The sequence below is a fragment of the Streptomyces sp. NPDC088554 genome, assembly GCF_044752945.1.
Classification (GTDB): domain Bacteria; phylum Actinomycetota; class Actinomycetes; order Streptomycetales; family Streptomycetaceae; genus Streptomyces.
Genome location: NZ_JBIVMF010000022.1, coordinates 1 through 57,671 on the forward strand (window position 1 = coordinate 1; position 57,671 = coordinate 57,671).

A 57,671-nucleotide genomic window follows, 5' to 3' on the forward strand; every position below is an offset into this window, starting at 1 on the left:
CCCCAGGGGTCGGCGATTTCTCCCGTGCTGGCGAATCTGTATCTGCACTATGCGTTCGATGTGTGGCTGGCGCGGGAGTTCCCGCAGGTCACCTTTGAGCGGTACTGCGATGATGCGGTGATCCACTGTGGCAGCGAGAGGCAGGCCCGCCGAGTGCGGGATGCTCTGGCACAGCGATTGGCGCAGGTCGGTTTGGAATTGCATCCGGACAAGACGCGCATCGTCTATTGCAAGGACGTTGACCGCCGGGGCTCGTACGAGCACACGTCGTTCACATTCCTTGGGTATACGTTCCGGCCCAGGCTGGCCAAGAACCGGTACGGGAAGCACTTCGTGAGCTTCCTGCCCGCGGTCAGTAAGGCGGCGATCAAGGCGATGGGCAAGGAGATGCGTTCCTGGCGCATTGCCCGCCGCAGTGACAAGTCCCTGATGGACCTTGCGCGGATGTTCAACAGCGTCGTGCAGGGATGGATCAACTATTACGGGCGCTTCTACAAGTCCATGTTGTATCCCCTCCTCCGGCGCATCAACCTTATGTTGGTGGGCTGGGCTTGCCAGAAGTACAAACGACTACGCCGCCGGGAGAAACGCGCGGGAGAACTGCTGGCGGGCACAGCCCGCCGGTATCCCAACATGTTCGCCCACTGGCGGTTCGGCCTCAAACCTGATGGCTGGGCGATGGGAGCCGTGTGAGCCGAGAGGTTCCCGCACGGTTCTGAGAGCGGCGGCGGGTGCGATCCCCGCCGCCGACTCACCTCGTGGTCTTGGTGCATGGTTCGCGTGAGGACACCGAAGCGCTGCGCGAAGACGTCGCCGGTGTGCTGGCCACCATGGGGCTGCGGCTGTCACCAGCCAAAACCCAGGTGGTCCACATGAGCGACGGGTTCGGCTTCCTCGGCTTCCGCATCCGGTGGAAACGCAAGAGGGGGACGAACAAGTGGTATGTCTACACCTTCATCGACGCCCGGCCCGTCCGGACGTTGAAGGCGAAGATCCGTGCCCTGACGCACAAGACATCGCAGTGGGACCTCGCGTCGACCCTGACCCGGCTGGGCCAGATCATGCGAGGCTGGGCCAACTACTTCAAACATGCCGTGGCGAAACGGACCTTCAGCAAGCTGGACGACTTCACGTTCTGGAGACTCGCCCACCTGCTGAGAGCCCGCCACGGCTGGAGTTGGGGACAACTCCGCCGCCATCTGACCGCCGCCACCGGGCGCTGGCGGATCGCGGCGGACGGGGTCGAGTTCTTCCGGATCGAGAAGGTGGCGGTCTCCCGTTACACCTACCGGGGCAACAAGATCCCAACGCCCTGGCCTGCCACTGCCTGACGGCAGACACCGTGGAGAGCCCGTTACCGAGAGATCGGTACGGCGGGTTCGGCGAGCGGTCCGGGGAAACGGACCGGGAGCAATCCCGGCACCGCGCCCCGGGCCGACTCAACAGCGTCCAGTCCGCGCCGAAGGTGGCGTTGATCCGCTCGAACATGCGATGGGCGCCGTGGTAGGTCAGCGGCCGGAACGGACGTCGCAGTGTCCACCACACCGGCTGTGCACGTCCGCGAGGCACCAGCCCGTGCACTTCCTGCTGGTAGAGCCGAAGCCACACGAAAGCGTCCGCCGAGGCCGACACCTGCTGTCGCGCCCGAGAGCCTTTCCGTACGACACTGATCAGTTGTTGGTCCGGGGCGACGTCGCACTGACGGACCCCGATCAGCTCCGATGCCCGGACCCCGCTGGAGATCCAGAACGCGATCAGGGCCCGGTCCCGATTCGACGGCAGCGCCGCGAACAGTGTGTTGAACCACTCGTCCGGGATCGAGCGCGGGATCCGGCGCGGAACACTTGGCCGGTAGCGGCCCACCCGCTCCGGAGCCCAGGTGGCCATGGGGTCACTGTGGACGACGGTCGACGGGGCGTAGCCCGGTCCCGGCGTTGGCTTCCCCGTCACCGGATTCGGAGTGCCCACGGACTGACCCGGCCGACGCTTGGCCGAGGCCATCCTCGGCTTGGCCGTCAGCTGAATCCAGCAGCTGAAGTCCCGTCCAGACGCGTTGCCCGATGCCACGGCACGTCGACGGCCAGCAGGAAGCGCCACCACCGCAGCAGGTCCATGCCGTAGGAGCGAACCGTTGCCGCTGCCTTTCCGGCCGCCAGCAACTCTTGGAAGAAGACTGCGACCGGCTCCACCACGACACCGTCGCCGTCGACAAGCCGGTAGGGCTCGTACCGCTCGCCGGTCTCCACCAGCCGACCCCGCCGAGGAACAGTCAACCTCGCCAGATCCCGCTCAGGTACACGATCGTTCATCACGACTGCAGACCGTACTGGGCGGCAACCTCATCTGTGCCCTGAACTGCACAATCAACGTGGTCCGTTCAGTCAACGGGGCGTGTTCGTGGCTGCAGGGGGTGCCGTAGGGGCTGGCGCAGTTCCCGAGTTCGACCTTGCGCCTGTCGAAGTGATCCTCGAAGTCCGCCCACTCCGCGGGCGTGACCTCGGGGTATTCGATCTCCGGTCGGAGCGATCGGCGGTGGTTCAGGAACCGCTGATAGTTCGCGACGATGTCCTCGGAGAAGACCGCGACATAGCCCTGGAGGGTCTGCAGGTTCAGGTAGCCGAGCAGGGCGGCGCCGATGTGGATGGGCAGGCCGCCGTTGACGATCTCGGTGGCGAAGAGCTGCCGGAAGTCGTGCGGCGTGAAGGTCATGTCGGCGAAGGCGCGATGGGTCTCGGCGAGCTCCTCGCAGCTGCGGGCGAACATGTGGATGAACGTGGTCGGGGAGATCACTGATCGCTGTGTGCCCTTTGCCGCTGCAGGAGGAACGGCATGGGCTCTGACCAGGTCTTCTCGTGAGGGTCGTATCGGTTGAGCAGTCGGACCGGCCGGCCGCCGGAGGTGAGGCGGCGGATGACCTGGGCGATCGCGTGGAACAGGTCCGCGGACATTGGGATGACGCGCTCGCGTTCGCTTTTCGACGGCGCGATGACGAGCAGGGCGATGACCTCGTTGTTCGGGCGCCGATACTGGCGGATGCCCAGATGGGTGAGCTCGGAGAGCTCCTCGACGCGGCCGCACGAACGTGGCGATAGCGCCCTCGCTGTAGCCGTAGAAGCGGCCGAAGGTCGCGTCGTCCTCCCACCAGTCGGGAGCGGGCTCGCCCCACCCGACCGTGTGGCAGGTGTCGTGGTACGGCGACCAGCGGACGCGGAGGTTCGGGAATCCGGACTGGTCCGTGAGGAGGCCGCGCGCCTCCACCGCCAGCGACAGCAGGTCGAAGGACATGTAACCGCCGCAGCGCGAGCCGCCGACCGGTACGGCGAGTAGGGGCGCCCGGAAGACCTGGACAGCGACAGCGTCGGCGAGGACTGCCGGATCGGCGAGGCGGTTACGGAAGTACTCGAAGTCATACGCTTCCCCGGCCGGACGGAGGGAGACAGTGAGGGAGCGCGCCGGCGTCATGTCGGTGGTCAGCATCGACCAGCCCCCTGACGATGCCGACTTCCTCCAGGCGCTCGGCGAGTCCAGGGTGACCCGACCCAGCTTTGTAGGAGGAGTCCGAGGTCCTGCCGCGGGTCGCCGGGCAGCTCCTGGAGCTCAGCGCGCGGGCCCGTTCGATTGGGCTTCCGGCCACTGCGCCATATCCACCTCGACGTCCTGTGGCGGTGCCCCCAGCAGGCACGAGAGGCGATCGGCGGCGGAGACCGGAACGTCGCCGAGCCGGATCCTGGCCCGGTCCACGGACAGGCCGGGCACCTCCAGGCCGTGGCCGTCGAACGCGCTACCAAGGCGTCGACCATCCGGTAGGTGCGCTTCATCCCTTGCGGATCAGTCGGGCCAGCTCGGCAGCGGTCTCGGCGTCGAACGGGCTCAGTGAGAGAGAGGCGGTCCGTCGCCGGTGAGCAGGTTCGTGGACACGCGCAGATCGGCGGCCCGCAAGACGTTGTCCAGCTCAATCGCCACGCGGCTGGCCTCCACCGAACCCCGGACCATCGTAGTAGTTCAGCGACCACTCACGGGCCACGGGCACTTGGTTCTCACGTTCAGGTCCTCCTCACCGGCAGGTTCGGCAACTTGCGCCGTACGGCTCTCGGTTAGCTCCGCTGATAGACGGAGCATCGTCCGGCAGCAGCTCCTTATGGCGAGAAGCGAGCAGTGCTGTTCGGCTCAATCAGCCTTGCGCACGCCACAGTTCTCATTCATGAGAACACTCGGGTGAATGGGCTTAGTAGCCCACATTGGCAAGTGCCCGGTAACCGACGGAGGGTGTTGCACAGGAGGCAGCACGTGCCAGACTCCGGGCTGAACCCCAGCTCCAGTGGGCACATATTCTTTGCTGCCGGACTGGGCCATCGACCTGATGGACAGCACACCGAAGTGAGGGGACAGGTGGCCGCACGACGAGGACCGACATACCTCCGGGCTCATGCTCGGCAAAGAACTTCAGACACTCCGCCAACGCACGGGCGAGACAGCGGAGTCCGTATCAGTGGCGCTCGGCTTCTCCCGCTCCAAGATCAGCCGGGTCGAGGCAGGTGACATCCCGCTCCCCAAGCTCGCGGACCTGGAAAAGATGCTGGACCGCTACGCGGTCGAGGACCTGGACGACCGTGCCGAGCTTCTGAAGATGCGGCGCGACTCCCTGAGCAAGGAGCCCTACATCTCCTACCGCAGCGTCCTGCCCTCCGGGGTGATGATGTACGTCGGTCTGGAGCGCGACGCGGTCGCGATTCGCGGGTACGAGAACAACGTCGTCCACGGCCTCTTGCAGGACGAGTCCTACGCGCGGGCGCTCGCGGGCTCCGCGAAGGTCGTGGAGGAGCGAACCACCGAGTTCGTCGAGCGTGGGGTTCGACTGCGGATGGAGCGCAAGGAACTCTTGTCCTCAAGGGGCACGGAGGTGCACATAATCCTGACGGAGAACACACTGCGCACGGTCGTCGGATCGGCTGACGTGATGCGCGCGCAGTACGCGGAGATCATTCGCCTCAACGAGCTCGACAACGTCGAGGTGCAGATCATCCCCGAAGACCTGCCCACCTACCGAGCAGCCTTCAACTTCACGGTGTTGACATTCGCTGATCTCGGCCCTGTGGTTCAGAGCGACAGCGCCAAGGCCACGACCATGTGGTCGAAGCAGTCGGATGTAGGCCAGTACCAGAGGCAGTTCGACGCCATGGTGAAGACGGCACCAGGACCGACCCAGACGCCGCACATCCTGAACGCCCTCGAAAAGAAACTATGGACATGACTCAGCAGAAGCACCTCCACGTCTCTACCGACCTGGCCCCCGAGGAGAACTGGACGAAGTCGTCGTACAGCTCGCAGGACAACCAGAACTGCGTCGAGACGGCCAAGCTCGTGGACGTCATCGGCGTACGCGACTCCAAGGCCAAGCAGGGGCCGGCCCTCGCCTTCACCTCCGGAGCCTGGACCAGCTTCATCGGGCTCGTGAACTCGGGCGAGGCCGACTTCGGGATTGCCGAACACTGATCAGCGCGCTGTGCCGCAGACGCGGAGTGAGCCTCCCCGGGGCATGCGGGGAGGCCCACTTATCTGCGGGCACCTTGACGGACGCCTCTGAGCGTCAACGGTGAGCGTTCTCCCGTAGCACCTGGTCAGTTCCTGTACCTCGACCATGCCCTCTCTCGATCTTGCGCCAGCCATGCTTCGGCCGTAGGTCGGCCTCCGCAGGCTCACCGGTGCGGGCCAGCGCTGCAATCCGTTCGAGCGCTGCGGCATGACGTCGGAACGCCTCTCGTCCCGTACGTCCCGCCGCTCCGGGGCGGGACGTCGAAAGGTTCGGCCAACTCCCCCTTCTCTAAGCCCGGGCAGAGGTGTGTCGGGAGGCCGGACCGTCTGCCGGGACCGTTTCGGCCTCGGCAGGCGGACGGGACTCGGATGGCGCGAGAGGCTGAACGACCTGCGGGGGAGCCTTGGTTGGTGGGTTTTAGGGTCGGTCGCGGAGTTCCAGGGAGCGGTGAAGTGCGAGGTTGGAGCCTTGAGGTCGGATATTTGACGGTGATAAAGGTCACTTGCCGGTGAATGGTTGATTGGTCTACTTCATGTGCTTTATATGACTCCGCCCTCCCGACATGTCCATGTACATACATCTATGATCTGCTCCGGATTTGATCACTCTCGCAGGTGATTGACAGGAAGTGATTGTTGTAGGGGGGAATGTGAAGAGACGGTTTACGGCGGCGGCCATATCTATGGCCATGTCTGCCACGCTCGTTGCCTCAGCGGGCATCGCACAGGCCGAGGACGTTGGCGACGGAAACCCCGTCGTCACGACTCCCGGCTCGGCGAAGCCCATCACCGAGGCTCCAGATGTCACCTCGGCGCAGCTCGCCGCCAAACTTTCGGGGCAGCGGGTGGAAGCCCTTTCCGAGCGCACGGCTGACGCAGACACTTGGGCCAATCCGGATGGCACCCTCACCACGGAGACATACTCCGGGTCGGTAAGGGTCAAGGAGAACGGTAGCTGGAAGCCTCTGGACACCACTCTCGTCGACACTGGCGCACAGCTGGAGCCGAAGACGGCCGTGGCCGATGTTGTTCTCTCGGACGGCGGCAGCGAGGACTTTGCATCGGTAAGCCGGGGCAGCAGCACCTTCGGCCTGGACTGGGGCAAGGTGTTGCCCGCTCCCCGGCTGAACGGCGACACCGCCGTCTACCCGTCTGTGGTCCCCAACGGTGATCTGCACGTAACCGCCCTGCCGCATGGCTTTTCCGAGTCGCTGATCCTCAAGAAGCGGCCCACCGAACCGGTCGAACTACGCCTTCCTGTCACCCTGGAGGGCATGAAACTGGAGAAGACAGCCCAGCGGCATCTGCGGCTGGAGGACAGCTCCGGCAACCTCGTCGCCAGCGCTCCCGCGCCCCGGATGTGGGGCACGGGAACCGACCCCGTGTCGGGCGACCCGCTGAGCCACGCCGAGATCGCCACCACAGTCGAGGAGACCACACAGGGCACGGTGCTGGTCCTCAGGCCCAGCGCGGCGTTCCTCGCGGACCCCTCCGTGACCTACCCGGTCACCATCGACCCGACCACCACCTTGGCCGCGTCCACCGATACCTGGGTCGCCACCAACTACCCGGACTCCCAGCGCGGATCGACCGAGCTGAAGGCCGGTACCTTCGATGGTGGCACCACCAAGGCACGCTCGTACGTGAAGTTCGATGTCGCCAAATTCGCGGGCAAGAAGGTCCTCAACGCCGAGCTGCGGCTGCACTCGTACTGGTCCTCCAGCTGCTCCGCCACCGGCTCGGGAGTCGAGGCCCGGCGCATCACCGGCGCCTGGGACCCCAGCGGAGTGACCTGGGGCGCCCAGCCCGCGACCACCGCGACCGGCGCCGCCGTGTCCAAGTCCGCGTACGGCTACAACTCGGCCTGCCCCGCCAACTTCATGCGCTGGGACGTCGACGGCATAGCCCAGGCGTGGGCGGACGGCCAGCCCAACCACGGTATACAGATCAAGGCCGTGGACGAGAGCGACTCCTTCAGCTGGCGACGCTTTCGTTCCGCCAACTTCGTCGACGGCTCACAGGGCCCAACCGAGCCCGCGCTCTCCGTCACGTACAACACTCGGCCCGACGTGGCTTCCGCGGTGAACCCGGCCGCGGGCGCTGTCACAGCTGATACCACGCCCACCCTCCAGGGCAAGGCCAGCGACGCTGACGGCAACACCGTCCGCCTCACCTTCGAGGTGTGGAACGCCGACGGCACCACCCGGGTCGTCCAAGGAGTCTCCCCGTTCGTCGCCTCCGGCGGCACCGCCGCCTGGACCGCGCCCGCCCTGGCCGAGGGCTCGTACAAGTGGCGCATCGCGGTCTTCGACGGCACCGAGTGGAACGGCACCTGGTCCGCCTGGCGGACCCTGACTGTCGACCCGGCCATCCCGGCGTCGCCCACCGTCAGCTCGGCGCAGTACCCGGCCGACGGACTGTGGCACGGGGACTCCGGCCGGGCCGGTACCTTCCGGATCGCCGACGGCACCGGCAAGGCGGTTTCCGCAGAGTATGCCTTCGACGGCGGTACGACGGCGGTCACGGCCCTCACCTCCGGCGCCATGAACGTCTCCTGGACACCCGCCGCCCGCGGTGTGCACACACTGCGCGCCCGGGTCCGCAACGCGGCCGGCACCTGGTCCGACTGGCGTGACCACACCTTCCGCGTCGGCGTCATCACCGGCGACCTGAGCACCTCGTTCATCAACGAGATCGCCGAGACCCACTTCGGCTCCCTCCTGCACCCGGTGGACGACACCACGGAGGAGGTTGAGGAGTTCCCGGAGGAGACGGTAGTCGAGGAGGACGACACGCCCCCCGGCTACATCGAGGAGGAGGACACCGAGGTCGAGGAGACCGAGGACTCCGCCGGGGCCGATGCGATCGCCCAGCTCCCGGACACCGCGAACAGCTCCATCGTGGGAACCAGCCCCGACGGCGCCACCCAGACCCTCGTCAACCTGCCCGCGGCGGTGGCCTCCCCGGCCGAGCTGAGCGAGACCGGTCTGGTGATCTACCCCAACACCCAACAGGACGCCGACACCGTCGCCGTCCGTAACAGCACCAGCGCGGTCGAGGTCTTCCACCTGCTGCGCAGCCCGAGCGCGCCGCAGTCGTTCACCTACACGGCCAACATCCAGCCGGGCCAAGAAATCACCGCAGTCAGCGAGAACACCCTGATGATCTCTGACGCGGAGGGTGACGCGACCGCCTTCATCTCCGCCCCGCTGGCCTTGGATGCCACGGGCGAGACCGTGCCAGTCTCCATGCGGCTCTCCGGCAACGACATCATCGTCTCCCTCGCCCCCGCGCCGGGCCGGACGGTCACCTTCCCGGTCCTGCTCGACCCGGGCGCCGGGTACGGAGATCTGACCCCGGCGGAACAGCGTTACTGCTCCACCAACCCGTACGACTGCAACAAGGCCGGCAAGGACGCAGACAAGGCGTTCGGCGAGGCCGCGAAGCGCTACTCCAGGAAGTCTCTGTACCAGGGCACCGGAGACGCGTTCCGCCACTGTTACTGGAACGCCCGTATGGAGATCAACATCGACCATGACACCGCCTACGAGGTCGCGACCCGTCATGAGTCGGAGTCCCGCGGTGTCGACAAGGAGATGGATCTCCGCAACAACAAGATCGGCCGCAAGATTGGCCGTGACTACCGTGGCAAGAGCAAGTCGAACCACAAGGCCCGCGACAAGTGCATCAGTTACGTCAAGAACGGAAAGCTGTGGATCATCAAGAACAAGAAGCTCGTGAAGAGCAACGCATGATCCGTCTCCTCACACGCCGCATCGCCCCCGCGCTGCTGCTGCTCCAAGCCGTCTACGCGGGTCTGCTCCAGATAGCCTTTCTGACGCTTGGCCCGGACACCGCAGAACTCGACCACACCGATCCCTCCGGCTTCAGCGCGCTGAACGCGGCCCTGGTGGCACTCACGCTGGTGGGCCTGACCGGCGGTGCGGCCCTGCTGGGCCTGGAGCGCGCACGGTCTTGGATGCCGCGTGCGCTGATGATGGCCTGGCTCGGTCTGCTGGGCCTCGGCCAGACGGCGCTCGCCGTAGTGCTCCTGGCCACCACCAGCAGCCCGGTGGGCCTCACACTGCCGGCTGCCCTGCTGGTCGCAGCGGCCTGCGCCACAGTGGCCGTCGCCTGCGCACTGACCATCCGCACAGGCTCCGGAGCGGTCCGGCTGAACACGGCCGGCTGAGGCGACGAGCCAATGACCGATTGGCCGTGCCCCTCATAAGGGAGGAGGCACGGCCAACGGTGAATACAGACGGCCCGGACGAGCGGAAAACTGCTCCGATCCGGTAGTTGTCAAGTCGAATGAGACGTTCGTGTTGCTATGAACCTTGTGGCTGGGTCTCCTGCGTTTGGTGGGGTCGGTGATCCAGACGTGGCCGGGTATCTCGGGTGGTGTGGGTCGGCGGGCGAAGCGTTCGGGGTGGCGTTCGTATGCCTCGGTCAGGGCGACGGTCCGCTGGTCGCGGACCTGTTCCGCGGTGCCGAAGTGGACGGAGGCGGGGGTGGTGTGCAGGCCGGTGCCGGAGTGTCTGTGGCCGTGGTTGTAGTACGCGGTGAACGTGTCCATCCACTCCCGGGCGTGGGCCAGTGAATCGAAGCGTGCGGGGTAGTCCGCGGCATGCTTCGTGGTGCGGAACCGGCTCTCGCTGTAGGGGTTGTCGTTGCTGGCCCTGGGGCGCGAGTGCGATCTGGTGGCACCGAGATCGATGAGTAGCTGCGAGACCTTCTTGCTGGTCATTGAGGTGCCCCGGTGGCGTGCGCGGTCTCGGGGAGGATGCCGTTGCGCTCGATGGTCTCGCGGATCAACTCTTCGGAGCGCTCGGCGGTTTCGGCCCTCTCGGCGGTGTGGCCGACGATGTGGCGGCTGTGGATATCGATGATCGCGTAGGCGTGGAACCAGATGCCTTGTCCGGTCCGGGCGGCTTGGTGATGTCCCAGGTGAAGGCCTGAGAAGGGCCGGTGGCGACGAGTTCGGGCACCTTCTTCGCGGGATGCGTGGCCTGGCGGCGGCGCTCACCGCTCTGCCCGGCCGCTTCCAGATCCGGTACATGGTGCGGACCGAGCAGTGGTAGCGGCCCTCGTCCAGCTCACGGGCCCAGATCTGTGCGGGCGGCAGTTCCCCGTAGCGCGGGCTGTTCATCGGCGTCAGCAGCGCCGTCCGCTCGTCCGTGAGAGGGCGGAGACCGGTGCGGGCCGGGGGCTCTCGGCTTCGGGGCGGCCGGATGCAGGTACCGGTGATGGGTGGCGCGTGAGCGCCCGGTGAGCCGGCATGCGGCTACGCTGCCGACCAGCGGCTCGACTCCGTAACGATCTCGACTCCGTAACGACGTGGGGAAGTTGTCCGTCCAGGACATGCTTCAGTCCGCGCTCCGGAGACCATCTCCAACAGCGCGTGTGCTTTTCCCGGCACCTTCAGGGCCGCGTCCGCTTCGCGAGCTCCTTCTCCAGCCGCTCGACCTTGCGCCGCAGTTTCTCGTTCTCGCCTCGGCCTGCGACTTCTTCGGCCGGGTGGGACTGGTCCGCCGGTCCACCAGCTTCTCCAGGGTGCCCGCGTCACGAGCCTGGCGCCACTCCATGATGTGCGAGTGGTGGAGCCGCTCACGGCGCAGCCGCGCCCTTCTCACCCGGCGGCGCGGCGTCGTACCCGGCGACCATGCGGAGCTTGTACTCGGGAGTGAAAGTACGGCGCTTTGGTCTCGCAACCGGGTCGGCAGACGGATTCTTGCTGGTCATGAGGGTGATACTCCTGTCGATGCCCTACCAGGCCAACCCGCTGAAGCGGGATGTTTCACCAACGGTGACAGGAAGGGGGTCGAGCGGGGTGGAGGGTCGCATCGGGCGCGTTTCGTTCGAGGGCGGAGTGGTGTGCGGTGGTCAGCCGAGCAGAGGAAGGATGTCGCGCAGATCCTCGGTATCGATTACATGGTCGGCGACCGCTCGGGCGTCCGCGGTGGCGTTGAGGGCGATGGAGGTGCCCGCCGCCTGGAAAAGAGGGACGTCGGAGCGCGAGTCGCCGACGACCGCGATCTCGTGCAGCCCCACGTCGTGGGACCGGCACCATGCCTCGACGAAGGCGAGTTTGCCGTCCTCGTCGATGTGCTGGGCGACACGGCCGGAGAGGGCTCCGTCCTCCAGGTCCATTCCGGCGCCGGAGACGGCGGCGAACCAGGGCCGGTACTCCAGTTCCTCGGCGGCGAACCGCCAGGCGAGGGTGGCCAGGAGAAGCGTGCATCCAGCCTCGGTGAGCGCGGTCAGCGTCTCCTTCACTCCGGCGATCCAGGGAGCCGGGCGCAGGTGCTCGCGGATCTGCGCGGGGGTGGCTCCGGCGAAGAGGGCTGCCTCGCGGCTCGCGAACTCGAAGTTGTTGATCTCATAGGCGCTGTAGAGGCGTTCGAGTTCTTCCACGGCGGGCCGGTGCCCCATGGCCTCTGCCAGGACGAGGGATGTGGTCGTGCCGCGGAGCAGGGTTCCGTCGAGGTCGAAGGCGATCACCGGGTGGCGCGTACTGATCAAGGGGTTCACTCCTGGCACGGGAAGAAGGGGGAAGGGGTGGTTCACCGTGGTCAGGACCAGCCGGTACGGCGGGCCAGCCATGTGCGGCACAGTCTGCCGTACCACGCCTCGTGGGTGCGGATGTGTGGTGACCACGACGGTGCGGGCAGCGAGCCGCTGAGGGTGTAGAAGCCGGCGAGGGCGCAGAGGAAGGCGTCGACGGCCGACGGGTCGGCCCTGCGGGTCAGCGGGTGCGCGGCCGCGATCTCCTCGGGGTCCGCGCCGGCCGCTGCGACCGCGGGCAGCAGATAGACCAGTTCGACCCAGTCGGCGCCCACGCAGGCCCATGCCCAGTCCACGGCCAGGACGGTCCCGTCCCGGGTGAGCAGCATGTTGTCGTGGCGCAGGTCGGCGTGGAGCAGGGTGTCGCCCTCGGTCGCCTCGGCCCAGCGGCTCTCCAGGTCGGCGAGGCGGTCCAGGTTCCGGGCCGACCACGGGTCGAGCCCGGCCGGGGCTCCGTCCGCCCGGAGAGTGTGCCACCCGCACAGCAGGGGGCCGAGCGGGGTGGTGATGGGCACCGCCCAGGGCAGCGGGTTGGGGGTGAGGGCGGAGGCCATGCGCTCCACGCAGGTGAGGGCTGCCGCCAGGTCCGTGGGGCGGACGAAGTCGGGGTGGCGGCCCTCGACGTCGTCGTAGACCAGGACGATCCAGCCCTCGGCCTCCAGGCTGAACCGGAGCCGGGACGCGGGCACGTCGGCAGGCAGTGCTGCGGCGATCCGTGCCTCGGTGCGGTAGTCGGGGGCCAGCTCGTGCTCCGCCGCGAGCGCCTTGATGAAGGCCCGGGTGCCGTTGTCGAGGTCCACCCTGGCCGCGACGCCGTCGGTGAAGCCGCCGTTCTGGCTCTCGGCAGCCAGGACGGGGGCGCCGAGTCGCTGTTCGACGGTGTCCCGCACACCTTGGGGCAGCTGGGGCCACGTCAGGCGGCGTGCCGTGGCCACCGGCAGCGGTCCTGTCACGGGCGCGGTCCCTTTCTCGTGAGCTGATCGGTGGGTCGGTAGGTCGGAGGAGCACGGTGCTCAGGGCTGCGGCGGCTCGTCTACCGTGTCGAACGGGTCGCCTGCGGCGAGAAGTTCGTCGATCCTCCGGAGCGTCTCGGGGGGCAGGGTCTGCTGGGCGGCGAGGGCGTTGTCCGCGGCGTGTACGGGGTTGCGGGTGCCGACCACGGCGCAGGTCACCTCGGACTGGGCCAGCAGCCACATCAGCGCCATCCGCGCCAGGGAGGTACCGGCCTCGTCCTCGGCCACGGGCCGCAGGGCATTCACGGCGCGCAGGTGCCGGGCGCGTACGGCGGGCGCGAAGAAGCGGGCGTAGTTCTCCACACAGAAGAAGTCGTCCGATCCGACCTCGCCGCCGCGCCAGTCGGTGAAGTCGCTGTCCGGCCCCAGGGCCCCGGTGAGCAGCCCGTACGCCAGCGGCCCGTAGGCCATCAGCCCCGTGCCGTACCGCGCGCACAGCGGGCCGAGCTCGGCGAGCTCTGCACGGTGGAACAGGGATGCCTGGATCTGCAGGTAGTCCAGTTCGCCGGTGGCGGCGCACGCCTCGACATCGGCGGCGGGGAAGTTGGACAGGCCGATCGCGCCGATGAGTCCCTCGGCCTTGAGGCGGGCCAGGGTCTGCCAGGGCTGGTGCACCGGAATCGTCTCGGCCGGCCAGTGCAGGAGGTAGATGTCGATTTTGTCCCGGCCGAGGCGGGTGAGGGACGCCTCCAGTGCGGCGCGCATACCCTTGTCGCTGTAGTGGTCCTCCTGCTCGGGAGCGACCTTCGTGCACACCTTGATCTCCGGGCGTCCGGCCAGCGCCTCGCCGACGATGCGCTCCGAGCCGCCGCCTCCGCCGTAGACCTCCGCGGTGTCGATCCAGTTCACGCCCGCGTCGAAGGCGGCGTGAACGGCACGGATGACGTGGTCGGAGGATTCGTTGGGGCCCCAGGTGCCCCCGCCTCCGGCCTCCCACGCTCCGAAGCCGATGGCTGAGAGACCGGCCGGGTTTCTCTTCTCGTGTATCACTGCGTGGCTCTTTCTCTCTGTGTCCGTGTGGCTCAGATCAGGACGGGTATCGGCTGTTCTGCGTGTATGTCCGCCCAGATCCGGGCGCCCGAGGCGTCCTCGGAGGCGGAGGCGGCGGCAACGCCCCGCCGGTAGGCGTCCTGGTGTGTACGCACGTGCTGCGACAGGCGTGCGCGGGCGGCCCGGATGCCGTACGGGTCGTGGGGCGCGGCATCGAGCAGCCGGAAGAGTAGGCGGCCCCAGCCGTTGATCCTGCACTGTCGTTCGAGGCCGTGCGTCCCGCGGAATTTGTAGGCGACCGGGAAACGGTAGAGAAGTTCCAGGGCGTGCAGCTGTTCCAGGAGTTCGGCCAGCCGGTCCGCGGCCGGAGGCTCGGCGCCATGGGCGGCGTGCAGCAAGGCGGCCACTGAGCGTTCGGAGGCCAGGTAGATGTTGCCGCGGTAGACGCCGCTTTCCCGGATCACCTCGTCCCACAGAGCCAGCGTGCTGACCAGACGGAGCGGCTCCGCGAGCGTGTCGACCGACTCGGGTGCGGTCAGTACGTCGTCGAGCGGCACGTCCGCACCGGAACTCCGACGGTAGGTGACGAGGACCGCCCGGCTGTAGCAGGCCAGAGACGGCGGGGAAAAGGCGAATTCCGGGGGCACGGTCACCGTGACACCGTCGACGGTGCCCAGACGGTTGATCGCCGGCCAGGCGAGCAGCCGCAGGTGAGGAGGGAGGTCGCGCAACGCTGTCGAGGGCATCACGTCAACGCCTTCCGTTCGGGGCGGGCACGGGCGTCCCGGCGGGGATGACCACACGTTCGTGGCCCGGGAAGTGGTCCGGGGCTGGCAGGGCAACGGCCTCGGCCCAGCTCTTCAGACGATCCATGACCGCGTCGTCACGGGCGGTGTCGCGGGAGCAGATCATCCACACATCCGCGCCGAAGAGCGCCTCCGTCGCCACGAGGCCCTTGCGGCGCATCGACTCGCCGGTCTCCACGCACTCGACGGCGACATCCGCGAGATCGGGAAGGTAGTGCTCGACCGATCCCCGGACCGTCCGCAACGTGAAGCCGTCGCCCCAACGCGCCCGGGCGAAGTCGCGTGCGATCCGCGGATACTCGGAGACCACCCGCACCGGTCCGGCCGGCGGTGTGACGCCGGGGAGGCGCAGGGCGCAGATCCGCACGTGATACCAGCACAGCGGAGCCACGCGCACGACGTCCGCGCCACTGTCCACCAACCACTCCTCCCCGGCTATCCCCACATCCAGGAGACCTTCGGCGACCAGATCCGGGATGTCCGGCATACGGAGAAAGCGATGACGCGCCGGTACGTCCCCTGCTACCTCGCCGTAGGAGGTGATGGCGGCCTCCGACCGGGGCAGCAGACGTCCTTTGGGTAGACCCGTACTCAGCATGGCAGGACCGCCCTCCGGTAGGGCTTGACGGTGCCGTACTTGCGCAGCTGACGTTCGCGCTCGCCGGCGTAGCCCTTTGCGAAGGCGTGGGCGGCGTCGGTGCGTGTGATGTTCGCCAGGCACAGCGCCCAGACGAGCACCTGACCGAGCTCCTCCTCCAGACGCACGGTCGATTCGCCCCGGCGCATCGCCTGCGACAGTTCACCGAGCTCCTCCAGCGCCCAGGACAGGGCGCGTTCCGGCTCCAGGCGCCCGTAGAGGTCGCGGCACCGCTCCTGTAACCGCCGCAGGGCACGCAGGTCGTCGTCGTGCGGAGGAGCCGTCGTCCGCCCCAGATCACCACAGGCCCTGGCCAGGGGGACGAGTGCCTCCTCCTCGGCCACGCGGATGCAACCGCGTTGCTCGGCGCTCAGCCCGGTGGGGTCGCCCCGCTCGGCCGCGAGCAGCTCCAGGGCTACGAGTCCGGCCTGTTCGAGGACGGTGACGCGTTCAGCTTCGGGGAGTTCGGCCAGGTCGCGCGAGGTGCCGTCCTCGGCCAGCCCGGCGATCCGCCTCAACGGCAGCCATCCGGCCGGTCCTTCGGGCGTGTCCGTCGCGTAGGCCATCGTGCCCCGTACGACCAGCGGGCGCACCCCGGCCGGCAGGGAGCCGCTCCCGGGCGCGGCGACCTCCAGCGCGCAGGAGACACCTTCCGGGTCCGACGCCAGACGGCCCACGAGGCACACGTCGGCGTGCTCGGCGGCGCACAGGGCAAGGGCCAGGGGGCTGTTGCGGGAGGTGACGGAGCTCCCCGCACTGCCGGGGCTCCAGGGCGTGTCATCGTCGTACGGCCAGAAGGGAACGAACGACGGGACTGCGACGTGGGGGGATGCCGGGGCGATCGACCCGGCCGACAGCCGGGACTCGCCCCGCCTGGGTAATGCGGCGGGTAATTGTGCGCGCTCCGCGCTCATCTCTCTGCCTCCTGCTGTGTAAGGGGGAGCCTCGGTGAGGCCCCTCGACCGCCGAATCCGCCGGAGCCCGCCGTCCTCAGCTGATCTGCAGTTCGCCGCCGCCGTACTCGATCCCGAGCGAGGGCACGATCACCGACTTGTCGCCGGCCACGACCTCACCTGCCACGAACGCCTCATACCCGGCGCCGCGGGCGATGTCCACCGTCCGGTTGGCGTCGGCGGCGGGTACCACGGCGACGTAGCCGAATCCCATGTTGAGCGTCGAGTACGCCTCCGAGGGCGACATTCCGCTGCTGGACGCCAGGAAGTCCAGGACCTCGGGGACGTCCGGCAGTACGTCGATGACGTAGCGCACGTCGGCCGCGGGGCGCATCATCTTCAGCAGGCCGTGGCCGGTGATCGGGTTCAGGAAGTGCGGCTCGACCGGTGAGTCCAGCAGCGCGCGGACGAACGCCGGATAGAGCACCGACGGGTCCAGCAGCGCCGCGCCCAAGGTGCGACCGCTCTGCAGCGCGGTCATCAGGCCGTCCGTCAGCCCGGCGCAGACGTGCCGGGCCAGCGAGGCCCCGTTCGTGTGGAGCCCCGAACTCGGCAGCACGACGATCCGGTCGCCGGGTTGCACCTCGTCGCCCAGGACGGGACGGCGCCCGGGCGGGACCAGCGCCAGGGCGTTGCCGCCCAGTTCGATGCCCGCACCGGTCAGCAACCCGGGGAGGGCCGGTGACTCGCCTCCGCCCCAGGTCGCGCCGGACTGCTCGCAGGCCCGCTGCCAGCCGGCGAGGAGCTCCAGGGACTTGCGCTCGTCGTTGTACCAGGCGGCGTCACCCGTGGCGAAGTACGCGGTGATGACCAGCGGATTCGCGCCGACGGAGACGACGTCGTTGACGATGGAGGCCACAGCGTCCACGGCGAGATCGGCGAACCGGCTCTCCCCGGACACGTCGAGAAACTGCTCGGCGATGACGGACTTGGTGCCCAGTCCCTCGGTCACCGTCGCGAGCGTGAGTCCGCCCACCTCGAAGACATAGGCGGTCGCGCCTCGTGACCCGGCGAACTCCCGGGCCCCCGACGAGTTCAGCAGCCCGGCCGTTGCCGCCGCCCGCTTGACCCGGTCGAGGACCGAGTAGTCGACACCCGCCTTCTCGTACTCCGACATGAAAGACAAACCGCCTGTCTGCATTGCGGATGTGACAGGGCCACATCGCCGTTCACTGTCGTGGGCCCCACGGTGTCGGAAGTGAAACCCGTCGATCACCGTGAGGTGTGGAACATGGACACACGGTAACGATCAGCCCTCCACTACAAGGCATTGTCCGCACAACGGCCGAATGTGGACGGCAACGGCCGAAGAGACGCCCTTGCCCCGGGAACCGGTCCGAGAACCCGCAGGTCGCCCGCGGCGTCCTGTCTGTTGCTGCCGACCGAGCTGTGGGCCACCCGCCCCGCTCCCTGGGTTCGTCTGGGCGCTGGCCACGACCGCCTGCACTGCATCGCGACTGAACTTGCCGACGTCACCGGCCAGGGCGAGACCCATCCGCATCATCCTGGACGACAGCCTCCCGGTCCGAGGGCATGGACCTGAGGGCCACCGATCTCCCGCTCGGCGAACTTTCCGTCGTCCGGGACAAGTTCACGCACAACGCGATCGACGGCCGCAGCACTTCCAACCCCAACACCCTGGCCATCGCCGCGCACCACATCCACCGGCGGGACCATGTTCCATGGTCGCCGGGATCATTGGAGAGGTGCCCACGACGAAGGCGCCGTGGACGATTCCCGACCAGGTGTTGACGTAGGTGAAGTCGGCAACCCGGCACTGGTGGGGCGCCGGCACGACGAACTTGCGGTCGAGTACGCCGACACGGGGGGCTGGCGGTCATGGGCGACGTGCTCTGTCCCGTCGGCCCCGTCCTCATCGGGCACGCCGCCGACGGACGGGATCGCCTCGGGGCTCATTGCCAGGGCCGGGCACATAGCCCCCTCGTCGAACAGCCCGCGGTCGCCTCCGACGCGGCCCGCTTCCGCACGCGGGGCATGGCGGGGCATGGCGGAGCACGCCGACGCCGGCATCGACGCCGCGGTCGGCATTCTCGACACCTGCGTCCGACAGGCGCGCGAGGCGCTGGACGCGACGCGCCGACCGGGCTGTTCCGGCGTTCGGCGACTGCCACCGGACAGGTGGCCGTAGCGACGGGGTGCCGGACGCCGCCGCGATCAGCCCACGTGCACCCGCGGTCGCCGGGCCCGGTCCGGTTCGGCCTCGCGCAGGACTTCGCGGGTGACGGGGGCGACCTCGCCCTGTCCGAAGAGGAAGAACCGGAGGAAGTTGGTGAAGGGGCTGCCCTCGGTCCACTCGAAGTAGATGTGCGGGATGCAGCCGGTGGTGTCGCGGACGTGCAGGACGAGGGCGGCCAGGGCGTTGGGGACGGAGGACGACTCCAGGGTGAGGACGCGGTAGCGGCCGTGCAGGAGCTCGCCGCGTACGGTCAGGCCCGCCTCGAATTCCGAGGGATCCAGGACCGTGACCTCGACGAAGACGAAGTCCTCCGGTGCGGGGATGTCGTTGTCGTGGCGGATCTGTTCGATCTTCTCGCGGTACTCGGTGATGTCGCGGTTGTCGGGCTCGTTGGCGATGAACCGGATCCGGCGGCTGGCGATGTCCCGTACGAATCGCTGGGCCATGTCGTCCAAGGTCACGCTGGTGACGCGGAGTTCGAAGGCGCGGGCCAGTCGGGACAGGAGCGAGACGAGGATGATACCGGCGATGAAGCAGGCGCCGATCTTCACGCCGTCCGGGCGCTCGATGACATTCGCGACGGTGACGTAGAGGAAGACCACCGAGATCACGGCGAAGCCGATGGTCCAGCCCCGCTGGCCGGCCTTGCGGGCGGCGATGGTCACGGCGATCGCGGCCGAGCTGATGAGGACCAGGACGCCGGTGGCGTAAGCACCGCCCTGGGCGTCGACGTCGGCGTCGAAGATCCAGGTGACGAGGAAGCCGATGAGCGTGAAGACGATCACCATCGGGCGGACGGCGCGCGCCCAGTGCGGGGCCATGCCGTAGCGGGGCAGGTAGCGGGGCATCAGGTTGAGCAGGCCGGCCATCGCCGAGGCGCCGGCGAACCACAGGATGGCGATGGTGGACACGTCGTACACCGTGCCGAAGGCGTTGCCCAGGTACTCGTGCGCCAGATACGCGAGCGCGCGTCCGTTGGCCTTGCCGCCCGACTCGAACTCCTTCTCCGGGATGAGCAGCGTGGTGATGAAGCTGGTCGCGATCAGGAACACGCTCATGATGAGCGCGGCCGTGGTCAGCAGCTTCTTCGTGCCGCGGATACGGCCCCTGGGGTTTTCCTCGGTGTCCCCGGGATCGCCTTTGACATGCGGCATGACGGCCACACCGGTCTCGAAGCCGGACAGTCCGAGCGCCAGCTTCGGGAAGACCAGCAGCGCCACACCCACCATGGCGAAAACGTTTCCGTGCTCGGCGGTCAGGGCGGTGGACCAGTCGCTGATCACATGCCCCTCGGTGACCACGTGCCAGAGCCCGGTCACCACGACCACGACGTTGAGCGTCAGGTAGAGGCCCACCAGCACCACGGCGACACCGATCGCCTCCAGGAAGCCCTTGAGGAACACCGCGCCGAGCAGCGCGACGAGGACCAGTGTGATCAGCACCTGCTTGCCGTGCAGGGCATCGGCCAGATGGGGGTTCTCCACCAGGTGGGTGGAGGCGTCGGCGGCCGACAGGGTGATGGTGATCAGGAAGTCGGTGGCGGCGAAACCGAGCAGGGTCAGGACGAACAGCTTGCCCTTCCAGAAGGTCAGCAGCCGCTCCAGCATGGCGATCGAGCCCTCGCCGTGCGGGCTCTCCTCAGCGACTCGCCGGTACACCGGCAGCGCGCCCGCCAGTGTGACGACGACCAGCACGATGGTGGCCACGGGTGACAACAGCCCGGCGGCGAGAGCCGCGATGCCCGGCTGGTAGCCGAGCGTGGAGAAGTAGTCGACGCCGGTCAGGCACATCACCCGCCACCAGCGCTGTCCCTTGTGCGCGGGCTCCGGCTTGGCAGGCTGCGGTGCCGCCTGTCGGCTCTTGCCCATGTCGGACAGGCCCGCCAGCATCCAGGCGCGCAGGCGAGGGGGAGGAGGGTGTTCGGTGGTGGCCATCGGCGTTCTCCTGATGTCCGGCTCGGCGTATGGTTTTCGGCCATCACGCGGACGGCGGCACCAGCGTATGCAGAGAGTGACGCTCGGGCCGCGGATGAGCCTGCCGAGCGTGTCAAGCTTCCGTTAAGAGAGCGGTGCGACCAGCGGTGGCACATCAAGACGACGACGTCCTGGCTTCGATGGCGCGTTCTGGGCCACACAAGGGGTGTCACATGCCGCAGATCGGGCGTGGACACACAGCGTCATCTCGTACGTCGCCCCACGGCTTTCTCGCACACTGCCAGGAGACGGTCTGCGCCTTGTCCAGGCCGGTCCATCGCTGCCCAGCCGTGGCCGGAGGCGGCGTACGGTCACGCGGGGCGGCAGTCGACCACGTCGGGGGACGTCGTGTGGGTCACACGGCTGTCAAGGCCGTGCCAAGGTCGGGGGCTCTGGCGCGAAGAAGGTGCAAGGAGCGGTCGTACAGGGTGGGAATTGAACAGACCCTGGGCGCACCCGCGCATCGCCATCCCCGCGTGCGCGGGCCCTTCGTTCAAGGAGCACGCGCCCATGTCCGTCCTGACGATCGAGCCGGGCGAGGCCCCCGCCGGCGAGGAACCGCCTGATACCGGTGAACGTCACCGGCTCACCGCTGTCACCGGCCTGGCCGCTCTCTCGCTGGACGCGATGGCGTCGGTGGCGTACGGCCCGGAGGCGATCGTCCTGGTGCTGGCCGCCGCCGGTGCGCACGGGCTCGGCTTCACACTGCCGGTGACGCTGGCCATCGCCGGGCTGCTGGCGGTGCTGGTCGCCTCGTACCGGCAGGTCATCGCGGCCTTCCCGGACGGCGGCGGTTCGTACGCCGTCGCGAGGACGCACCTCGGGGCGCGCGCCAGCCTGGTGGCCGCTGCCTCCCTGGTCCTGGACTACGTACTCAATGTCGCCGTCGCCGTGACCGCGGGTGTCGCCGCCCTGACCTCGGCGTTTCCCTCCCTGTACGGCGACCGGCTGTGGCTGTGCCTGGGTGTGCTGGTGCTGATCACCGGGGTGAACCTGCGGGGGATCGTGGAGTCGGCGAAGGCGTTCATCGTGCCGACCGTGGTGTTCGTCGGGTCGATCCTCGTCCTCATCGTGGTGGGGATGTTCCGGTCCGCGCCCGTCAGCACGGCCGCCACGGCCGGGCATACCTCCGTCCTCGCCGACAACGCCACCACCGTCGGGGCACTGCTCCTGCTGAAAGCCTTCGCCTCGGGTTGTTCGGCGCTCACCGGTGTGGAGGCCCTCGCCAACGCCGTGCCGTCCTTCCGGGTGCCGAGAGTGAAGCGCGCCCAGCGCGCCGAGGTGGCCCTGGGCGCCGTGCTCGGCGTGATGTTGATCGGCCTGTCGGTGCTGATCTCGCGATTCCATCTCCAGCCGGTCGAGGGCGTCACCGTCCTCGCTCAGCTCGCGGATGCCTCGCTCGGGCACAACTGGGCTTTCTACGTCATCCAGTTCGCGACGATGATCCTGCTCGCTCTCTCCGCGAACACGTCCTTCGGCGGGCTTCCGGTACTGCTGAAGCTGCTGGCCCGTGACAACTACCTGCCGCACGTCTTCGCCCTGAAGGCCGACCGCCAGGTCCACCGCCACGGCGTACTGGCGCTGTCCCTGATCTCCGCCGTGCTACTGGTCTTCTCCGGCGGTGACACCAACACCCTCGTGCCGCTGTTCGCCATTGGTGTCTTCGTCGGTTTCACCATCGCCCAGGTCGGAATGGTCCGGCACTGGCGCGAGGAGCGGGGTACGGGCCGGCGGAGCAAGGCGCTGCTGAACGGCTTCGGTGCCTTGCTGACCGGTATATCGGCGGTCGTGGTCACGGCGACGAAGTTCGAGGAGGGCGCTTGGCTGATTGTGATCGCACTGCCGCTGCTGGTGGCCGCCTTCACCGCCGTGCACCGCGCGTACGCCCGGATCGGTGAGCGGCTGGGCCTGGGCCGTATACCCGAGCCGCCGCACCGCGACCGGTCCGTGGTGATCGTGCCGGTCTCGAACCTGTCCCGGCTGACCGTCGAGGCCCTGAACGCCGCCGCCTCGCTCGGCGACGAGGTACGCGCGGTCACCGTCTGCCACTCCGAGCCCGAGGACCGTGCCCACGCAGCTGCCCTGGCCCGCGACTGGGCGCGCTGGGATCCCGGGGTGCCGCTGATCCCGCTCACCTCCGAGCGCCGCTCCCTCGGCCGCCCGATCGTCGCGTACGTGGTCGAGACGGCCGCTGCCGAGCCCGGCACCCGAGTGACGGTGCTGATCCCCGAGGTCGAGCCGGACCGACTGTGGCAGCGGCTGCTGCAGAACCAGCGGGGCGCGGTGGTCGCCCACGCCGTACGGAAGGACACGGACGCGGTGATCTGTCGGCTGCGATTTCGTATCTGACGTGGCCGTCGGTGTGTTCAGGCGCCTGGGGGGGTGTCCTATGTCCTTGACGAAGGACATAGGACACCCCCACGTGAGGGGACCGCTGCGCGAGCGCGCGGAGAGCGCCGACATGGTGGGGTGGGGTGGAGTGAGGGCATCCTGCCCTCTCCTTTGGCACAAGTATAAAGTCCCCCTTTCATGCTCTCGCCCCGCCGATCAAACAATCGGTCGAGCCTCTCTGACGGTTCGTCAGGTCCGTCTGATGGAGCATCAGGTCCCAACTCGGTTCTCCGCGCGGTCGGAGGAGAGGCGTCAGTGTGTCGGGCATACCTTCGGGGTCGTCCGCTTCACGCCCAGCAGCCTGAAGTAGTTCTGTCCGAGGGCGATCCCGCGGAACGCCTTGTCTCCCCGTGCCTTGTTGATGCGGCTGGTGACGTCGAGTTCTTCTTCGTACACCTTGTAGTCCCTGTTCGCGGCTGCCACGAAGTCGGTGCCGACGTACACGACCGCCCGGATCCGCCGTTGCCGGTGCCGAAGTCGGGGATCTTGCCGGGGTTGAGCAGACCCAGCGGGTCGGCGGTGCGTGCCGCTTCCCGTACGAGGTCGAGGCGCCGGTCGGCATACCAGTTGTGCGGGCTGTGCACACCGACACCGAGGGCCTCCAGGGCGGCGATGCCCTCGTGGACGGTCTGTTCGTCCTCGTACCGGGCCATCAGCATGCCGACCGTGCCCGAGCGCATGCCCTCCAGACGCAGCAGTCTCCCGGGGAAGATCTTCCTGATCTCGGCGGTGTCACCGAGGAGGACATCGCCGCCGACCTCCAGACGGAACCAGCCGTCCTCGGCCTTCATCAGGTGGTAGGTGGGGTGGTTGAAGGACAGCGAGCTGACCAGCGCGGGCCCGTGCGGCGCGGGCCGGACGTCCTGGGTCCTTCCGCCGTGCGTCGATGATCGCCCTCGGCTCGGCGACGGCGCTCTCCTCGACGATGGCGCGCACACTCAGGGCGGTGGGGTCCAGCGCCGGGTCGGGCCGGTAGACCTTGACGAGGTCCGCCTCGTCCAGCGACGCCAGCCGTGGTGCCGGCTCCAGTTGGACCAGTGCGGACAGCGCGGCGGTCGCGGATGCCCGGTCGCCGAAGGCGGCGAACAGGCCGGTCCACACACGGGCCCGCTGCAACCGGACGGTGGCGGTGGTGGTGCTGTCAGTGGTGGTGGTGTCGACGGTCCTCGCCTCCACGTACTGGGAGCGGGGGACAGTATCTGCTACCCGGGCGGAACTCCCCATCAGTGGCGTGCTGTTGGCGACGTCGGGCCGATACGGATTCTCGCGGTCCGGAGCGCGACGGGGAACCGACCAGCACTGTTCGTGAAGGCTGTCCGTCGGCGAAGAAGCGGTAGCTTTACCAGAAAAAACCTTTCCCGGGATTGACTTGATGAGGGTATCGATGGGCGTGCTTCCTCAAGTTCCGGATGTGATCTTCGATCACGATGGGTTATCGGGAAGCGTCGCGCCGGGGTGGAGTGAATCGGTGTGCGAGGCGGTTTTCGCTGGTCGGCGCGGAGCCTTGGATTCCGAAGACTGGATTCAGGCCAAATTTTCGGCGATTATCGGCAGCGTACGCAGCGTTTATGCGCGCGTGTCGACCAAAAGGCCAGGTCGGCTCAGGGTGATCGGTTTTGAGCCGCCGGGACGTCAACTCTTTTCGCGTACACCCCACTTGCTTATGGTGATCGACGCGTCGTGCCGGGGTTCCGGTTTGGACGTCATCGGGGAACGGGGGATTGTCGCCGACGGCGGTCGGTCGTCGATGTCTCTTCGGTGTGTCCCTGTGTCTTTTCGGATCATCATCTGAAGGAGTACACACGAATGACGAGGATGAAGTTCGTTGCCGCCGCGCTGCTCACGGCGGCGCTCGCGGTACCCACCGCCACGGCTGTCGCCGCTGACGCCTACGGCGGCGGCGCCCATGCCTGGTCTCCCGCCGACGGCGGCAAGAGCGGGAAGATAGCCGTCAAGGACAACAGCAGCGACGGGGACCCGGCGAAGGCCGAGTACTACCGGACGACCAGCTCGGAGACCAAGCGGACCCTGTGGAACCACAGCGGCTCGGGGACCACGGTCTACTCCGCAGACGGAGCCAGAATCTACAAGTTCAAGGCGTGCGACGAGAACTACGGTTCGCCGGACGACTGTTCGGGCTGGGTCATTCCGTAAGCCTGCTCCTCACGCCCAACCTGCCGCGTCGGTCCGGGAAGGGCCGGCGCGGTGTTCCCTTTCCCGACAAGAGGCAAAATTCTGTGAAGCAAAGTGATTCGCCGGGGCTCCGTGTGAGCGGCCTCTGCTACCGGATCGAGGGACGGGCTCTCCTCGACAACGTGGAGTTATCCGTGGCTCCCGGCGAGTCGGTCGCGGTGACCGGCCCCAGCGGGTCCGGCAAGTCGACGCTGCTCATGTGTGTCCTCGGTCTGATAAAACCGCAGGCGGGCACCGTCGCCGCCGGGGGCCGGGAGATCACCGGGCTCAGCTCCGCGCAGCTCGCGCGGGTACGACGGGGGACGCTGGGCATGGTGTTCCAGTTCGGTGAACTCCTTCCCGAGCTGAGTCCGGTGGAGAACGTGGCCCTGCCGATCCTGCTCGACGGAGGCCGCCACCAGGACGCCTACCGACGTGCGGAGGAGCTCCTCGACGAGCTGGGCGTCCCCGCCGGTGCCACCCCGACCGGGATGCTCTCGGGCGGCGAGCGCCAACGCACCGCCGTTGCGCGCGCGTTGATCACCGATCCGGCCGTCCTCCTCGCCGACGAGCCCACCGGCGCTCTGGATCCCGAGGCCAAGGAGGGTGTCGCCCGACTGCTGTTCACGACCGCCCGTGAACGGGGCTGCGCGCTGCTGCTGGTCACGCACGACCTGGCGGTGGCCGCTCAGGCAGACCGCCGTCACGAGCTCCTCGGCGGGATCCTGACCGAAGCGGGAGCCCTCTGATGCGCGAACAGGCCCGAACCGCAGGGAAGTTGTTCAGGATCGGTCTCGCGGCGGGCCGTTCCACCCCCGGCGACCGACTGCGCCGGTGGGGTCTGTTCTGCGCCGCGGCGGCGGTCGCCTTCGTCACCTTGGCCACCGTGGCCACGGTGGCGACGTATCACGGCCGGGAGACCAGATCGGATGCCAGAGGGCCGGTGATCACTTTCGGCGAGGGCGCCGCGCTGCTGTATCGGGAGGGGATCGACTCCGTCGGCTCCCGGCCCGTATCCGTTGTGTTCGTCCACCCCCTCACCTCCGGGGCGCCTCTCCCCGCCGGTGTGGCTCGCTGGCCGGATCCGGGCGAGGTCCTGCTCTCTCCCGAACTCGTCAGGACCGGACGCGGAGAGGGAATCCTGAACCGGTACGGACGGTACGCCGGAACCGTCACCCGCGACGGGCTGGTCACCCCCTCCGAGCGGATCGCGTACGTCCGGGTGGCGGTCGCTCCGCCGAAGGACGACCCCAGGTGGATGGGGGTGTCCGCCTTCGGAAGCGGCGGCGGGGCGACGGGCGAGATGGCCGACCAGCCCTCCGTGACCTCCCCCGTCCTCGCGCTCTGGGCGCTGACCGGGCTGCCCGCCCTCGCGCTGGCCGTGGTCGCCGCGCGGGTCGGCTCCCGCACCCGTGACCGGCGCAGCAGCCTGCTGCAAGCCCTGGGCGGGACATGGCGGCACCGGACGATCGTCAACCTCGGTGAGGCCGCGATTCCCGCGGTGCTGGGAACGCTCACCGCGTTCGTACCGTATGCCGTGGCCTCCGTGCAGGACATCCGTCTCGCGCCCACCGGATACATCCTCGACCACCATGACGTGTGGGCGGCCTGGCCGGCCGCCATGGCGTCGGCGGTGGTATCTCTGCTGGTCGTCCTGGGCATCGTGGTGGGTACGCACCGCGTCACCCGGGACGGCATGTCCACCCGCCCCGCGTCCTTCACCTCCCGTGTCCCCGCGTGGCGTACGGCCGTCTTCGGTGTCGGTGTCGCACTGGTCCTGACGAGCCAGTACATGCCCCGGAAGGCACAGCTTGCCGTGTTCACCTGCGGGACCGTTGTGATGTGGGCCTTCCTCTCCTCGGTCGTGGCGCTCCTCACCCGCCATCTGGGTTCCTGGCTCGCCGACAACGGGAAGCGCAGGGGACACGCGGGCCGCATGATCGGCGGACGGTGGACACACGCGCATCCCGGTGTGATCGTGCGCCTCGCCCTGGCCATGGTGATCGGTATCGGGATCGTCGCCCAGATGCAGGTGTGGACCAGCAGACTCGGAGTGCGTTCACAGGCGGCGGTCGCCACACACCAGCGGATCAAGGACACGGTGATCGAGGTGACCGCCGGCGGCATGACCGCGTCGGAGACGGACCGGTTCCGCTCCTCGCTTCCGGCCGGTTCGATAGTGCTGAACAGGACTTTTTACGATCCGGGAGCGCCCAGGGAACCCTGGACGACCATCGGGGGATCCTGCCGCGACCTGAGCGTGCTGCGGGTGACCTGTGACGGTGACACGACGGCGACGACGGGAAGCGGCGCCCGGTCGGCCACGGTGGAAGAGCTGCGCCGTTGGTACGGCGATGTCAGATTCGCTCGGGCCCCACAGGTCAGTGTGAAGCCGGACGGCACACAGTCCCTGCTCGTGGTGACCGCCGCACCGGGGCAACTCGGCGCGGTGAAGCAGGCCGCGTTCACCCTTCCCAACCCCTCGGTGCAGGTCGAGGCCCTGGGCGGGAACTGGTGGGGGTCCTCACGCGCTCGCCTGCCGAACTGGATCCAGCTGTTCGGCGTCACCGGCATCCTGTTCATTCTCGTGGCCGGTTCGATGAGCGCGGCGGCGGAGTTCGTACGGGTCCGCCACGCGCTCGCCCCGCTCGCCGTCCTGACCGGCCACCGCCGGGTGTTCCGCTCTGTGACCTCATGGCATCTGACCGTTCCGCTGCTCATCTCCACCGTGGTCACCGGGGTCGTGACCGCGTGGCATTCGGTGTTCTTCATCGCCCTCGTACAGGAAGGGTCGGTGTCCTGGACGGTGCTCGGACTCGGGGTCATGGCGTGTGCCGTGGTTTCCCTGGCCGTAGGGTTCCTCGGCGCCCGCGCGGCGGCCCGGGAGGCCGACCAGTGGCGCCCCGCCGCCGACTGAACGGAGACACACCACGGCCCGGCTCCCGCCGGGACGGGCGTGTGTGCGAGAAGCCCGGTGCCGCACGGGCGAGAGCTCCGTGCGGCTGCCTGCCGGTGTCGGCCGCGCTGGGCCCGGTCGTACACCTTCTTGGCCGTGGCCCCCAGCGGCGACGGGGCATTCGCCTTACGAGCCCGGAGAAGACCGACAGCCAGGCGGCCCGACTGCGAAAGGGCCCGCACCGTCGACCGTTACGTCACCCTCTTCGCCTCCCTCGTCCCCAAGCCCCCATCCCGGCGTGCCTGGACGGCCTCCGTATCGCCACGTCCCTCCTCGCCTGCACCGTCCGCGACACGGCCGTGGACGTACGGGCCGGTCCGCGCTCCCCGGGGCCGCCCAGGAGTGGGGACCGGCAGTGGGACGGCACCGTACGCTGACCCGCTCGCGATCGGCCCGGGCGTCGCGCGGGCCGATCGCGAGGGGATGGCTATGCGTACGGCGGGAGCGCTCCGGTGAGGTAGTCGTGGCGTGTGGCGCGGCGGGCGAGCTTGCCACTGGAGGTACGGGAGACACCGCCGGGCGCCGTCAGGACGATGTCGTCGGCGCGCAGGTCGTGACGGGCCTTCACCGCGCTGCGCACCTCGCGGACGACTGTCTCCGGTCCGTCGTCACCGGCGTACTCGATGACGATGACCAGGCGCTCGGTCTCCGTCCCGGGTACGGAGAAGGCGACGGCGCGCCCGGGGCGTACACCGGGGTGGGCGGTGTGGACGGTCGCCTCGATGTCCTGGGGGTAGTGGTTCCGGCCGTTGAGAATGACCAGATCCTTGAGGCGACCCGTGATGTAGAGCTGATCGTCGTACATCACACCGAGGTCGCCGGTGCGCAGCAGGCCGTCCCCACCGAATGTGTCCACGGAGCGCTGGGGGGCGCGCCAGTAGGCGGCGGCGACGTTGGGGCCGCTGACGTGGATCTCGCCGACGTGTCCGGGGTCGAGGGCGAGGCCGGTCTCGGGATCGACGATGGTGATCCGCTGTCCTTCGGGGCGCCCGCACGCGACGAGTTCGACGCTCTGGCGGTGGCTTCGGCCTTGACCGCGCGGCCCAGGCCGAGCGCCTCGGCGTCGGAGACGGTGGTGACGGCGAGGTCGCCGGTCGGCGCGGTGGCGACGAACACGACGGCTTCGGCGAGGCCGTAGACGGGGGTGGGGGCTTCGGGGCGCAGCCCGCAGGCGGCGAAGGTCTCCGCGAAGAGTCTGACGGTGGCCGGGCGGATGGGCTCGGCCCCGTTCATACAGACGCGTAGACGGGAGAGGTCGAGGGCGCGCTTCTCGTCCTCGGTGATGTGTTTGGCGCAGTAGTCGTACGCGAAGTTGGGGCCCGCCGTGTAGACGTCGCGTTCACAGGAGGCGGCGAGTTCCAGCCATCGGGCGGGGCGCATGAGGAAGGCGACGGGATCGGTGAAGAGTGCGAGGTCGCCGTGGGTGAGCGGGGCGAGGACCGTGAGCATCAGGCCCATGTCGTGGAAGAGCGGGAGCCAGCTCACCAGGGCGGTGTCACCGGGCCGCGCCTCGAAGGCGGTCCAGATCTGATCGGCGTTGGCGGTGAGGTTGGCATGGCTGATGACCACGCCCGCCGGGCTGCTGGTGGGGCCGGAGGCGTACTGGAGGTAGGCGGGGTCGTGGGGACGTATCGGTTCGGCCTGGAACTGGGCGGCGAGGACGTCACCGACCTCGTCGACACAGATCAGGTCGGCGGGTTCGGCGACGCCGACCCCGCCGAGGAACGCCTCCACGTGCGGGAGCGCGGCGCTCGTGGTGAGGACGGCGGCGGGAGCGCTGTCGTTGAAGGAGTGGAGAAGGCGTTCGCCGTGGGCCGGCAGGTCCGGGGTGAACAGCGGTACGGCGATGACCCGGGCGTAGCAGGCGCCGAGGAACGCCGTGATGTAGTCCAGGCCCTGCGGGGCCAGGACGGCGACGCGCTCGCCGGGGTCCGTGTGCCGGCGGATACGGGCGGCCAGCGCGCGGGCACGGGTGTCGACCTGTGCCCAGGTGAGGGTGTGCCGGATGCCGTCCGGTTCGTGGGTGTGGTCGACGTACGTGTAGGCGGCCTGGTCGGGGGTGCTCCGGGCCCAGACGGCCGCGCGCTCGACGAGGGTGATCACGCGTTCTCCTTGGTTGCGGTGGCCGGAGTGGTGGTTGTGGAGGCCGGGGCGATGGAGGCGACGGTCACGGGGGCGGCCGGGGCGGTGGAGGCGACGGTCACGGGGGCGGCCGGGGTACGGAAGAGGGCGAGCCGCTCCTCGCCGAGCCGCCGCCAGCCTGCCGTGTCCTTCAACCCGGCTTCGTCCAGGCCGAGTTCCTTGCGGTTGACAACGGCGATGCAGCCGGATTCGAGCCCTGTGCTCCCTGTGCTCCGGGTGGTTCCGGTCGCTCCGGGCAGGACCGTCGAGTAGAACGGCAGGTGTGGTGCGGTGGGGGCCAGTTCGGTGAGCAGACCGGTCAACTCGTCGAGGAGGGGGTCGACCTGGGGCGAGTGACCGGCGCCCTCGGCCGTCATGACCCGGGCGAACACACCACGGGCCCCGGCCGGCGCGGCCGGCTTCTCGACCTGGGCCCGGTCCCCGGTCACCACACACTGGCCGGGGCTGGAGAAGACGGCGACGTGGAGGCCGCCGAGTCCGGCGTCCGCCGCCTCGACGGCCGCTCGCTCGCCCGGCGCACCCAGGACGGCCATCGCTCCCTGCCCGGTCAGCCGGGCCAGCAGCCCCGAGCGGCGGGCGACGACCCGGGCGCCGTCCCGTACGGTCAGGGCGCCCGCGGTCACGGCGGCGGCGACCTCGCCCATGGAATGGCCGATCACGGCCGCCGGTACGACGCCGTGGTGCCGCCACAGCCGGGCGAGGGCCAGTTGCAGGCCGTAGATCATCGGCATGACCTGCCCGGGGCCGCGCGGGGTGAACTCGCCCTGGACGGCGGCGCGCAGGGCGAGACCGGACTCCTTCTCGACGCTCTCCCCGATCTCCTCGACGGCTGTCGCGAAGACCGGTTCGCCGGCCAGCGCCGCCGTACGTCCGGCCAGGCCGGCTGGTAGCCCGAGAAGACCCACACGGGCGCGGCCTCGGCGGCGGGTCCTTCGCCGGTGGCCACGGCGGGATGGTGCTCGCCCCGCCCCACCGCCCGTAGCGCCGTGGCCAGTTCGGCCCGGTCGCGGGCGGTGACGACAAGCCGGGCGCGACGGCGGGTGCCCCGGCGCGCCGGCGTGTGTGCCACGTCGTCCACGTCCGCCGAGGCGCTCCCGCGCTCCAGCCACGCGGCGAGATCGGCGGCGTGGGGTGCGTCGGTGAGAACATGGTGGCGCACCCCACGGGCATCGGGGCCGGCCGGACCGGCGGACGCTGCCTGTTGCGGGGCGGCGCGTCCAGGGCCAGGGGCGTGCTGGGGCACGGAGGCCCGCTCGGACGCCGCTTCGAGGACGACGTGTGCGTTGGTCCCACCGAAACCGAAGGCCGAGACGCCCGCCAGCGGCCGTCCTGTCGTACCCGGCCAGGAAGTGGTGGCGGCGGCGACCCTCAACTTCAGCGCGGCGAAGTCGATATGCGGGCTCGGCGCGTCGAAGTGCAGTGAGTCGGGAACCAGTTGGTGACGCAGAGCCAGTACGGCCTTGATGAACCCGGTGATCCCGGCGGCGGCCTCCAGGTGCCCGAGGTTGGTCTTGGCCGAGCCGATGACCAGCGGTCGCCACCGGGGCCGGCCGGCGCACAACACTCCGGAGAGCGCCGTCGCCTCGAACGGGTCACCGAGTGCCGTGCCGGTCCCGTGGGCCTCCACGTAGCCGACACGCGCCGGTTCGACGCGTGCGTCCGCGTACGCCTCGCGCAGGACGTCCCGCTGTGCCGGGAGGCTGGGCGCCACCAGACCGTTGGAACGCCCGTCCGAGTTGACGGCCGAACCCCGCACCACGGCGAGGACCTCGTCCCCGTCCCGGAGCGCGTCCTGAAGCCTTTTGAGTACGACGAGCCCGCATCCCTCGCTCCGTACCATGCCGTCGGCGGACGCCGAGAACGCCTTGCAGCGACCGTCCGGCGAAGTGCCACCCGCCTCGTCGAAGGCGCGGGTGATGACCGGGGAGAGCAGCAGATTGACGCCTCCGGCCGGCGCCAGGTCCGTCTCTCCCGCCCGCAGCGACCGCGTCGCGAGATGGGCGGAGACCAGCGAGGACGAGCACGCGGTGTCGACCGCCAGACTGGGCCCGCGCAGGTCAAGGGCGTACGAGAGCCGGTTGGCGGCGATGCTCGACGCGGCTCCGGTGGCCGTCCACCCCTCGACCCGGTCGGGATCGGCGGTGGTCAGATGCGCGTACTCGGAGGAGCTGACACCCACGAACACACCGGTCCGACTCCCGGCCAGCGAACGGGGCGCAAGCCCGGCGTGCTCCAGCGCCTCCCACGCCACCTCCAGCAGGATTCTCTGCCGCGGATCCATCAACTCCGCCTCGGCGCGGCGATATCCCGAAGAACGCGGCGTCGAACCCGGCGACATCGTCGAGGAACCCGCCATGCCGCGAGACTCCCCGCCCCGCCGTGCCGAACCGTTCCCATCGTCCGGACGGAACCTGTGTCACGGCGTCCTCGCCGCGCATCAGCAGCTCCCAGAAGCCCGCGGGACCGACAACACCACCGGGCAGGCGGCAGCCGATGCCCACGACCGCGATATCCGGTCCGCCGCGCGCCTGACTCGGCTCCTGCTCCTGTTCCTGCCGCGCGCCGGTGACACCGAGAGCCTCGCCGGGAGGAGTGGCGAGCAGCCCGTCGACGAGCAGATCGACGGTCGGGAACTCCCAGACCAGGGCAGGGGACAACGGACGCCCGAGGAACTCCTGTACGGCGGCGATGACGGTCACCGTCCCACGCGAGGACAGCCCGAACTCCTGTGTGGGCCGGTCGGTTTCGATGTTCTCGGGCCGCAGATCACACTGCTCGGCAATCCCGGCACACAGAAAATCGCGCAGCTGAGTCGCTGATGGCACTGGCAGGCCCCCACTTCCCCTATGGGTCGGAATGGGGAAGGTTGTGACCGAACGGCCGGTAATGGTGATGTGCGTCCTGTTAGAGCGCGCCAACGAGCGTATCAGCAGATCAACCGGGTATGGCCCCGGCCATATTCGGTCGCCGGGGCTCGAAGCGGCCGTCGGCCGCTGGCTGGTGTGCGGTGTGCGGCTCGGATCGGTTCCGCACCGCCGGAGCGCCTGTGTTGACGGCGGGGGAGCGCCCTGGGCGCGGCCCTCCGGATGCGCCGGTCGAGGGCTCGATCCGGTGGCGACGTACATTCACCCTGCCCGTGCCGACGATGCCGCCGAACCCGTAGCGCGACAGCCCCGCCCCGCTGATCACATGGTGGGCGTGCGTGCCCGGCGCTGTCCTCTCTCGCACAGCGCCGTGAGCATGTACGCGGGTATCCGGTGGGGCCCGTGGAGTGGCTTGTCTGCGCCATGGCGCAGACAAGCCATCTCGCTCTGTTCCCGCGGGTTCACCCGTCTGCCATCTTGTCGCGTGTCCCACCCCTTCATTCGCTACGGAGGCCGACGAGTGATATCCCTGCGGATACTGCGGGTCGTCTGTGCGACGTCCTGTACGGCGTTGGCCATCGTGGTGTCGACGCCCCCAACCGTCGCACTGCCCTCAAGCACCGCACTGTCATCAACAGCCGTATCCTCTACGGATGTTGCCCCGAAGCCGCGCGGCGTGCCCGAGGGCCGGGCGGTGACGCTGATCACCGGGGACCGGTTCCTCGTGGGTCCGGATGACAGTGTTGTGTCGGCCAGTCCCGCCGAGGGCCGTGAGGATGTCGGGTTCCGGGTCGAGGACTCCGGCGAGCACCTGTACGTGATCCCCACGGACGCGGAGCGGTTGATCGCGCGGGGCACCGTGGACCGTCGCCTGTTCGACCTGAAGGCCCTGCTGGACGGAGGGTACGGCGACGTGGTCCGCGGCGGCACGGTCCGCAAGCTCCCACTGATCATCGGCGGGGACACTTCCGCCTCCTTCTCCGCAACTCGCCTGGGATCGCGGCCCGTTCCCGAGGGAACCGCCGTCACGAAGAGGCTTCCGGCCGTCCGGGGCGCCGCTGTCGAGGTCAACAGGGAGGCGGCCGGTGAGCTGTGGCGGACCCTGACCAGCCCGCCCGCCGCCCGCTCGGCGGACGGGCAGCGCTCCACGGCGGCCGGGGTCCGGAAGATCTGGCTCGACGGTACGGTGAAGGCCACGCTGGACCGCAGTGTGCCGCAGATCGGGGCACCGAGCGCGTGGGCGGCCGGTCACACCGGCAAGGGCGTCAAGGTGGCCGTGCTGGACACCGGTATCGACAGCGGCCACCCGGACCTGGCGGGCAGGATCGTCGGCCAGAAGAACTTCACCGGCACCGCTGACGCGATCGACCGCCACGGGCACGGGACCCACGTGGCGTCGACCATCATGGGCAGTGGTGCCGCGTCCGGTGGTATGTACAAAGGAGTTGCCCCCGATGCCGGCCTGCTGAACGGCAAGGTGCTGGGCGACCAGGGCAGCGGCAGCTATTCGGACATCCTGGCGGGGATGCAGTGGGCCGTCGACCAGGGCGCGAAGGTCGTCAACATGAGCCTGGGCGGCCCGGACGCCCCGGAGACCGACCCCCTCGAAGCCGCGGTCAACGAGCTCTCCGCCGAGCACGGCACACTGTTCGTCGTCGCCGCGGGCAACGAAGGCAGGAACGGCGACAGTACGGTCGGCAGTCCGGGCAGCGCGGACGCCGCGCTGACGGTGGGCGCCGTCGATGACGCGGACGCCCTGGCCTCGTTCTCCAGCACCGGACCCCGGGTGGGCGACAGCGCCGTCAAACCCGACGTCACCGCCCCCGGTGTGCGGATCGTGGCAGTTCGTGCGGCCGGTACGGCGTTGTGCCAGGACAGTTGTGTGCAGCCGGGCGACGGTCCGGTCGACGACAACCACACCTCGGCTTCGGGTACGTCGATGGCCACACCGCATGTCGCCGGGGCGGCGGCGCTCCTGGCGGGCGCACACCCCGACTGGTCCGGCGCGCAGCTGAAGAACACACTGATGTCCTCGGCCCGGCCCAGCGCCGGTCAGGGCGCGTTCCAGCAGGGCGCCGGCCGGATAGACGTCGCCGCCGCGATCGGCCAGCGGCTGACCAGCGAGCCCGCCTCGCTGTCGTTCGGGTTCGCCGCCTACCCGCACGATGGCGCGCCGGTCACCAGGACCCTGACGTACCGCAACGGCGGTGACCAGGACCTCGTACTCGACCTGACCGCCTCGACGACCGACCGCGCGGGCAAGCCGGTCGACGACCGTACGTTCACCGTGTCCCCGGAGCGTGTCACTGTCCCGGCCGGTGGCACCGCGACCGCCACCGTCGCCTCCGACACCCGGGGCGGCTCGGTCACCGGCCAGCTGTCCGGCTCGGTCACCGCGGCCACGGGATCCACCGCCGTCGCCCGCACCCCGCTCGGCACCCTCCGGGAGAGCGAGACATACGAACTGACGCTTCATCACATCGGGGCGGACGGAAACCTCCCGGCGCCCGGGGCCGGGGATTCGCTCTACGACATCACTACCGGCGCCATGTACTCGCCCACCACCCAGTCCAACGGCACCTCGGTGATGCGTGTTCCTCCCGGCACGTATCACCTCAGCACCACCGTCCTCACCCGTCAGGCCAACGGTGGTTACCTGCGGGCCGTCCTCTACCAGCCCGAACTCGTCCTGGACCAGGACACCTCCCTGACGCTCGACGCCCGCGACGCCGAGCCGATCAGCGTCACACTGCCCGATGCCCAGGTCGCCCAGGCATCCGGTGTGCTGGCCGTCCGGAGGACCCTCGGCAACGGGCAGGGCAGGCTGACGTCATCGTGGCTGGGCTCGCTCAACACGCTCTCGTTCGCGCAGATCGGCGGCTCCGCCACCACCGGATCGCTCCAGGCGATGATCGGCGGAGTGTGGACCCGGCCCACGGACAGCACCGCCAACGACACTCCGCAGTACCGCCTCGCCTATACGCTGCCGGACAAGGTGAACGCCGGGCTCGCCCGGCACGTCACCCGTGGCGGCCTGGCCAGGATCGACAGCACCCTCGCCGCCTCCGTCGCGGACAAACAGGCGCAGATCACGGCGGTTCCGTACGCGACGGACGGTATGAGCTCCGCGGGTGTCGCGCTGCGCAGCACCACCGCCCTGCCCCGTGTGCAGACCGACTACGTCAACACGGAGGCCGGTGTGTCCTGGGGCTTCATCGTCACGCAGGACAGCGCGACACTGCGCGAAGAGGCCAGATACCACAGCCCGGAACGGCGTTACCGGCCCGGCCGGACCTACCGGACCAGCTACGGAGTGGGCATCTTCGGCCCCGGACTCGGCCTGTCGGAAGGCAGGGGCAGCTTCGGCGGCGACGGCTGGGGGCTCTTCCGTACCGGGAACATCCTCAACATGGCCCTGCCCCTCCACACCGACGGCACCGGCCACCCCGGCAGCACGGGCCTGCGCTTCGGCGGCAGTGCCCGTACCACGCTCGTGGCCGACGGTGCCACCGTGCTCGACACCGCCGCTCCCCCCTCCATCCGCAGTGTCACCGTCCCCTCCGGTGACGCCGGCTACACACTGTCCGCCGACCTGAACCAACACACCCAGTACACCAACGTCTCCACCCGGACCACCGCCACCTGGACCTTCCGCTCCGCCACGGTCGTGTCCGGCACCCAGCGGATCCCCCTGCTGAACATCCGGTACGCGCCACGCCTCGCGACGGACACCAGCGCACCGGCGGGCCGGCCGGTGCTGGTGCCGGTCACCGTCGAAGGAGCCCGCGGAGGTGTGCGCTCCCTCGCCGTGGACGTCTCGTACGACGAGGGCAAGAGCTGGCAGCGCGTCCGCGCGTCCGCGGGCCGCATCCTGCTGCGGCCCTCCGCCGACGCGCGCTCCGTGTCACTGCGCGCCAAGGCGGCGGACGGCGAGGGGAACACGTCCGAGCAGACGATCATCCGCGCCTTCAAGGTCACCCCGCTCGACAACTGACCACCCAGCACGGCCAATATCACGGCCATATCCGGTCCGGTCCCGCCCCCGGAGAGGGAAAGGCCGGACCGGACGCCGTTCCGGCAGGCCGTTCCGGTCGGCATCAGGAGGCATACGCTGTGCTGATCCATCTGATGCCGACCGGAAGGAGGGCAGGCCCCGTGCTGGCTGGTCTCGGCCTGACCCCCGTCGAGGAGGACGTCTACCAACACCTCGTCGACCGCGGCGAACCCACTACCGCCGGACTCGGCGCCGCCCTGGAACACCCGCCGGAGGCCATCGCGGAAGCGCTCGGCGGTCTCGCCCGCCACGGGCTGGTCACCACCGCACCCGACGAATCCGGCCGCCACGTTGTCGGCCCACCCACTGTTACGCTCGGTTCGCTGCTCGCCGCCCGGCGCGACGAACTGCGCCAAGTCGAGCTGGTCATCACCGAATTGGCCGAACGCCACCGCGCCGCCGCCAGCCGCGACACGGGCGGCCTCATCGAGATCGTGACCGGCTTACAACCCATCAGCCGACGCTTCCTCCAGATCCTGGAATCGGCCGACCGCGAGATATGCGGCTTCACCAAAACACCGCCGATCGCGGTGGGCCCGAGGGACAACCCCGCCGAACCCGTCGTCGCGGGACGAGGGTTACGTATGCGAACGGTCGTCGAGCAGTCGTATCTGGCCGACCCCGACTCGACCGTCGACATCGACCAGGCCCTCGGCCGGGGCCAGGAAATCGCCATCGTCGCCGAACTGCCCGTCTCCCTGGTCATCGCGGACTCCGCCATCGCACTGGTACCACTCCTCGCGGGCCCGCAGGAGACACCCCGAGCCGTACTGATCAGCTCCAGCGGCCTGCTGAGCCCACTCGTCACCCTTTTCGAGAAGACCTGGGCCGACGCCTACCCCCTGCGCCCCCGCGCCGCGGACGAAGAACCGACACACTACGCGGACACCACCCCCGGCCCGGCCCGGCTCTCCCCGCTCGACGCCAAGATCCTGGATCTCCTCCTGGCCGGCCTCACCGACCGCACCGTCGCCAACAAGCTCGGCGTATCCCTGCGCACCGTCACCCGCAGAATCCGACACCTGATGGACCTCGCAGGCGCCGACAACCGCATCCAGCTGGGCTGGCGCGCATCACAACGCGACTGGATCTGACCGGCCGTGGCGCGGACCCGTCGGTGTCACCGTCACGCCAGAGGCCGACAGCGGCACATGGGGCGGTCGCTAGGCCGGCCCGCCGCCGAGGCCCGGTTTCATCTGGACAGCGCCCGCGCTTGTCTGGACGGCGGCGCGCTGGAAACGGCCGCCGCCGACATTCTCACGCTGCTGCCGTATCTCATCGACCGGAGTGTGTGACACGGGGTGGGGGCGTGGGGTGGGGTGTGTGAGGGTGTGGGTCCCAGTACTTCGCCGCACGCGACCCACTACCACCAATAAACTTATTTCGCGACAGTAGTTTTAAAAGGCGGGGGTGGTCCGTACGCTGAGTGTCTGCCGGGCTGCCAATGGGGGGTGCCCGGCCCGAAATCGAGGACATTCATGCGTCACGCCCGTACGTTCGCCGCCGCCGCTGTCGCGGCGGCCTTCGCCGGTTCCGTTCTGCTGCCCGCCCAGGCGCAGGCCGCCACCGGCTCGGTACACCTGTACAAGATCCACTACAACAGCCCCGGCTCGGACAACCGTTCCAACGCGAGCCTCAACGGTGAGTACGTGCAGATCAAGAACACGACGTCGAAGGCGGTCAGCCTGAAGGGGTGGGTGCTGGTCGACGCGTCGAACCATAAGTACACCTTCGGTACGTACAGCCTGGGCAAGGGCAAGACGGTCACCGTGCGCACCGGCAAGGGCAAGGACACCGCGGCCAACCGCTACCAGAACCGGGGGGCCTACGTGTGGAACAACGACAAGGACACGGCGACCCTGAAGAAGGCCGACGGCGCCAAGGCTGACACCTGCTCGTACAACAACAGCAAGGCCAGCTACAAGATGTGCTGACCGAGTGGGCCGGCACCCGCAGCCCGCCTTGAGACAAGGGGCGAGGAGCGAGGGGTGAGGAGCGAGGTGCCGGTCACCTCTCGGTCGAGTTGGCGTCAGCGGCCGGTCGCGCTGATGGTCCTCGACACGCTGGGACGCGTCGCCGACTGCGTCCCGGCCCGATCGCCGGCGGCTCGCCTCATGTCCGTTCGCTCGTAGGGAAGTTACCTGGGCGCCTCCCACCGCACCGTCGTTCCCCGCCCGCTCCTCGCACCCTCCGCGTCCTCCTCGCGAGGCCCGTCGTCCGTCACCACCAGCCGTACCCCGTCGCGCCCGTCCGCCAGCCGTGCCGTCGCGTCGACCTCCACCTCGATCCGTGTCACCCCCGCCCGTCTGTGCGCCGCCGCGAGCGCGCCGCGCAGGGCGGCCAGCAACTCCCGGCCAGGGGAGTCGCCGACGAGTGTGTCGACCGCGCCCGTGAACCGCACGGAGGGGCGGAAGCCCAGCAGTGCCGCCGCGTCGCCCGTCTCGCGGAGCACCTTGCCGCGGATGCCCGCCGGGCCCTCGGAGGGGGGCTGCTGGAGGGCGAAGATCGTGGTGCGCACCTCCTGGATCGTGGAGTCCAGTTCGTCCACGGCCTTCCCCAACAACCCCTCCAGCGAAAGGCCGTTGCCCGACGTGTCGTTGCCCGATGCGTCGCTCCCCGTCCCCCGTTTGCTCTCTGCCCCCCGCTCACTCTCCGCCGCCCGCCGGCGGGTCGATTCCAGCATCATCTCGGTGGCGAACAGCCGTTGGACGACCAGATCGTGCAGATCGCGGGCGATCCGGTCGCGGTCCTCGTACACCGCGAGCCGCTCCCGGTCGTGCCGCGAGTCCGCGAGCACCAGCGCGAGCGCCGCCTGTGAGGCGAACTGCGTGGCCAGCAGCCGGTCCACCGCGCGGTACGGACGGCCGCCGATCCGGCGGGGCAGGGCCAGTGTGCCGATCAGCTTGCCGCCGCTCTGCAGCGGCAGCATCATGCTCGGGCCGAACCGCGACCGTACACGCGTGGTCATCCGGGGATCGGTCGACGAGTCCTCGATGAACACCGGTTCCCCACCCAGGAGTTGTACGAGTACGGGGGAGCCGGGGGCGATGGTCGTACCGACGATGCCGCCCGGGTCGTCGGCCGCGGACGCGGCGACGACCTCCATCCCGCCCTCGGCGTTGGGCTGGAGCACCACCCCCGCGTGCGCGTCGGCGAGTACCCGGGCGGACTCGGCCACGGTCATCAGCGCGTCGGCCGCGTTCCGGCCGGTCAGCAGCGCGTTGGTGACGGCGGCGGCCCCCTCGATCCACCGCTCGCGCTGCCGGGCCGTTCCGTACAGCCGCGCGGTGCCGAGCGCGCCCGCGGCCTGCGAGGCGAGCACCCGCAGCATGCTCCGGTCCTGCTCGGTGAAGGTGCCGGTCCGCTTCTCCGTCAGATAGAGGTTGCCGAACACCTCGGCGTCCAACTGCACCGGGACGCCGAGGAAGGAGCGCATCGGGGGATGGGTCGGCGGCATCCCGGACGAGCGGGGGTCGGCGGTCAGATCGTCCAGCCGCAGCGGTCCGGAACCGTCGATGAGCGCCCCGAGGAGTCCGGTGTGCCCGTCGGGGAGCCGCCCGATGCGCTGCCGGACGGCGTCGCTCATCCCGGCGGTGAACAGCTCGGTCAGCCCGCCGCGTTCGAGGTCGACGACGCCGAGCGCGCCGTACCGCGCGCCGATCAGCTCGGTGGCGGTGTCCACCACGTGCTGGAGTGTGTCGCGCAGTCCGAGATCCGTACCGATGCCGAGCACCGCCTCCAGCAGCATGGGCAGCCGGTCCCCGGGCGCGCCACCGCCTTCGGATCCCCTGCTCACTCGGCGGGTCAGCGCGCGTTGGCCAGTGGGTTCAGGACCATGGGCTGGACTCTGCCTTCCAGCATCTCCCCGAGACCGAGTACGGCGCAGATGTCGGGCCGTTCCGCGATGGTCACCGGCATGCCCGTCGCGTTGCGCAGCATCTGGTCGAGCCCCGGCAGCAGCGCGCTCCCGCCGACCATCGTGATCCCGCGGTCCGCGAGGTCGGCCACCAGATCGGGCGGGCAGTCGCGCAGCACCTTGCCGATGCCGTCGAGCACCGCCGTCAGCGGTGTGTAGATCGCGTCGCGTACGGCGGCGGTGTCCACCAGCACCGAACGGGCGATGCCGGTCGCCACGTCCCGGCCGTGGATCTCGGTCTGGGTGGGACCGTGCGGGGTGAGGCCGTTGCTGCTGAGCGCCAGTTGGAGCGGGCGCACCGACTGGCTGGGCAGCATCAACTCGTGCTGGTGGCGCAGGTGTTGGATCACCGCGTGATCGATGGCGTTGCCGCCGATAGGGATCCGCTGCGCGGTGACGATCGACCCGAGCGAGAGCACCGCGACCTGGGTGGTCGCCGCGCCGCACACCATGATCATGGTGGCGGTGGGCTGTTCCACCGGCAGTCCGCAGCCGACGGCGGCGGCGATCAGTGTGTCCACCAGCTCGACCCGCCGCGCCCCGAGCCCGACGAGGGTCTCCACGGCGGCCCGTTGGGCGAGCGGATCGCTGTCGTACGGTGTGCAGGCGGCGGCCCGCAGCCGGAAGTTGCGGCGCAACTGGCGGCGGAGTTTGTCGCCGAGGAGATGGCGCAGCATACGCTGGGCCATCTCGACATCGACGACGGTGCCGCCGGTGACGGGACGGGCGACCCGGATGTAGTCGGGGGTGCGGCCCGTCATCTGTTCGGCGAGCGCGCCGACGGCGATGAGCGCGCCGGTACGGGTGTTCACGGCGGCGACACTCGGCTCGTCCACGACGAGCCCGGCCCCCTTCACGAAGACCCGGGTCCTGGCGGCCCCCAGATCGACGGCGATGTGGCAACGGCGCAACTGCTCAAGACTGACGGTCACGGCAGGTTCTCCCGAGAGCGCTGAAGTGCGGAGAGGGCCGGCGGCTGCCCACCCTCTTCGCATCTTGCCGCCCCGCCCCACCACCGTGCCCGCTGGGTTGCGCCGTACGGGCAGGACGACGCGGTACGCGTATCCGGACGACGTATCCGGCCCGGCGGGACCGGACCCGTAGGGGAGGCCCCGGTGACGGCTCGGGGGTGTGGGCGGCGGCGGGCTCAGCGCCGCGGCGGAGGCGCCGGTGACGGTGACCACCGCTGGAGCAGCCCCCAGGTGAACTCCGCGACCGCCTCCCCGTCGTCCGGCAGGGTGAACGCCAGCCCCAGCCGGGTCGGCGCGGTGCCCTCCAGCGGGCGCGCGGGCGGGAAGGCGCGAGCCACCTCGTCGGCGGTGCAGGACCAGGGACGCAGGTCCTCGGCCGTACGCAGCCGGGGCGCGGGCGCGCCGGGTGCCCGTACCAGCCATTCGTTCCATACGGCTCCGCCCGGCGCGACCAGCACCTCGAAGCGCAGATCAGGCCAGAGGGGTACGGGCCACAGCAGGGCGTCGCACTCCAGATCGCCGATCGTCCGCCGGGTGGTGCGCTCCGGCGCGCCGAGCGCGGAACGGTAGCGGTCGAGGGCGCCGCGCGCACGCGGGGAGCGCGCCATCGCCTGCCAGCGCCGGTTGGCCTCGCGCATATCGGTCCGGGAGGCCCCCAGCTCCCGGCGGGCGTCCTCGACCAGGCCGGGCTGATGGTCAGCCATTCGGCGCAGCAGTACGAGCTGGAACGCGAGAGGCCCGCATGGCCCAATGGACGTCATGTGGCCATCCTGGCCTGGAATAGACCACCCCACACAAGATCCTCACAGCCTCGCCATCCACTTTGTTCCGCTCCCGCATAATCTGCGGTCCCCATGGACTACTGCGATCAGTGCCGACGGCACCTCAACGGCGCGCTGACCTGCGCCGGATGCGGCACCCCCGCAGAGGAGCTGCGGCCGGGAAATCCTGTTACGTCCGGGGTGCGACACGATCGTCACCCGGACGGCAGCGATCACGGACCGCGCGCGGAGCGCGAAGAGCGAGCGGAGCCGGCGGTCCCGCTGGACCCGCTGGAAGGCGAGCTGCTGCTCGAACGCGGACGCGAGCCCGAAGATGAACGCGGGCGCGGAGGCAGGCGAAGGCGCGAGCGCGCATCAGCGGCTACCGCTACCGGCGGCCGTGGCAGCCGCCGGATACGTCGTAAACGGAGCCGCCGACTGCTGATCGCCACCCTCGGCGTGCTGTTCGCGATGGGCGCGCTGAGCCTGGCGCGGCTGGCAGTGGAGTCGGGCGGGCGCGACGGCGCCGCCTTCGTGAAGGAGGACACCGCCGTCGATTTCGACGGCGGATACCACGCCACGGACGGCCCCGCCGCGCCCGACGCCCCCGCGCCGATCCCGGGCGCCCCGTCCGGAGCCGCTGGTGGGCCGGACCCGAGAGGCCCGGCGGGCCCGGCCGGAGCGGACGGTCCGACCGTGTCGGGGACATCCACCGCCGGGCCGGGCACGGACGAGGGAAGCGCACACGCGAGTACGGATACGGATCCAGGTGCAGGCGCAGACACCGGTACGGATACGGGCACGAGCAGGGGCGCCGGTGACGACGCCGCCCCGTCCGGCACCCCGGAGCCCGGCGCCACGGCGCGGCCCGACGGGCCCACGGGCACGCCCACGGCGGATGCCACGGCCTCGCCGACCCCTACGGGGAACCCCACGGCCGACCCCGAGCCGGACCCCGAGCCCGAACCCGAGCCGACGGAGACCTGTAGGCGCTTCCTCTGGTGGTGCACCTGAGGCTGTCGGCGCGCCCGAGGCCCAACAGGCCCAACAGGCCCAACAGGCCCAACAGGCCCACGGAACCCACCTGCCCCACCGGCCTGACAGCCCCAAGGGCCTGGCAGCCCCAAGGGCCTAACGGCTCCACCGGCCCAACAGCCCCAGGTCAGACCGGGCTCTCGCCCAGCATCCGCTTCAGCAGATCGCGCAGCGTCCCGCGCTCCTCGGCGGACAGCCCGGCGAGCGGCGCGCCCGCGAAGCCCAGTGACTCCCGCAGCCGCGCCGCCGTCACCCGGCCCTCGTCCGTGGGGGCGGCGAGCTTCACCCTGCGGTCGGCCGGGTCGGGGCGGCGCTCCACCAGGCCGCGCGCTTCGAGCCGGTCCACGATGCCGGTGACATTGGACGGCTCGCACTTCAGCGCCTGCGCGATACGGCGCATCGGCATGGGTTCCAGGGCGAGCAGTCTCAGCACTCGCGCCTGCGCGCCGGTCAGTGAATGCTGGGCGGCAGCGCTCTCGTACCCCTCGTAGAAGCGGGCCACGACGCTGCCGATGAGATCGACGACTTCGAGGGTGAGCGGGTCTGGGTGCGGAGTGGCCATGGACATCAGCGTACCCATTTACTTGACAACATGAAATATGCAGGGCCATTATTGTTTCAGGTGATGAAGCTTTTTTCCTGAGGAGGATCCGCACCATGACCACACTCCCCACATCCGGTCGCGCCTGGCACCTCGTAGCCCGTCCCAACGGCTGGCCCCAGCCGGGCGACGTCGCCCTGCGCGAGGTTCCGGTGACCGAGCCGGGTGAGGGCCGGATCCTCGTCCGCAACCTGCACTTCTCGGTGGACCCGTACATGCGGGGCCGGATGAACGACGTCAAGTCGTACGTCCCGCCGTACCAGCTGGACCAGCCCATGGACGGCGGCGCGGTCGGCGAGGTCATCGCCTCCGGCGCCGAGGGCTTCGCGGTCGGTGACCACGTTCTGCACGGTCTGGGCTGGCGCGAGTACGCCGAGATGCCCGCCGACAAGGCCATCAAGGTCGACGCCGCGGCCGCGCCGCTCCACGCCTACCTCGCGGTCCTGGGCATGACCGGTCTCACCGCGTACGCCGGACTGTTCGAGACCGCGTCCTTCAAGGAGGGTGACGTCGTCTTCGTCTCCGGCGCGGCCGGCGCGGTCGGCAACCAGGTCGGCCAGATGGCCAGGATCAAGGGCGCCTCCCGGGTCATCGGCTCGGCGGGCTCCGACGAGAAGGTCAAGCTGCTCATCGAGGAGTACGGCTTCGACGCGGCCTTCAACTACAAGAAGGGCTCCGTCAAGGACCTGCTCGCCGAGGCCGCGCCCGACGGCATCGACGTCTACTTCGACAATGTCGGCGGCGACCACCTCGAAGCCGCGATCGGCGCGTTCAACCAGAACGGCCGGGCCACCCTCTGCGGTGCCATCGCCCAGTACAACAACACCGAGCCGACCCCGGGCCCGCGCAACCTCGCCCTCGCCATCGGCAAGCGTCTGCGCCTCCAGGGGATGCTGGTCGCGGACCACTACAACCTTCAGCCGGAGTTCTTCAAGGATGTCACCGGCTGGCTCGCCTCCGGTGAACTGAAGTACGACTTCACCGAGGTCCAGAGCATCGAGAAGGGCTTCGACGCCTTCCTCGGCGTGCTGCGCGGTGACAACACCGGAAAGATGATCGTCAGCCTCGGCTGACACCGCCGTACCGACTGAGGCGTGTGCCCGAGGCGCGCGACCCGAGGTGCACGACACGCGCGATCCGAGGGCCGCATCCCGAACCGGGGGATGCGGCCCTCGGTCGTGCCCGCACGCGGACGAAACTCCCGCAGGGCATTGACGTGCGCGGTGTTCGACCTTACGTTCCTGGTTCGAGGGTGCGGCTGTCGTTCGGTATATCGAACGTGAAGAGTGTGAACAAGCGGACGCGGGACGACACGGGAAAGGGGGCGGCCTTCAGTGGGCACCACTCATGGCAGGTGCTGTCGAAGCGCTTCCGCGCCCCCCTCCGCGTTCCCGTTGCCGTTATCTTCCGCGTTCCTGCCCGTGTTTCATATGGTCCTCGCAGTCGACACACACCTTTGAGGGAGTCATGACCCGATCCGCCCGTTTCACCCTGCACCCCGACTTCACCGTCGGTGAGGTGAACCCCCGACTCTTCGGCTCCTTCGTCGAACACCTCGGTCGCTGTGTCTACACCGGTATCCATGAGCCGGGACACCCGACCGCCGACGAGGCCGGTCTCCGTACGGACGTACTCGAACTCATCCGTGAACTCGGCCCCACCGCCATCCGCTACCCCGGCGGCAACTTCGTCTCGGGCTTCCGCTGGGAGGACAGCGTCGGCCCGGTGGACCAGCGTCCGCGCCGGCTCGACCTGGCGTGGAAGAGCACCGAGTCCAACCGCTTCGGGCTCGCCGAGTTCATCGACTTCGTACGCAAGGCGGGACCCGAGGCCGAGCCGATGATGGCCGTCAACCTCGGTACGCGCGGGGTGGCCGAGGCCATCGAGCTCCAGGAGTACGCCAACCACCCCGCCGGCACCGAGCTGTCCGACCGCCGCCGCGCCCACGGCGACAAGGACCCGTACGGCATCAAGCTGTGGTGTCTCGGCAACGAGATGGACGGGCCCTGGCAGACCGGTCACAAGACCGCCGAGGAGTACGGGCGCGTCGCCGCCGAGACCGCGCGCGCGATGCGCCAGATCGACCCCAGCGTCGAACTGGTCGCCTGCGGCTCCTCCGGATCCGGCATGAACACCTTCGCCGAGTGGGAGGCCACGGTTCTCGGCGAGACGTACGACCTCGTCGACTACGTCTCCCTGCACGCCTACTACTGGGAGACGGACGGCGACCGCGACTCCTTCCTCGCCTCGGCGGTGGACATGGAGACGTTCATCGAGAAGGTGGTCGCGACCTGCGACTACGTCGGCGCCCGGCTCAAGTCGAAGAAGAAGATCCACCTCTCCTTCGACGAGTGGAACGTCTGGTACATGGACGAGCCGAACCCGCACGAGGTCGAGGAGTGGCAGGAGGCGCCCCGCATCCTGGAGGACGTCTACTCGGTCACCGACGCCGTCGTCTTCGGCTCGCTGCTGATCGCCCTGCTGCGCCACGCCGACCGGGTGGCGGTGGCCTGCCTCGCCCAGCTGGTCAACGTCATCGCGCCGATCATGACCGAGCCGGGCGGCGCCGCCTGGCGGCAGACCACCTTCTTCCCCTTCGCGCAGGCCGCGAAGTACGGCCGGGGCACGGTCCTGGACGTACGGGTCGACTCACCGACGCACGAGACGAAGAAGCACGGCGAGGCCGACCTGCTGCACGCCACGGCGGTACGGGCCGAGGACGGCACCGTCACGGTCTTCGCCGTCAACCGCAGCCAGACCGAGCCGCTGCCGCTGGAGGTGCTGCTCTCCGGTCTCGACCTGACGACGCTGGTCGAGCACAGCGTCCTCGCCGACGCCGACCCGGAGGCGAAGAACACCCTGGAGAACCAGGAGCGCGTCACCCCGCACGCGGGGGCGGACGCGACGCTGACGGACGGCGTACTGAAGGCGACGCTGGAGCCGCTCTCCTGGAACATGATCCGACTGGCCTGATCGAACGCCTCCCCGCCGGCCCCGAACCGGGGCCGGCGGGGACCGGCGGTCACCAGCGGAAAATCAGAATGATCACGCCGAAGAATCCCAGAAGTCCCAGCGGCACGATTCTTCCCGAAGTACCTGTACGCCGCGCCTCCAGGCGGGTGAGCCGGGAAATGACGCGTGCGTTCAGAAAAGCGGCGACGACGCAGAATCCGAGCCACAGCGGTTCGAACATCCAGCTCGGTGATTCGGCGTAGAAGCCGTGACCCAGGAGCCATGTCTCGACCCGGCTCATCCCTATGGCTATGAACACCGCCGGGGTCCATGGCATGCAGAGGACCATGGCCAGGAAGCGTGCATTGGAATGCGGGTCGCCGACCATGCGGAAAGTCGTGGAGGAGTCTCGCTGGAACCTGGAACCTGGAACGCTGCTTGGCGTCGAGCAGGCCGTAGTAGGGCGATAGAGCCGATGCCTCTATGGATGCTGGTCGGCCGGAGTGCCGTTCCGCCGGCTCCGGTTGAGGTGTCCTCGACGCGTACGCGTACGCGTACACGTACGCGCTCGCGGCCTCACGCGGATGAGGCGTGAGTCGGCCCGGAGGGAGGAGAGCTTCGTACGAGTTTTACTTCCTCTTGTCCCTCCCGTGGTTGATGTGATGCGCGAACGTCGGCATCGGCTGCCAGAGGTCGTTCATGTGAAGGTCGGGACTGACGCGGGGAAGCCCTCGCGGACTTCAAGTCGGTGAATTCAAAGGCCATATGAGGTCAGGGAAGTGCGCGTGAACCATTGACGCGCAAGCGCTTCGACTCTAACTTCCGGTTCGAAGCCGCGAGCGGAGTTCGATATCCCGAACGCCCTCTGATCCCCTCAGATCTTTCCGCCCCCCCACACCGTCAGGAGAGTCCGTGTGAGCACCACCTTCCGCAGAAGTCCGTTCCACGCCATCCCCGGTCCCTGCGCCGGCTACCGGTCATGACGCGCGCTCACCGTCATGCGCGCCGCTCGCCGGTTCTTCTGCTGTCCCTGCTCGCCCTGCTGCTCGCCGCTTTCGCGGTCCTGCCCGCGGGGGCGGTGGAGGGGCGTTCGTATGTCAATCCTGTCAAGGCGCAGAAGGGGGCGGACCCCTGGATCCAGTACCACGACGGTCTTTACTACCTGATCACCACGTCCTGGACGTCCGAGCTGACCATGCGGAAGTCGCCCACCCTGGCCGGGCTCCCGGCCGCGCCGAGTGTCCGGGTGTGGAGCGACTCCACCTCCTCGCGCTGCTGCAACATGTGGGCGCCGGAGATGCACTTCTTCAACGGCCGCTGGTATCTGTACTACGTGGCGGGCCAGGGCATCGTCGACTACAACCCCACCCAGCGCGTCCATGTGCTGGAGAGCGCGGGCAGCGATCCGATGGGCCCGTACACCTACCGGAACCAGCTCGGCGGTGGCTGGATGCTCGACGCCACGCCGCTGGCGCTCAACGGTGATCTGTATCTGCTGGGCAGTGCGAGCGGTGGCGGTACGCAGAACCTGGTCATCGCCCCGATGAGCAACCCGTACACACTCAGCGGCGGTTTCTCGACCATCTCCACCCCCACCCATGGCTGGGAGAGGTCGGGTGCCCCGGTCAACGAGGGGCCGGAGATCCTGCGGCGCGGCGGGAAGGTCTTCGTCATCTACTCGGCCAGTGGCTGCTGGACGCCCGATTACACCCTGGGGCAGCTCACCTACACCGGAGGAGATCCGCTGAGCGCGGCGGCCTGGACGAAGAAGGCCACGCCCGTCTTCGGCCGGAACGACTCGGCGCGGGTCTACGGCCCCGGTCACAGCGGGTTCTTCACCTCACCGGACGGGACCGAGAGCTGGATCGTCTACCACGCCAATGACGCGGTGGGCGACGGCTGTGACAACGGCCGCACCACCCGGGCCCAGAAGTTCACCTGGAAGGCCGACGGCACACCGGATTTCGGCACCCCGGTCGCCCTCGGCGCCACACTTCCCGGGCCCGCCGGGGAGAGCGCGACCACCCCCACCGCCTACACCCTGGTGAACCGCAACAGCGGCAAGTGCCTTGATGTGGAAGGTGGTTCGACGGCGGACGGTGCCAACGTCCGCCAGTGGGCCTGTGACGGTGGTACCAGCCAGCGCTGGCGGATCGAGGACCTGGGCGACGACACCAGCCGACTGGTCAATGTCGCCGGTGGAAAGGTGCTGGACACGGCGGACTGCTCCGTCGCGGACGGCGCCGATCTGCGCCAGTGGTCCTGGCTCGACACGATCTGCCAGACCTTCCGGTTCGTCGTCACCGATCAGGGCGGCTGGGTACGGATCGTGGGCGCCCGCAGTGGCAAGGTCGCGGATGTCGCCGACTGTTCCTCTGCCGACGGGGCGGACGTACGGCAGTGGGCGTGGCTCGACAACACCTGCCAGCAGTGGCAGTTGAGGCCGGTCTGAGACCGGTCCGAGGCCCGGTCCGAGGCCGGCCGAACGAGTGGGTGTCGCGGGCCGCTCCCTGGCGAGTGGCCCGGCCGTTCTCGCGTCCTCGGCCTTCGCCGGCCCTTCGATGAGCAGGAAGCAACGGTCCGGATGGCGGGACGTGACCGCGAGCTGTGTCACCGGCCGCCGGTAGGGTGCACCCCATGCATGACCTCGGGGCCGGATTCGGCTACTTGATGAAGGGCCAGCGGTGGGTCACCCGCCATGGCCGCAGGTTCGGTTTCGGGCTGCTGCCCGGTCTGGTGACCCTCGTGCTCTACGCGGGCGCGCTGATCGGCCTCGGCTACGGCGCGGACAATCTGGCGGCCTGGGCGACGCCCTTCGCCGACGGCTGGTCCTCGCCCTGGCTCGGCCTGTTCCGGGGCTTCCTGACCGTGCTGGTCTTCGTACTCGGTCTGTTCCTCGCGGTGATCAGCTTCACCGCCGTGACCCTGCTGATCGGCCAGCCGTTCTACGAGTCGCTCTCGGAGGACGTCGACCGCGAACAGGGCGGCGAGGTGCACGAGTCGGGGCTGCCGCTCTGGCACGAGCTGTGGATATCGGCCCGGGACAGCGCGCGGATCCTGGTCCGGGTGGCGCTGTACGGAGTGGTGCTCTTCGCCCTCGGTTTCATCCCGGTCATCGGGCAGACGGTCATCCCCGTGCTCGGCTTCTGTGTCTCCGGGTTCTTCCTGACGGAGGAGGTGACGGCGGTGGCGCTGGCCCGCCGGGGCGTCGAGCTGAAGGAGCGCCTCACCCTGCTGCGGGGGCGCCGGATGCTGGCCCTCGGCTTCGGTGTGCCGCTCACCCTCGCCTTTCTCGTACCGGTCGTCGCGGTGTTCCTGATGCCGGGCGCGGTCGCCGGGGCGACGCTGATGGCACGTGAGCTGACCGGTGACGGGGCCGGGGCCGGGGACACGGACCCGGAGCGGGACCCGGAGCGGGAGCCCGCGCAGGGCTCGGCTCGGGGTCCCGCTCCGGAGGGCGAGGGCACCACCCGTACGGTCAGCTCCTAGCCCTCGAGGCCGAGCCCTCGATTCCCGGCCCTCAGCGCTTCGCCCCGGCCGCCACCGTGATGATCTTCCGCACCTGCGCGACGATGTCGAGCCGGTTCTGTATGAACTCCGGGTCGCTCACCGTTCCCGTCGCCGGGTCGGTGTTCCCCGCGCCGAACTCCAGTACCGGCGTGTGGACATGGCCGCCGGGGATGTCGCGGCCGAGCCGGTCGCGCAGCAGGGTCGCGCGGTAGGCGATCTCGTTGGACAGATAGTCGCCGCCGCCCCCGGCACGGGCCGTGGAGCCGGGCGTCGGCCCGTCCGGCCGGTCCACCGGGGCGGTGCCGCCCGCCGGGATCTCGGTCACCGAGGTGTTGACGTGCACCGGGAACCGTCCGGTGTCCGCCGCCTCGATCGCGCGGTACGGCAGGGTGCTCGCCGTCCACTGCGGCTGCGACGCCGGATCGGTCACCGGGATGGTCCCGGTCTCCGACACGTTGTCGTTGTCCTCGAAGCCGCCGCGCCAGGCACCGTTGAACCGCTCGATGTCGAACCGGCCGGGACCGCCCTGGCTGACCGTCGCGAAGAGATCGGCACCGGACAGCGGTCCGCGCAGGGTCTGCTCGACCGTACCGTCGGCGAAGTCCCGCCAGCGGACGGGGAAGACGGCGGTCTCGATACGGGCGGGCCCGTCGGCCGTGTTGATCAGTGTGCCGTCCAGCGCCAGCGCGACGGCCCCCGACGGATTGCTGATCCGGATGTCACGGTCGAGTGTGAACGGGTCGAAGCCCGTCACCACGATCCGCTTGACCCGCTTGCCGTCCGCGGTCGTCTCCGAGGGGAACGCCATCGAGTCCTGGCCGCGCGAGGAGCGCTCCAGCTTCCCGAGCAGCGCCGCCCGCGCCGCGTCGGAGAGCGCGAACCCCGGCTGCCACGACCGCAGTTCACGGGTCATCCCGATCCGGGCCCAGTACAGCGGCCGGTCGTCGTCCCGGCTGAGATCGCCCTGTACGGCCCCGCGCCCCTGCGCCCGGTCCACCGCCCGCTGCCACAGCCGCGCCCCCTCGCGCACGACCGCGCGCCCGGCCTCGGCGTACGAACCGGCCGCGCCCAGCGACCGCGCGAACTCCGGTGCCACCGCGGCGAATCCGCCGCGCCTCAGGATCTCCTGGGGTGCGGCCCGGTCGAGTCGCCGCTCCTCGACCGTGAACGTCGCGAAGGCGCGGGCGGATCGGGCGGGCTGGGCGGTGGCGGACGGCGGGGGAGTGGCCAGGGAGAAGGCGGTGGCGGTGAGGAGCACGAGCGCGACCGGTCCCGGCCGTACACGGAGACGGCGTTCGGGGATACGGCGCTCGGGGATACCGCGCGCGGGGTTCGGGCCGAGGGGGCGTATGAGGTTCATGTGGGGGGATTCCTTCCGGCGGATAACGGAATTATCGCGCCCGGACGACCCCGATGACCATGGGGCCCGGCGGGAGATCTCGTGTGGGTCCGGTCAGGGGCGCGGCTCCTCGCCCCCGCCGCCGTCCCCCGCCCGCAGCAGGGTCAGGAAGTCGCGGAACGCCGCCGCCATGTCCACCGCGTCCGGGTCCAGCAGCCACTGGTACTGGAGGCCGTCCATCACCGCCGCCAGCAGCGGCGCCGCCTGCTCCGGGGTGAGCCCGCCGGGCAGCCGCTCGCCGAACTCGGCGCGCAGGACACCGGCCATCTCGGCGCGCACCTGCGTGTAGCGACGGGCGAAGAAGTCACCGGTCGGGTGGTCCTCCGTCACGCTCTCGCCGAGCAGGGCGGAGAAGGTCCGTACGATCCCGGGGCGCATCGCGTTGTACTCCACCAGCGAGGTCATCAGCTCCAGCCGCCACCCGCTCCCGCCTCCCGTGTCCCACTGGTCGCGCTCTCCCAGTACGGCGACGAGGAGCGCCTCCTTCGTGGGGAAGTAGTGCAGCAGTCCCTGCTGGGTGAGGCCGACGCGCTCGGCGATCGCCCCCAGGGTCGCGCCCCGGTAGCCGCGCTCCGCGATCACTTCGAAGGCGGCGCGGAGGATCTCCGCCCGCCGCTCCTCGTTTCTGGCTCGCACCACGGATGGCCCACCTGCCTCAAATTACGAATGAATAACGAACTTTACTCACCTACAGATTCTCCGCTCATCATGTAACCATTCATCAGGACTTCGATACTTCGATCCAATCGACGTGGAGGTACGGACGTGGCAGGCACCCCCGACCCCAAGGCCGACGACCGGGCGCGCGAGGCGGCCGTCGAGACCGCGCTCGGCAAGCTGGATCTGGAGGCGAAAACGAGGTTGCTGGCGGGGCAGGACATGTGGTCGTTGCCGGCGCTCCCGGAGATCGGGCTGGGCTCGCTGGTGATGTCGGACGGCCCGATCGGGGTACGGGGTGTGCGGTGGACGGCGGACGACCCGTCGATCGCGCTGCCGTCGCCGACGGCTCTGGCCGCGACCTGGGACCCGGGGCTGGCGCGGCGGGCGGGGCGGCTGCTGGCGCAGGAGGCGCGGCGCAAGGGCGTGCACGTACTGCTGGCCCCCACCGTCAATCTGCACCGGTCCCCGCTGGGCGGGCGCCACTTCGAGGCGTACAGCGAGGATCCGTATCTGACGGGTGAGATCGGTACGGGGTACGTGGCGGGGGTCCAGGAGGGCGGGGTCGGGACGACCGTCAAGCACTTCGTGGCCAACGACGCCGAGACCGACCGCTTCACCGTCGACAACCTCGTCGCCGCCCGCCCGCTGCGCGAGCTGTATCTCGCGCCCTTCGAGGCCATCGTGAAGAACGCCCACCCGTGGGGCATCATGGCCGCGTACAACCGGGTCAACGGCGTGACCATGACCGAACACCGCTACCTCCAGAACGAAGTCCTGCGCGGTGAATGGGGCTTCGACGGGTACATCGTCTCCGACTGGCTCGCCGCCCGCGACACCGTGGGCGCCGTCAACGGCGGCCTCGACGTCGCGATGCCGGGACCGCGGACCGTGTACGGGGAGGCCCTCGCCGCCGCCGTACGCGCCGGGCAGGTCGAGGAGTCCGTGGTCGACGGCGCCGTACGCAACGTCCTGCTGCTCGCCGCCCGCGTCGGGATCCTCGACGGAGCCCCCGCCGTGGTCGCCCAACTCCCCCCCGAGACGGACGGGGTGGCCCTGGCCCGCGAGATCGCCCGGCGCGCCTTCGTCCTCGTCCGCAACGAGAACGGCACACTGCCGCTGGCCCCCACCGGCACCGTCGCCCTGCTCGGCGCCGCCGCGCGCGACGCCCGCGTCCTCGGCGGCGGTTCGGCACAGGTCTTCCCCACTCGTATCGTCTCCCCGCTCGACGGTCTCACCGAGGCGCTCCCGGACGGCGCCCTGACGTACGCGATCGGCGCCGACCCCAGCGACGAACTCGCCGGTGCCGACAAGGGGTTCACCCTCAGCGCCGTCTGCCGCGACGCCGAGGGGCGGGTCCTGGGGACCGCCTCGGCCCCCGGCGGTCAGATCCAGTGGGTGGGGGCGGACCTGCCGGACGGCGTGGCGTACGAGGCGCTGCACAGCGTCGAGTTGACCGGCAGCCTCACCCCGCGCGAGAGCGGCGAACACTCTTTCGGCACGAAGGGGCTGGGCGGCTTCGTCCTCACCGTGGGCGGCGAGGTCCTCTTCGACGGTACGGAGGAACCCGGCGAGTCCGGCGACCCGTTCGAGGACTTCTTCGGCGCCCCGGTCGACCGCGCCCACGCCGTACTCACCGAGGGCGAGCGGGTCGAGGTCTCACTCCTGCACACCGTCTTCAAGCCGGCCGAGACCCCGATCAGGGCCGTCTCCTTCTCGCTGCTCCACCTCGGCCCGCGCCACGACCCCGACGAGCTGATCGCGGAGGCCGTCGAGGCCGCCCGTACCGCCGACACCGCCGTCGTGGTGGTCGCCACGACGGAACGGGTCGAGTCCGAGGGCTTCGACCGTACCTCGCTGGCGCTCCCCGGCCGCCAGGACGACCTGGTGCGCGCGGTCGCTGCGGTCAACCCGAACACCGTCGTGGTCGTCAATTCCGGCTCCCCGGTGGAGCTTCCGTGGCGTAACGACGTCGCCGCCGTCCTGCTCGGCTGGTTCCCCGGCCAGGAGGGCGGCTCGGCCCTCGCCGACGTCCTGCTCGGCGCGGCCGAGCCCGGCGGCCGGCTGCCCACCACCTGGCCGGTCTCCCTCGACGATGTGCCGGTCTCGGAGGTCACCCCGACGGACGGCGAACTCCCCTACACCGAGGGCGTGTTCATCGGCTACCGAGCCTGGGAGCGCGCGGGAACCGTCCCCGCGTACCCCTTCGGCCACGGCCTCGGCTACACCGACTGGGAGTACGAGTCGATCGCGGCCACCCCCGACGAGGTCACCGTCCGGCTGCGCAACACCGGTACCCGGACCGGCCGCGAGGTCGTCCAGATCTATCTGGCCCCGGTCGCGGACACCGTCGAACGCCCCGCCCGCTGGCTGGCCGGCTTCGCCGCGGCCGAGGCGGGCCCCGGCGAGCGCGCCGAGGTCCGGATCCCGCTGCCCCGCCGCGCCTACGAGATCTGGGACGAGGCGTCGGACTCCTGGACCTTCGTCCCGGGCGCGTACGAGGTCCAGGCGGCCGCGTCCCTCGCCGACACCCGCCTGACCGGCCTGGTGGAGGCGGTCTGAGAACGCACGGCGGAGCCGACGGGTTCAATGGGCGGCGAAGCCGACGGGCTTATTGACGGCGAATCCGACGCGCTATTGGACGGCGAATCCGACGCGCTTATTGACGGCGAATCCGACGCGCTTATTGGACGGCGAAGCCGTACGTCGTCGTGGAGGTGAACACCTCGCCGGGCCGCAGCACCGTGCTCGGGAACGACGGCTGGTTCGGGGAGTCCGGGAAATGCTGGGTCTCCAGCGCGATGCCCGCGCAGGGCCCGTACGGCTGCCCGTCGAAGTGGTCGCCGGTGTAGAGCTGGATGCCCGGCTCGGTCGTCGTGATGGTCATCAGCCGTCCCGACACCGGGTCGTACAGCTCGGCGGCGGGGGAGCCGGGGGAGGCCGGGGCGTCCAGGACGAAGTTGTGGTCGTACCCCGGCCCCACCCGGCGCCGCTCGCGGAAGTCGAAGCGGGTGGCGTCGACCGGGGTCAACTCCCCGGTGGGCAGGGCGGATCCGTCCACCGGGGTGATCCGGCCCGCCGCGATCCGCAGCTCGTGCCCGGTCGCCGGGCCGCTGTCCTCGCCGCCCAGGTTCCAGTAGGTGTGGTTCGTCAGGTTGAGGTGGGTGGGGGCGTCGGTCACCGCGCGGTAGTCGATGCGCAGCGCGCCGTCCTCGTCCAGTGTGTATGTCGCGGACAGCTCCACCCGGCCGGGGAAGCCCTCCTCGCCGTCCTGGCTGACCAGGGAGAGCCGTACGCCGTACGGACCGGCGGGCTCGGCGTCCCACACGCGCCGGTCGAAGGCGTCGTCGCCGCCGTGCAGTGTGTTCGGGCCCTCGTTGGCGGTGAGCCGGTGGACCGTGCCGTCGAGGGTGAAGGACGCGCCCGCGATGCGGTTCGCGTACCGGCCGACGAGCGCTCCGAGATACCGGCCCCGGCCGCCCGGGTAGTCCTGGACGTCGGGGAAGCCGAGCGCCACATTGACGGTCCGCCCGTCCCGGTCGGGGATCTCGACCGACTGCACGGTGCCGCCGTACGTCAGCAGGCCCAGCCGGGTACCGGCCCGTTCGAGGGTCCAGCGGTCGATGGGCGTACCGTCGGCTGTCGCGCCCACGCGCTCCGCGCTCATGTCAGTCACGATCAAGAACCTTACGCCCGGAGCCCGACCCCCCGCCGGGGGGCCCACCGGCTACACGGGAGGCAGGCGCTCCGCGGGGAGCTCCGCCGCCGTGATGTTCCGGTACGCCAGCTCCGCCAGCCGGCTCTGGCCGTCCTTGCTGGGATGGAACCAGTCCCACTGGCTGAGCTGCCCCTCGTCGAACCGGTAGCCGAAGACCGCGCCGCCGTCGTACCGGCAGCGGGAGTCCTTCGCGCACACGTCCTTCAGCACGCCGTTGTACGCCACCACCCGTTCGTACACCGTCTCCCGCCGCTCCCGCGCGCGCTCGCTCATGTCCTGCGCGTCCCCGAGCATCGACGCGCAGAGCCCGAGCTTCCAGACCTGCATGCCCATCGGGCTGCCCCGGCCGGTGGACCAGAGCCGTTTGAGGTCGGGCACGCTCGCCACGTACACCTGCGCCGTGGGCGTTGCCGCGCGCAGCCGCCGCATCGATGTCTCGAAGGAGGCGCGGAAGTCGGCGACCGGGGTCATCTGCTCCGGGGTGTCCCGGCAGGCGTCGTTGGCGCCCGCCATGACCGTGACCAGTGCGGGTTCGTGCCGCGCTGCCGCTGTCATCTGGTCGGGAAGATCGGCCATCACGGCGCCGGTCGCGGCGAGGTTCCAGCTCTTCTCCGCGACGGCCGGGGCGCCGAGGAGCCGGACCGCGAGGCTGTTCACCCCGCTGTCGGTGCCGGTCGCCCAGGAGACCTCAGGGCAGTCCGCGAGGACCGTACAGGCGTCGAAGCCGCGGGTGATGGAGTCGCCGACGGCGGCGATCGAGGCGGGGGCGGGGTTCCAGACGGGGGTGGGGCGCGGGGAGGGGCTCGGGCGCCCCGCCGCCGAGTCGGGCGCCGGGGCGCCCTCGGAGACGCAGCCCGCGAGTACGCCGGTCCCGGCGAGGACGAGGGCGACGAGGGCGGTGAGGCGG

General features: G+C 69.7%; 49 protein-coding genes and 1 pseudogene (1 of these 50 running past the window's edge). 22 read left to right on the plus strand and 28 right to left on the minus strand.

The features are described from left to right. Both ACIP8W_RS23945 and ACIP8W_RS23950 read left to right on the plus strand, forming a co-directional pair. On the plus strand, positions 1-693 hold a 693-nt coding region (locus tag ACIP8W_RS23945; RefSeq protein ID WP_402204543.1), incomplete at its 5' end, for a reverse transcriptase domain-containing protein. Positions 694-767: 74 nt separating this feature from the next. Beyond that, complete coding sequence (locus ACIP8W_RS23950) at positions 768-1,331, plus strand: group II intron maturase-specific domain-containing protein (protein ID WP_402204545.1); 564 nt, start codon at positions 768-770, stop codon at positions 1,329-1,331. A gap of 684 nt (positions 1,332-2,015) precedes the next feature. Here ACIP8W_RS23950 and ACIP8W_RS23955 read toward each other — a convergent pair. Both ACIP8W_RS23955 and ACIP8W_RS23960 read right to left on the minus strand, forming a co-directional pair. Beyond that, positions 2,016-2,246, minus strand: a complete 231-nt coding sequence (locus tag ACIP8W_RS23955) for a hypothetical protein (protein WP_402204547.1) — start codon at positions 2,244-2,246, stop codon at positions 2,016-2,018. 43 nt (positions 2,247-2,289) lie between these two features. Further along, complete coding sequence (locus tag ACIP8W_RS23960) at positions 2,290-3,477, minus strand: DUF6302 family protein (RefSeq protein ID WP_402204549.1); 1,188 nt, start codon at positions 3,475-3,477, stop codon at positions 2,290-2,292. 1,012 nt (positions 3,478-4,489) lie between these two features. Here ACIP8W_RS23960 and ACIP8W_RS23965 point away from each other — a divergent pair. The 4 genes from ACIP8W_RS23965 (at position 4,490) to ACIP8W_RS23980 (ending at position 9,724) form a co-directional block, all read left to right on the plus strand. After that, the gene (locus ACIP8W_RS23965) at positions 4,490-5,251 is read left to right on the plus strand and encodes a helix-turn-helix domain-containing protein (RefSeq protein ID WP_402204551.1); all 762 of its coding nucleotides are present in this window, start codon (positions 4,490-4,492) and stop codon (positions 5,249-5,251) included. Further along, a complete protein-coding gene (locus ACIP8W_RS23970; RefSeq protein WP_402204553.1) occupies positions 5,248-5,493 on the plus strand; it encodes a DUF397 domain-containing protein in 246 nt (81 codons plus the stop codon). Before ACIP8W_RS23965 ends, ACIP8W_RS23970 begins: the two co-directional genes overlap by 4 nt. Positions 5,494-6,221: 728 nt before the next feature. Beyond that, positions 6,222-9,287 carry a DNRLRE domain-containing protein gene (locus tag ACIP8W_RS23975; protein WP_402204555.1) on the plus strand — a complete coding sequence of 1,022 codons (3,066 nt, stop codon included), beginning with the start codon at positions 6,222-6,224 and terminating at the stop codon, positions 9,285-9,287. Continuing rightward, positions 9,284-9,724 (plus strand): hypothetical protein, encoded by a 441-nt coding sequence (locus tag ACIP8W_RS23980; RefSeq protein WP_402204557.1) that lies wholly within the window; start codon positions 9,284-9,286, stop codon positions 9,722-9,724. The genes ACIP8W_RS23975 and ACIP8W_RS23980 overlap by 4 nt, the downstream gene beginning before the upstream one ends. Positions 9,725-9,757: 33 nt before the next feature. Here the strand turns inward: ACIP8W_RS23980 and ACIP8W_RS23985 are convergent, their stop codons facing one another. Further along, the gene (locus ACIP8W_RS23985; RefSeq protein WP_402154389.1) at positions 9,758-10,279 is read right to left on the minus strand and encodes an integrase core domain-containing protein; all 522 of its coding nucleotides are present in this window, start codon (positions 10,277-10,279) and stop codon (positions 9,758-9,760) included. Positions 10,280-10,296: 17 nt separating this feature from the next. Here ACIP8W_RS23985 and ACIP8W_RS23990 point away from each other — a divergent pair, with 17 nt between their 5' ends. Continuing rightward, a complete protein-coding gene (locus ACIP8W_RS23990) occupies positions 10,297-10,491 on the plus strand; it encodes a hypothetical protein (protein WP_402204559.1) in 195 nt (64 codons plus the stop codon). Between the two features lie 648 nt (positions 10,492-11,139). On the opposite strand, the gene ACIP8W_RS23995 is transcribed toward ACIP8W_RS23990, so the two are convergent. The 9 genes from ACIP8W_RS23995 to ACIP8W_RS24035 all read right to left on the minus strand — a co-directional run bounded on the left by ACIP8W_RS23995 (position 11,140) and on the right by ACIP8W_RS24035 (position 20,626). Next, positions 11,140-11,274 (minus strand): hypothetical protein, encoded by a 135-nt coding sequence (locus tag ACIP8W_RS23995; protein ID WP_402204561.1) that lies wholly within the window; start codon positions 11,272-11,274, stop codon positions 11,140-11,142. 141 nt (positions 11,275-11,415) lie between these two features. Next, on the minus strand, positions 11,416-12,054 hold the full coding sequence (locus tag ACIP8W_RS24000; RefSeq protein WP_401956324.1) for an HAD family hydrolase: 639 nt from the start codon (positions 12,052-12,054) through the stop codon (positions 11,416-11,418). Between the two features lie 50 nt (positions 12,055-12,104). Then, positions 12,105-13,049, minus strand: a complete 945-nt coding sequence (locus ACIP8W_RS24005) for a phosphotransferase (RefSeq protein WP_402204563.1) — start codon at positions 13,047-13,049, stop codon at positions 12,105-12,107. A gap of 60 nt (positions 13,050-13,109) precedes the next feature. Then, positions 13,110-14,099: an aldo/keto reductase gene (locus ACIP8W_RS24010; protein ID WP_401956326.1), complete on the minus strand. Its 990-nt coding sequence runs from the start codon at positions 14,097-14,099 to the stop codon at positions 13,110-13,112. A 32-nt stretch (positions 14,100-14,131) separates the two neighbouring features. Further along, positions 14,132-14,845, minus strand: coding sequence for a hypothetical protein (locus ACIP8W_RS24015; protein WP_402154023.1), 714 nt, complete (start codon positions 14,843-14,845; stop codon positions 14,132-14,134). A gap of 4 nt (positions 14,846-14,849) precedes the next feature. Further along, on the minus strand, positions 14,850-15,392 hold the full coding sequence (locus ACIP8W_RS24020) for a hypothetical protein (protein WP_402154025.1): 543 nt from the start codon (positions 15,390-15,392) through the stop codon (positions 14,850-14,852). Between the two features lie 104 nt (positions 15,393-15,496). Continuing rightward, a complete protein-coding gene (locus ACIP8W_RS24025; protein ID WP_402204566.1) occupies positions 15,497-16,456 on the minus strand; it encodes a MazG nucleotide pyrophosphohydrolase domain-containing protein in 960 nt (319 codons plus the stop codon). A 76-nt stretch (positions 16,457-16,532) separates the two neighbouring features. Further along, positions 16,533-17,612, minus strand: coding sequence for an AIR synthase-related protein (locus tag ACIP8W_RS24030; protein ID WP_402204568.1), 1,080 nt, complete (start codon positions 17,610-17,612; stop codon positions 16,533-16,535). Positions 17,613-18,670: 1,058 nt separating this feature from the next. After that, on the minus strand, positions 18,671-20,626 hold the full coding sequence (locus ACIP8W_RS24035) for an amino acid transporter (RefSeq protein ID WP_402204570.1): 1,956 nt from the start codon (positions 20,624-20,626) through the stop codon (positions 18,671-18,673). A gap of 549 nt (positions 20,627-21,175) precedes the next feature. Here ACIP8W_RS24035 and ACIP8W_RS24040 point away from each other — a divergent pair. After that, positions 21,176-23,014 carry an APC family permease gene (locus ACIP8W_RS24040; RefSeq protein ID WP_402204572.1) on the plus strand — a complete coding sequence of 613 codons (1,839 nt, stop codon included), beginning with the start codon at positions 21,176-21,178 and terminating at the stop codon, positions 23,012-23,014. 329 nt (positions 23,015-23,343) lie between these two features. Here ACIP8W_RS24040 and ACIP8W_RS24045 read toward each other — a convergent pair whose 3' ends face one another. Both ACIP8W_RS24045 and ACIP8W_RS24050 read right to left on the minus strand, forming a co-directional pair. After that, complete coding sequence (locus tag ACIP8W_RS24045) at positions 23,344-23,847, minus strand: hypothetical protein (protein WP_401956333.1); 504 nt, start codon at positions 23,845-23,847, stop codon at positions 23,344-23,346. Next, positions 23,789-24,280 carry a hypothetical protein gene (locus ACIP8W_RS24050; RefSeq protein ID WP_402204574.1) on the minus strand — a complete coding sequence of 164 codons (492 nt, stop codon included), beginning with the start codon at positions 24,278-24,280 and terminating at the stop codon, positions 23,789-23,791. Before ACIP8W_RS24050 ends, ACIP8W_RS24045 begins: the two co-directional genes overlap by 59 nt. Before the next feature lie 160 nt (positions 24,281-24,440). Here ACIP8W_RS24050 and ACIP8W_RS24055 point away from each other — a divergent pair, with 160 nt between their 5' ends. The 4 genes from ACIP8W_RS24055 (at position 24,441) to ACIP8W_RS24070 (ending at position 28,145) form a co-directional block, all read left to right on the plus strand. Beyond that, complete coding sequence (locus tag ACIP8W_RS24055) at positions 24,441-24,848, plus strand: hypothetical protein (protein WP_402204576.1); 408 nt, start codon at positions 24,441-24,443, stop codon at positions 24,846-24,848. Positions 24,849-24,862: 14 nt separating this feature from the next. After that, positions 24,863-25,210 (plus strand): hypothetical protein, encoded by a 348-nt coding sequence (locus tag ACIP8W_RS24060; protein WP_401956335.1) that lies wholly within the window; start codon positions 24,863-24,865, stop codon positions 25,208-25,210. A gap of 83 nt (positions 25,211-25,293) precedes the next feature. Continuing rightward, positions 25,294-25,977, plus strand: a complete 684-nt coding sequence (locus ACIP8W_RS24065) for an ABC transporter ATP-binding protein (RefSeq protein ID WP_402204578.1) — start codon at positions 25,294-25,296, stop codon at positions 25,975-25,977. Next, the gene (locus tag ACIP8W_RS24070) at positions 25,977-28,145 is read left to right on the plus strand and encodes a permease (RefSeq protein WP_402204580.1); all 2,169 of its coding nucleotides are present in this window, start codon (positions 25,977-25,979) and stop codon (positions 28,143-28,145) included. Before ACIP8W_RS24065 ends, ACIP8W_RS24070 begins: the two co-directional genes overlap by 1 nt. Positions 28,146-28,611: 466 nt before the next feature. Here the strand turns inward: ACIP8W_RS24070 and ACIP8W_RS24075 are convergent, their stop codons facing one another. From ACIP8W_RS24075 to ACIP8W_RS24095, 5 genes and pseudogenes are all read right to left on the minus strand, one after another. Continuing rightward, positions 28,612-29,040: a hypothetical protein gene (locus tag ACIP8W_RS24075; RefSeq protein ID WP_402204582.1), complete on the minus strand. Its 429-nt coding sequence runs from the start codon at positions 29,038-29,040 to the stop codon at positions 28,612-28,614. Beyond that, a complete protein-coding gene (locus tag ACIP8W_RS24080) occupies positions 28,989-30,287 on the minus strand; it encodes an AMP-binding protein (protein ID WP_402204584.1) in 1,299 nt (432 codons plus the stop codon). Before ACIP8W_RS24080 ends, ACIP8W_RS24075 begins: the two co-directional genes overlap by 52 nt. Continuing rightward, on the minus strand, positions 30,284-31,144 hold the full coding sequence (locus ACIP8W_RS24085) for an acyltransferase domain-containing protein (protein ID WP_402204637.1): 861 nt from the start codon (positions 31,142-31,144) through the stop codon (positions 30,284-30,286). Before ACIP8W_RS24085 ends, ACIP8W_RS24080 begins: the two co-directional genes overlap by 4 nt. Then, a complete protein-coding gene (locus tag ACIP8W_RS24090) occupies positions 31,048-32,607 on the minus strand; it encodes a beta-ketoacyl synthase N-terminal-like domain-containing protein (RefSeq protein WP_402204586.1) in 1,560 nt (519 codons plus the stop codon). Before ACIP8W_RS24090 ends, ACIP8W_RS24085 begins: the two co-directional genes overlap by 97 nt. Positions 32,608-32,680: 73 nt before the next feature. Continuing rightward, positions 32,681-33,451, minus strand: a pseudogene (locus ACIP8W_RS24095) (beta-ketoacyl synthase N-terminal-like domain-containing protein); the annotation flags it as partial. Positions 33,452-33,866: 415 nt separating this feature from the next. Between ACIP8W_RS24095 and ACIP8W_RS24100 the strand changes: the two are divergent. From ACIP8W_RS24100 to ACIP8W_RS24115, 4 genes are all read left to right on the plus strand, one after another. Beyond that, the gene (locus tag ACIP8W_RS24100) at positions 33,867-37,184 is read left to right on the plus strand and encodes a S8 family peptidase (protein WP_402204588.1); all 3,318 of its coding nucleotides are present in this window, start codon (positions 33,867-33,869) and stop codon (positions 37,182-37,184) included. A gap of 161 nt (positions 37,185-37,345) precedes the next feature. Beyond that, positions 37,346-38,338, plus strand: coding sequence for a hypothetical protein (locus ACIP8W_RS24105; RefSeq protein WP_402153510.1), 993 nt, complete (start codon positions 37,346-37,348; stop codon positions 38,336-38,338). Positions 38,339-38,395: 57 nt separating this feature from the next. After that, a complete protein-coding gene (locus tag ACIP8W_RS24110; RefSeq protein WP_401956343.1) occupies positions 38,396-38,539 on the plus strand; it encodes a hypothetical protein in 144 nt (47 codons plus the stop codon). 183 nt (positions 38,540-38,722) lie between these two features. Next, positions 38,723-39,178: a lamin tail domain-containing protein gene (locus ACIP8W_RS24115; RefSeq protein ID WP_401956344.1), complete on the plus strand. Its 456-nt coding sequence runs from the start codon at positions 38,723-38,725 to the stop codon at positions 39,176-39,178. A gap of 203 nt (positions 39,179-39,381) precedes the next feature. Here the strand turns inward: ACIP8W_RS24115 and ACIP8W_RS24120 are convergent, their stop codons facing one another. The 3 genes from ACIP8W_RS24120 to ACIP8W_RS24130 all read right to left on the minus strand — a co-directional run bounded on the left by ACIP8W_RS24120 (position 39,382) and on the right by ACIP8W_RS24130 (position 42,892). Then, positions 39,382-40,992 (minus strand): GAF domain-containing protein, encoded by a 1,611-nt coding sequence (locus ACIP8W_RS24120; RefSeq protein ID WP_401956453.1) that lies wholly within the window; start codon positions 40,990-40,992, stop codon positions 39,382-39,384. 56 nt (positions 40,993-41,048) lie between these two features. Next, positions 41,049-42,092: a rod shape-determining protein gene (locus tag ACIP8W_RS24125; protein ID WP_401956345.1), complete on the minus strand. Its 1,044-nt coding sequence runs from the start codon at positions 42,090-42,092 to the stop codon at positions 41,049-41,051. Between the two features lie 215 nt (positions 42,093-42,307). Then, positions 42,308-42,892, minus strand: a complete 585-nt coding sequence (locus tag ACIP8W_RS24130; RefSeq protein ID WP_401956346.1) for a hypothetical protein — start codon at positions 42,890-42,892, stop codon at positions 42,308-42,310. A gap of 93 nt (positions 42,893-42,985) precedes the next feature. Here ACIP8W_RS24130 and ACIP8W_RS24135 point away from each other — a divergent pair, with 93 nt between their 5' ends. Continuing rightward, positions 42,986-43,906, plus strand: a complete 921-nt coding sequence (locus tag ACIP8W_RS24135; RefSeq protein WP_402204590.1) for a hypothetical protein — start codon at positions 42,986-42,988, stop codon at positions 43,904-43,906. A 148-nt stretch (positions 43,907-44,054) separates the two neighbouring features. On the opposite strand, the gene ACIP8W_RS24140 is transcribed toward ACIP8W_RS24135, so the two are convergent. Next, positions 44,055-44,489 carry a MarR family winged helix-turn-helix transcriptional regulator gene (locus ACIP8W_RS24140; protein ID WP_401956348.1) on the minus strand — a complete coding sequence of 145 codons (435 nt, stop codon included), beginning with the start codon at positions 44,487-44,489 and terminating at the stop codon, positions 44,055-44,057. 95 nt (positions 44,490-44,584) lie between these two features. Between ACIP8W_RS24140 and ACIP8W_RS24145 the strand changes: the two genes are divergently transcribed. Further along, positions 44,585-45,601 carry an NADP-dependent oxidoreductase gene (locus tag ACIP8W_RS24145; RefSeq protein ID WP_401956349.1) on the plus strand — a complete coding sequence of 339 codons (1,017 nt, stop codon included), beginning with the start codon at positions 44,585-44,587 and terminating at the stop codon, positions 45,599-45,601. Between the two features lie 394 nt (positions 45,602-45,995). After that, positions 45,996-47,501: an alpha-N-arabinofuranosidase gene (locus ACIP8W_RS24150; RefSeq protein ID WP_401956350.1), complete on the plus strand. Its 1,506-nt coding sequence runs from the start codon at positions 45,996-45,998 to the stop codon at positions 47,499-47,501. Between the two features lie 49 nt (positions 47,502-47,550). Here the strand turns inward: ACIP8W_RS24150 and ACIP8W_RS24155 are convergent, their stop codons facing one another. Continuing rightward, the gene (locus ACIP8W_RS24155; RefSeq protein WP_402204593.1) at positions 47,551-47,868 is read right to left on the minus strand and encodes a hypothetical protein; all 318 of its coding nucleotides are present in this window, start codon (positions 47,866-47,868) and stop codon (positions 47,551-47,553) included. A 591-nt stretch (positions 47,869-48,459) separates the two neighbouring features. Between ACIP8W_RS24155 and ACIP8W_RS24160 the strand changes: the two genes are divergently transcribed. Together ACIP8W_RS24160 and ACIP8W_RS24165 are read left to right on the plus strand one after the other, a co-directional pair. Beyond that, entirely contained in the window at positions 48,460-49,932 is a 1,473-nt protein-coding gene (locus tag ACIP8W_RS24160; protein ID WP_401956352.1) for a family 43 glycosylhydrolase, read from the plus strand. A 185-nt stretch (positions 49,933-50,117) separates the two neighbouring features. Beyond that, a complete protein-coding gene (locus tag ACIP8W_RS24165) occupies positions 50,118-50,969 on the plus strand; it encodes an EI24 domain-containing protein (protein WP_401956353.1) in 852 nt (283 codons plus the stop codon). Between the two features lie 31 nt (positions 50,970-51,000). On the opposite strand, the gene ACIP8W_RS24170 is transcribed toward ACIP8W_RS24165, so the two are convergent. Beyond that, positions 51,001-52,350: a pyroglutamyl peptidase gene (locus ACIP8W_RS24170; protein WP_402204595.1), complete on the minus strand. Its 1,350-nt coding sequence runs from the start codon at positions 52,348-52,350 to the stop codon at positions 51,001-51,003. A 93-nt stretch (positions 52,351-52,443) separates the two neighbouring features. Further along, a complete protein-coding gene (locus ACIP8W_RS24175) occupies positions 52,444-53,028 on the minus strand; it encodes a TetR/AcrR family transcriptional regulator (protein ID WP_401956355.1) in 585 nt (194 codons plus the stop codon). A 126-nt stretch (positions 53,029-53,154) separates the two neighbouring features. Here ACIP8W_RS24175 and ACIP8W_RS24180 point away from each other — a divergent pair, with 126 nt between their 5' ends. After that, positions 53,155-55,608 carry a beta-glucosidase gene (locus ACIP8W_RS24180; protein ID WP_401956356.1) on the plus strand — a complete coding sequence of 818 codons (2,454 nt, stop codon included), beginning with the start codon at positions 53,155-53,157 and terminating at the stop codon, positions 55,606-55,608. 121 nt (positions 55,609-55,729) lie between these two features. On the opposite strand, the gene ACIP8W_RS24185 is transcribed toward ACIP8W_RS24180, so the two are convergent. Both ACIP8W_RS24185 and ACIP8W_RS24190 read right to left on the minus strand, forming a co-directional pair. Further along, complete coding sequence (locus ACIP8W_RS24185; protein WP_401956357.1) at positions 55,730-56,713, minus strand: aldose epimerase family protein; 984 nt, start codon at positions 56,711-56,713, stop codon at positions 55,730-55,732. Positions 56,714-56,773: 60 nt separating this feature from the next. Next, positions 56,774-57,671 carry the 3' portion of an SGNH/GDSL hydrolase family protein gene (locus ACIP8W_RS24190; RefSeq protein ID WP_402204598.1) on the minus strand. The gene runs 68 nt beyond the window's last position, so the window shows 898 of its 966 coding nt (coding positions 69-966); its start codon lies off the right edge, out of view; it ends in the stop codon at positions 56,774-56,776.

Bases quoted from the DNA above. Each gene is read 5' to 3' on its own strand.
- ACIP8W_RS24135 (WP_402204590.1), top strand. From the start codon at position 42,986: ATGGACTACTGCGATCAGTGCCGACGGCACCTCAACGGCGCGCTGACC.
- ACIP8W_RS23980 (WP_402204557.1), top strand. From the start codon at position 9,284: ATGATCCGTCTCCTCACACGCCGCATCGCCCCCGCGCTGCTGCTGCTC.
- ACIP8W_RS24045 (WP_401956333.1), bottom strand. From the start codon at position 23,847: ATGAAGGCCGAGGACGGCTGGTTCCGTCTGGAGGTCGGCGGCGATGTC.
- ACIP8W_RS24165 (WP_401956353.1), top strand. From the start codon at position 50,118: ATGCATGACCTCGGGGCCGGATTCGGCTACTTGATGAAGGGCCAGCGG.
- ACIP8W_RS24030 (WP_402204568.1), bottom strand. From the start codon at position 17,612: ATGTCGGAGTACGAGAAGGCGGGTGTCGACTACTCGGTCCTCGACCGG.
- ACIP8W_RS24145 (WP_401956349.1), top strand. From the start codon at position 44,585: ATGACCACACTCCCCACATCCGGTCGCGCCTGGCACCTCGTAGCCCGT.
- ACIP8W_RS24070 (WP_402204580.1), top strand. From the start codon at position 25,977: ATGCGCGAACAGGCCCGAACCGCAGGGAAGTTGTTCAGGATCGGTCTC.
- ACIP8W_RS24130 (WP_401956346.1), bottom strand. From the start codon at position 42,892: ATGACGTCCATTGGGCCATGCGGGCCTCTCGCGTTCCAGCTCGTACTG.
- ACIP8W_RS24055 (WP_402204576.1), top strand. From the start codon at position 24,441: ATGGGCGTGCTTCCTCAAGTTCCGGATGTGATCTTCGATCACGATGGG.
- ACIP8W_RS24015 (WP_402154023.1), bottom strand. From the start codon at position 14,845: ATGCCCTCGACAGCGTTGCGCGACCTCCCTCCTCACCTGCGGCTGCTC.
- ACIP8W_RS24060 (WP_401956335.1), top strand. From the start codon at position 24,863: ATGACGAGGATGAAGTTCGTTGCCGCCGCGCTGCTCACGGCGGCGCTC.
- ACIP8W_RS24020 (WP_402154025.1), bottom strand. From the start codon at position 15,392: ATGCCGGACATCCCGGATCTGGTCGCCGAAGGTCTCCTGGATGTGGGG.
- ACIP8W_RS24050 (WP_402204574.1), bottom strand. From the start codon at position 24,280: ATGGGGAGTTCCGCCCGGGTAGCAGATACTGTCCCCCGCTCCCAGTAC.
- ACIP8W_RS24170 (WP_402204595.1), bottom strand. From the start codon at position 52,350: ATGAACCTCATACGCCCCCTCGGCCCGAACCCCGCGCGCGGTATCCCC.
- ACIP8W_RS24150 (WP_401956350.1), top strand. From the start codon at position 45,996: ATGACCCGATCCGCCCGTTTCACCCTGCACCCCGACTTCACCGTCGGT.
- ACIP8W_RS24115 (WP_401956344.1), top strand. From the start codon at position 38,723: ATGCGTCACGCCCGTACGTTCGCCGCCGCCGCTGTCGCGGCGGCCTTC.
- ACIP8W_RS23960 (WP_402204549.1), bottom strand. From the start codon at position 3,477: ATGCTGACCACCGACATGACGCCGGCGCGCTCCCTCACTGTCTCCCTC.
- ACIP8W_RS23970 (WP_402204553.1), top strand. From the start codon at position 5,248: ATGACTCAGCAGAAGCACCTCCACGTCTCTACCGACCTGGCCCCCGAG.
- ACIP8W_RS24110 (WP_401956343.1), top strand. From the start codon at position 38,396: ATGGGGCGGTCGCTAGGCCGGCCCGCCGCCGAGGCCCGGTTTCATCTG.
- ACIP8W_RS23995 (WP_402204561.1), bottom strand. From the start codon at position 11,274: ATGACCAGCAAGAATCCGTCTGCCGACCCGGTTGCGAGACCAAAGCGC.
- ACIP8W_RS24040 (WP_402204572.1), top strand. From the start codon at position 21,176: ATGTCCGTCCTGACGATCGAGCCGGGCGAGGCCCCCGCCGGCGAGGAA.
- ACIP8W_RS23975 (WP_402204555.1), top strand. From the start codon at position 6,222: ATGTCTGCCACGCTCGTTGCCTCAGCGGGCATCGCACAGGCCGAGGAC.
- ACIP8W_RS24155 (WP_402204593.1), bottom strand. From the start codon at position 47,868: ATGGTCGGCGACCCGCATTCCAATGCACGCTTCCTGGCCATGGTCCTC.
- ACIP8W_RS24140 (WP_401956348.1), bottom strand. From the start codon at position 44,489: ATGGCCACTCCGCACCCAGACCCGCTCACCCTCGAAGTCGTCGATCTC.
- ACIP8W_RS24025 (WP_402204566.1), bottom strand. From the start codon at position 16,456: ATGAGCGCGGAGCGCGCACAATTACCCGCCGCATTACCCAGGCGGGGC.
- ACIP8W_RS24185 (WP_401956357.1), bottom strand. From the start codon at position 56,713: ATGAGCGCGGAGCGCGTGGGCGCGACAGCCGACGGTACGCCCATCGAC.
- ACIP8W_RS24035 (WP_402204570.1), bottom strand. From the start codon at position 20,626: ATGGCCACCACCGAACACCCTCCTCCCCCTCGCCTGCGCGCCTGGATG.
- ACIP8W_RS23985 (WP_402154389.1), bottom strand. From the start codon at position 10,279: ATGACCAGCAAGAAGGTCTCGCAGCTACTCATCGATCTCGGTGCCACC.
- ACIP8W_RS24090 (WP_402204586.1), bottom strand. From the start codon at position 32,607: ATGGATCCGCGGCAGAGAATCCTGCTGGAGGTGGCGTGGGAGGCGCTG.
- ACIP8W_RS24160 (WP_401956352.1), top strand. From the start codon at position 48,460: ATGACGCGCGCTCACCGTCATGCGCGCCGCTCGCCGGTTCTTCTGCTG.
- ACIP8W_RS24120 (WP_401956453.1), bottom strand. From the start codon at position 40,992: ATGCTGCTGGAGGCGGTGCTCGGCATCGGTACGGATCTCGGACTGCGC.